The 53,723-nt window shown below is 72.1% G+C and carries 51 protein-coding genes (1 of these 51 only partly in view); 29 read left to right on the top strand and 22 right to left on the bottom strand.

Going from position 1 to position 53,723, the window contains the following annotated elements:
* Both AB0D48_RS22705 and AB0D48_RS22710 read right to left on the bottom strand, forming a co-directional pair.
* Positions 1-420, bottom strand: the 5' end (the start) of a protein-coding gene (locus tag AB0D48_RS22705) for an NADP-dependent succinic semialdehyde dehydrogenase (RefSeq protein WP_362399738.1). 984 nt of this gene lie to the left of the window's left edge; only the first 420 of its 1,404 coding nucleotides appear in the window; the start codon lies at positions 418-420; its stop codon lies beyond the left edge, outside the window.
* A gap of 83 nt (positions 421-503) precedes the next feature.
* Complete coding sequence (locus AB0D48_RS22710; protein WP_362399740.1) at positions 504-749, bottom strand: hypothetical protein; 246 nt, start codon at positions 747-749, stop codon at positions 504-506.
* A gap of 172 nt (positions 750-921) precedes the next feature.
* On the opposite strand from AB0D48_RS22710, the gene AB0D48_RS22715 reads away from it, so the two are divergent.
* Positions 922-2,985, top strand: coding sequence for a discoidin domain-containing protein (locus tag AB0D48_RS22715; RefSeq protein WP_362399876.1), 2,064 nt, complete (start codon positions 922-924; stop codon positions 2,983-2,985).
* A 23-nt stretch (positions 2,986-3,008) separates the two neighbouring features.
* Entirely contained in the window at positions 3,009-3,614 is a 606-nt protein-coding gene (locus tag AB0D48_RS22720; RefSeq protein ID WP_362399743.1) for a TetR family transcriptional regulator C-terminal domain-containing protein, read from the top strand.
* On the opposite strand, the gene AB0D48_RS22725 is transcribed toward AB0D48_RS22720, so the two are convergent.
* Together AB0D48_RS22725 and AB0D48_RS22730 are read right to left on the bottom strand one after the other, a co-directional pair.
* Positions 3,611-6,028: a SpoIIE family protein phosphatase gene (locus tag AB0D48_RS22725; RefSeq protein ID WP_362399746.1), complete on the bottom strand. Its 2,418-nt coding sequence runs from the start codon at positions 6,026-6,028 to the stop codon at positions 3,611-3,613. The genes AB0D48_RS22720 and AB0D48_RS22725 overlap by 4 nt on opposite strands.
* Before the next feature lie 49 nt (positions 6,029-6,077).
* Positions 6,078-7,193: a glutamate--cysteine ligase gene (locus tag AB0D48_RS22730; protein WP_362399749.1), complete on the bottom strand. Its 1,116-nt coding sequence runs from the start codon at positions 7,191-7,193 to the stop codon at positions 6,078-6,080.
* A gap of 403 nt (positions 7,194-7,596) precedes the next feature.
* Between AB0D48_RS22730 and AB0D48_RS22735 the strand changes: the two genes are divergently transcribed.
* A complete protein-coding gene (locus AB0D48_RS22735; RefSeq protein WP_362399752.1) occupies positions 7,597-8,133 on the top strand; it encodes a type 1 glutamine amidotransferase domain-containing protein in 537 nt (178 codons plus the stop codon).
* Positions 8,134-8,282: 149 nt separating this feature from the next.
* Here AB0D48_RS22735 and AB0D48_RS22740 read toward each other — a convergent pair whose 3' ends face one another.
* Positions 8,283-9,923: an FAD-dependent monooxygenase gene (locus AB0D48_RS22740; protein ID WP_362399755.1), complete on the bottom strand. Its 1,641-nt coding sequence runs from the start codon at positions 9,921-9,923 to the stop codon at positions 8,283-8,285.
* 148 nt (positions 9,924-10,071) lie between these two features.
* On the opposite strand from AB0D48_RS22740, the gene AB0D48_RS22745 reads away from it, so the two are divergent.
* Entirely contained in the window at positions 10,072-11,193 is a 1,122-nt protein-coding gene (locus AB0D48_RS22745) for a SchA/CurD-like domain-containing protein (protein WP_362399758.1), read from the top strand.
* A gap of 13 nt (positions 11,194-11,206) precedes the next feature.
* Positions 11,207-11,464: an acyl carrier protein gene (locus tag AB0D48_RS22750; protein WP_362399761.1), complete on the top strand. Its 258-nt coding sequence runs from the start codon at positions 11,207-11,209 to the stop codon at positions 11,462-11,464.
* Between the two features lie 80 nt (positions 11,465-11,544).
* On the opposite strand, the gene AB0D48_RS22755 is transcribed toward AB0D48_RS22750, so the two are convergent.
* Both AB0D48_RS22755 and AB0D48_RS22760 read right to left on the bottom strand, forming a co-directional pair.
* Positions 11,545-12,615, bottom strand: coding sequence for a methyltransferase (locus tag AB0D48_RS22755; protein WP_362399764.1), 1,071 nt, complete (start codon positions 12,613-12,615; stop codon positions 11,545-11,547).
* 34 nt (positions 12,616-12,649) lie between these two features.
* Complete coding sequence (locus tag AB0D48_RS22760) at positions 12,650-13,666, bottom strand: right-handed parallel beta-helix repeat-containing protein (protein ID WP_362399879.1); 1,017 nt, start codon at positions 13,664-13,666, stop codon at positions 12,650-12,652.
* 221 nt (positions 13,667-13,887) lie between these two features.
* On the opposite strand from AB0D48_RS22760, the gene AB0D48_RS22765 reads away from it, so the two are divergent.
* Together AB0D48_RS22765 and AB0D48_RS22770 are read left to right on the top strand one after the other, a co-directional pair.
* Entirely contained in the window at positions 13,888-14,064 is a 177-nt protein-coding gene (locus AB0D48_RS22765) for a hypothetical protein (RefSeq protein WP_362399767.1), read from the top strand.
* A gap of 46 nt (positions 14,065-14,110) precedes the next feature.
* Positions 14,111-17,917, top strand: a complete 3,807-nt coding sequence (locus AB0D48_RS22770; protein WP_362399770.1) for a helix-turn-helix domain-containing protein — start codon at positions 14,111-14,113, stop codon at positions 17,915-17,917.
* A gap of 87 nt (positions 17,918-18,004) precedes the next feature.
* Here the strand turns inward: AB0D48_RS22770 and AB0D48_RS22775 are convergent, their stop codons facing one another.
* Both AB0D48_RS22775 and AB0D48_RS22780 read right to left on the bottom strand, forming a co-directional pair.
* Positions 18,005-19,570 (bottom strand): hypothetical protein, encoded by a 1,566-nt coding sequence (locus AB0D48_RS22775; protein ID WP_362399773.1) that lies wholly within the window; start codon positions 19,568-19,570, stop codon positions 18,005-18,007.
* Between the two features lie 129 nt (positions 19,571-19,699).
* Positions 19,700-19,894 carry a hypothetical protein gene (locus AB0D48_RS22780; protein WP_362399776.1) on the bottom strand — a complete coding sequence of 65 codons (195 nt, stop codon included), beginning with the start codon at positions 19,892-19,894 and terminating at the stop codon, positions 19,700-19,702.
* 254 nt (positions 19,895-20,148) lie between these two features.
* On the opposite strand from AB0D48_RS22780, the gene AB0D48_RS22785 reads away from it, so the two are divergent.
* Positions 20,149-21,117 carry a fibronectin type III domain-containing protein gene (locus tag AB0D48_RS22785; RefSeq protein WP_362399779.1) on the top strand — a complete coding sequence of 323 codons (969 nt, stop codon included), beginning with the start codon at positions 20,149-20,151 and terminating at the stop codon, positions 21,115-21,117.
* A 137-nt stretch (positions 21,118-21,254) separates the two neighbouring features.
* Complete coding sequence (locus AB0D48_RS22790) at positions 21,255-23,279, top strand: NB-ARC domain-containing protein (RefSeq protein ID WP_362399782.1); 2,025 nt, start codon at positions 21,255-21,257, stop codon at positions 23,277-23,279.
* Between the two features lie 146 nt (positions 23,280-23,425).
* Here AB0D48_RS22790 and AB0D48_RS22795 read toward each other — a convergent pair whose 3' ends face one another.
* A complete protein-coding gene (locus tag AB0D48_RS22795) occupies positions 23,426-23,611 on the bottom strand; it encodes a DUF5999 family protein (protein ID WP_362399785.1) in 186 nt (61 codons plus the stop codon).
* Between the two features lie 156 nt (positions 23,612-23,767).
* On the opposite strand from AB0D48_RS22795, the gene AB0D48_RS22800 reads away from it, so the two are divergent.
* Both AB0D48_RS22800 and AB0D48_RS22805 read left to right on the top strand, forming a co-directional pair.
* The gene (locus AB0D48_RS22800; RefSeq protein WP_362399788.1) at positions 23,768-24,205 is read left to right on the top strand and encodes an SRPBCC family protein; all 438 of its coding nucleotides are present in this window, start codon (positions 23,768-23,770) and stop codon (positions 24,203-24,205) included.
* Between the two features lie 67 nt (positions 24,206-24,272).
* Entirely contained in the window at positions 24,273-25,019 is a 747-nt protein-coding gene (locus AB0D48_RS22805) for a hypothetical protein (protein WP_362399790.1), read from the top strand.
* A gap of 43 nt (positions 25,020-25,062) precedes the next feature.
* On the opposite strand, the gene AB0D48_RS22810 is transcribed toward AB0D48_RS22805, so the two are convergent.
* Positions 25,063-26,295 carry an acyl-CoA dehydrogenase family protein gene (locus AB0D48_RS22810; protein WP_362399793.1) on the bottom strand — a complete coding sequence of 411 codons (1,233 nt, stop codon included), beginning with the start codon at positions 26,293-26,295 and terminating at the stop codon, positions 25,063-25,065.
* A 206-nt stretch (positions 26,296-26,501) separates the two neighbouring features.
* On the opposite strand from AB0D48_RS22810, the gene AB0D48_RS22815 reads away from it, so the two are divergent.
* Complete coding sequence (locus AB0D48_RS22815; RefSeq protein WP_362399797.1) at positions 26,502-27,146, top strand: TetR family transcriptional regulator; 645 nt, start codon at positions 26,502-26,504, stop codon at positions 27,144-27,146.
* A 65-nt stretch (positions 27,147-27,211) separates the two neighbouring features.
* On the opposite strand, the gene def is transcribed toward AB0D48_RS22815, so the two are convergent.
* Positions 27,212-27,766 carry a peptide deformylase gene (def, locus tag AB0D48_RS22820; RefSeq protein ID WP_362399800.1) on the bottom strand — a complete coding sequence of 185 codons (555 nt, stop codon included), beginning with the start codon at positions 27,764-27,766 and terminating at the stop codon, positions 27,212-27,214.
* Positions 27,767-27,889: 123 nt separating this feature from the next.
* Here def and AB0D48_RS22825 point away from each other — a divergent pair, with 123 nt between their 5' ends.
* The 6 genes from AB0D48_RS22825 (at position 27,890) to AB0D48_RS22850 (ending at position 33,189) form a co-directional block, all read left to right on the top strand.
* The gene (locus tag AB0D48_RS22825; RefSeq protein ID WP_362399803.1) at positions 27,890-29,128 is read left to right on the top strand and encodes a MurT ligase domain-containing protein; all 1,239 of its coding nucleotides are present in this window, start codon (positions 27,890-27,892) and stop codon (positions 29,126-29,128) included.
* Between the two features lie 29 nt (positions 29,129-29,157).
* Complete coding sequence (locus AB0D48_RS22830; RefSeq protein WP_362399806.1) at positions 29,158-29,886, top strand: glutamine amidotransferase; 729 nt, start codon at positions 29,158-29,160, stop codon at positions 29,884-29,886.
* A gap of 214 nt (positions 29,887-30,100) precedes the next feature.
* Positions 30,101-31,126, top strand: a complete 1,026-nt coding sequence (locus tag AB0D48_RS22835) for a 6-phosphofructokinase (RefSeq protein WP_362399809.1) — start codon at positions 30,101-30,103, stop codon at positions 31,124-31,126.
* Positions 31,127-31,215: 89 nt separating this feature from the next.
* On the top strand, positions 31,216-32,172 hold the full coding sequence (locus AB0D48_RS22840) for a cytochrome c oxidase assembly protein (protein WP_362399812.1): 957 nt from the start codon (positions 31,216-31,218) through the stop codon (positions 32,170-32,172).
* Positions 32,173-32,204: 32 nt separating this feature from the next.
* Positions 32,205-32,363, top strand: coding sequence for a hypothetical protein (locus AB0D48_RS22845; protein WP_030660429.1), 159 nt, complete (start codon positions 32,205-32,207; stop codon positions 32,361-32,363).
* A 115-nt stretch (positions 32,364-32,478) separates the two neighbouring features.
* Entirely contained in the window at positions 32,479-33,189 is a 711-nt protein-coding gene (locus tag AB0D48_RS22850) for a lysophospholipid acyltransferase family protein (protein WP_362399815.1), read from the top strand.
* Positions 33,190-33,227: 38 nt separating this feature from the next.
* On the opposite strand, the gene AB0D48_RS22855 is transcribed toward AB0D48_RS22850, so the two are convergent.
* The 8 genes from AB0D48_RS22855 to AB0D48_RS22890 form a co-directional block, all read right to left on the bottom strand.
* Positions 33,228-34,826 carry an alpha/beta hydrolase gene (locus AB0D48_RS22855; protein ID WP_362399882.1) on the bottom strand — a complete coding sequence of 533 codons (1,599 nt, stop codon included), beginning with the start codon at positions 34,824-34,826 and terminating at the stop codon, positions 33,228-33,230.
* Positions 34,827-35,076: 250 nt separating this feature from the next.
* Positions 35,077-35,874 carry an urease accessory protein UreD gene (locus tag AB0D48_RS22860; protein WP_362399818.1) on the bottom strand — a complete coding sequence of 266 codons (798 nt, stop codon included), beginning with the start codon at positions 35,872-35,874 and terminating at the stop codon, positions 35,077-35,079.
* Positions 35,871-36,566, bottom strand: coding sequence for an urease accessory protein UreG (ureG, locus tag AB0D48_RS22865; protein WP_362399821.1), 696 nt, complete (start codon positions 36,564-36,566; stop codon positions 35,871-35,873). Before ureG ends, AB0D48_RS22860 begins: the two co-directional genes overlap by 4 nt.
* Positions 36,567-36,608: 42 nt before the next feature.
* A complete protein-coding gene (locus tag AB0D48_RS22870; protein ID WP_362399824.1) occupies positions 36,609-37,283 on the bottom strand; it encodes an urease accessory UreF family protein in 675 nt (224 codons plus the stop codon).
* 16 nt (positions 37,284-37,299) lie between these two features.
* A complete protein-coding gene (locus AB0D48_RS22875; protein ID WP_362399827.1) occupies positions 37,300-39,021 on the bottom strand; it encodes an urease subunit alpha in 1,722 nt (573 codons plus the stop codon).
* A complete protein-coding gene (locus AB0D48_RS22880) occupies positions 39,014-39,325 on the bottom strand; it encodes an urease subunit beta (protein WP_362399829.1) in 312 nt (103 codons plus the stop codon). The genes AB0D48_RS22875 and AB0D48_RS22880 overlap by 8 nt, the downstream gene beginning before the upstream one ends.
* A gap of 14 nt (positions 39,326-39,339) precedes the next feature.
* Positions 39,340-39,642 carry an urease subunit gamma gene (locus AB0D48_RS22885; protein ID WP_362399832.1) on the bottom strand — a complete coding sequence of 101 codons (303 nt, stop codon included), beginning with the start codon at positions 39,640-39,642 and terminating at the stop codon, positions 39,340-39,342.
* 282 nt (positions 39,643-39,924) lie between these two features.
* Entirely contained in the window at positions 39,925-40,374 is a 450-nt protein-coding gene (locus AB0D48_RS22890; RefSeq protein ID WP_362399835.1) for an ATP-binding protein, read from the bottom strand.
* A gap of 197 nt (positions 40,375-40,571) precedes the next feature.
* On the opposite strand from AB0D48_RS22890, the gene AB0D48_RS22895 reads away from it, so the two are divergent.
* Together AB0D48_RS22895 and AB0D48_RS22900 are read left to right on the top strand one after the other, a co-directional pair.
* Complete coding sequence (locus AB0D48_RS22895; RefSeq protein WP_362399838.1) at positions 40,572-41,456, top strand: helix-turn-helix transcriptional regulator; 885 nt, start codon at positions 40,572-40,574, stop codon at positions 41,454-41,456.
* A 12-nt stretch (positions 41,457-41,468) separates the two neighbouring features.
* Complete coding sequence (locus tag AB0D48_RS22900) at positions 41,469-41,690, top strand: DUF397 domain-containing protein (RefSeq protein ID WP_362399841.1); 222 nt, start codon at positions 41,469-41,471, stop codon at positions 41,688-41,690.
* Positions 41,691-41,696: 6 nt separating this feature from the next.
* Here AB0D48_RS22900 and AB0D48_RS22905 read toward each other — a convergent pair whose 3' ends face one another.
* Positions 41,697-42,869: an 8-amino-7-oxononanoate synthase gene (locus AB0D48_RS22905; protein WP_362399844.1), complete on the bottom strand. Its 1,173-nt coding sequence runs from the start codon at positions 42,867-42,869 to the stop codon at positions 41,697-41,699.
* A gap of 156 nt (positions 42,870-43,025) precedes the next feature.
* On the opposite strand from AB0D48_RS22905, the gene bioB reads away from it, so the two are divergent.
* The 4 genes from bioB (at position 43,026) to AB0D48_RS22925 (ending at position 47,444) form a co-directional block, all read left to right on the top strand.
* Entirely contained in the window at positions 43,026-44,273 is a 1,248-nt protein-coding gene (gene bioB, locus AB0D48_RS22910; protein WP_362399847.1) for a biotin synthase BioB, read from the top strand.
* Complete coding sequence (locus AB0D48_RS22915; protein ID WP_362399850.1) at positions 44,266-45,588, top strand: adenosylmethionine--8-amino-7-oxononanoate transaminase; 1,323 nt, start codon at positions 44,266-44,268, stop codon at positions 45,586-45,588. The genes bioB and AB0D48_RS22915 overlap by 8 nt, the downstream gene beginning before the upstream one ends.
* A gap of 9 nt (positions 45,589-45,597) precedes the next feature.
* A complete protein-coding gene (bioD, locus tag AB0D48_RS22920) occupies positions 45,598-46,359 on the top strand; it encodes a dethiobiotin synthase (RefSeq protein WP_362399853.1) in 762 nt (253 codons plus the stop codon).
* A gap of 413 nt (positions 46,360-46,772) precedes the next feature.
* Positions 46,773-47,444, top strand: coding sequence for a class I SAM-dependent methyltransferase (locus AB0D48_RS22925; protein WP_362399856.1), 672 nt, complete (start codon positions 46,773-46,775; stop codon positions 47,442-47,444).
* Here AB0D48_RS22925 and AB0D48_RS22930 read toward each other — a convergent pair.
* Positions 47,416-47,850, bottom strand: coding sequence for a GNAT family N-acetyltransferase (locus AB0D48_RS22930; RefSeq protein WP_362399859.1), 435 nt, complete (start codon positions 47,848-47,850; stop codon positions 47,416-47,418). The two genes, AB0D48_RS22925 and AB0D48_RS22930, sit on opposite strands and share 29 nt — an antisense overlap.
* 215 nt (positions 47,851-48,065) lie before the next feature.
* Between AB0D48_RS22930 and AB0D48_RS22935 the strand changes: the two genes are divergently transcribed.
* The 5 genes from AB0D48_RS22935 (at position 48,066) to mug (ending at position 53,473) form a co-directional block, all read left to right on the top strand.
* Complete coding sequence (locus tag AB0D48_RS22935) at positions 48,066-49,496, top strand: hemolysin family protein (RefSeq protein WP_362399861.1); 1,431 nt, start codon at positions 48,066-48,068, stop codon at positions 49,494-49,496.
* The gene (locus AB0D48_RS22940; protein WP_362399864.1) at positions 49,493-50,512 is read left to right on the top strand and encodes a hemolysin family protein; all 1,020 of its coding nucleotides are present in this window, start codon (positions 49,493-49,495) and stop codon (positions 50,510-50,512) included. Before AB0D48_RS22935 ends, AB0D48_RS22940 begins: the two co-directional genes overlap by 4 nt.
* 119 nt (positions 50,513-50,631) lie before the next feature.
* Complete coding sequence (locus tag AB0D48_RS22945) at positions 50,632-51,423, top strand: SGNH/GDSL hydrolase family protein (RefSeq protein ID WP_362399867.1); 792 nt, start codon at positions 50,632-50,634, stop codon at positions 51,421-51,423.
* A 71-nt stretch (positions 51,424-51,494) separates the two neighbouring features.
* Positions 51,495-52,928 carry an adenylosuccinate lyase gene (purB, locus tag AB0D48_RS22950; RefSeq protein WP_266782658.1) on the top strand — a complete coding sequence of 478 codons (1,434 nt, stop codon included), beginning with the start codon at positions 51,495-51,497 and terminating at the stop codon, positions 52,926-52,928.
* On the top strand, positions 52,925-53,473 hold the full coding sequence (gene mug / locus AB0D48_RS22955) for a G/U mismatch-specific DNA glycosylase (RefSeq protein WP_362399885.1): 549 nt from the start codon (positions 52,925-52,927) through the stop codon (positions 53,471-53,473). Before purB ends, mug begins: the two co-directional genes overlap by 4 nt.
* The last annotated feature ends 250 nt before the right edge of the window (positions 53,474-53,723 follow it).

Below are 53,723 nucleotides of genomic sequence, written 5' to 3' on the forward strand. Positions count from 1 at the left end.
GAGCGGGAAGTTCCACGGCATGACCGCGAGGATGACCCCGAGCGGCCGGTAGGACACCCGGACGGCCGAGGCGCCCGCGTCGCGCACGTCGGCGGCTGCGGGATGCTCGTCGGCGAGGAGCGATTCCGCGCGGTCGGCGTACCAGCGCATGGCCTTGGCGCATTTGGCGGCCTCGGCCCGGGCCGCCGCCAGCGGCTTGCCCATCTCCGTGGTCATGGTCCGCGCGATGTCCTCCGTCTCCGCCTCCAGGAGCGCGGCCGCGCGGGTCAGCAGGGCGCTCCGTTCCGCGAAGCCGGTACGGCGGTACGTGGACGCCGTCCGGGCGGCGTCCGCCAGGCAGCGCTCGATGCCCGCGGCGTCGAGCTCGTCGAAGGTGCGCAGCGTCTGGCCGGTCGTGGGGTTCACGGTGGCGATGGGCATCGTCGGACCTTCCTGCAGGGGGCCGCCTCCCCCCGACCCTGCCCCGCGCGCCGGACCCGCGCAACGCGAGGGCGCCCGGCGGCTCAGCCGCCGCCCACCACGTCCTCGCAGGCGGCGCAGACCCGGTCCCCGTACTGCGCGGGGTACCAGGCGGAACCGGGGTCTCCGGAAGGCGTCCACGAGGCCGTTTCCATGGCGAACGTGTCCTTGCCGCAGAAGGTCCTCGGCCCGGGGACCGTGGTGGTCCCGGGGGCGGCCGGCGCCGCGTGCACGCGTCGGACGGACGCCTCCGGCTGGTCGACCTCGTACACGACGACATTCCCGCTCATACCTCGACGGTAGGCGGCGGGGCGCCGGGGCGCGCGTTCTGACGATTCATCAGGTCAGTTGTCCCGGACTCTTGACTCCGCATGCGACAGTCGGGATTCTCATCCCCACGCTTGGGCGGGCCATGACAAGTCAGGCGCCGTTCCGCCGACCACGAAGACGTGAGTGATGACCATGACTGCACACCCGCACCACAGGCACAGGTACCGGCCCCTCGCGGTGCTGTCGCTGCTCCTCGCCGTGGTGGCCACGGTGCTCGGCCCCGCGGCCAGTTCCTCGGCCGACCCCGGCTGGTGGAACCCGGCCGCGCGGCCCGCGCCGGACTCCGGGATCAACGTGACGGGCGAGCCCTTCCAGGGGACCGACGCCCAGGGGCGGGTCCGCGGCTTCGTCGACGCGCACGACCACCTGATGTCCAACGAGGGCTTCGGGGGCCGGCTGATCTGCGGCAAGCCGTTCTCCGAGCTGGGGATCGCCGACGCGCTCAAGGACTGCCCCGAGCACTACCCCGACGGCTCGCTCGCGATCTTCGACTTCATCACCAAGGGCGGCGACGGCAAGCACGACCCGAACGGCTGGCCCACATTCAAGGACTGGCCCGCCCACGACTCGCTGACCCACCAGCAGAACTACTACGCCTGGGTCGAACGGGCCTGGCGCGGCGGCCAGCGCGTGCTCGTCAACGACCTCGTCACCAACGGGGTGATCTGCTCGGTCTACTTCTTCAAGGACCGCGGCTGCGACGAGATGACCGCCATCCGCCTGGAGGCGCAGAAGTCGTACGACATGCAGGCCTACGTCGACAAGATGTACGGCGGCCCGGGCAAGGGCTGGTTCCGGATCGTCACCGACTCCGCGCAGGCCCGCGAGGTCATCCGGCAGGGCAAGCTGGCCGTCGTCCTCGGGGTCGAGACCTCCGAGCCGTTCGGCTGCAAGCAGATCCTGGACATCGCGCAGTGCAGCAAGGCCGACATCGACCGCGGCCTCGACGAGCTGCACAAGCTGGGCGTGCGCAGCATGTTCCTGTGCCACAAGTTCGACAACGCGCTGTGCGGGGTCCGCTTCGACCAGGGCGCCCTCGGCACGGCGATCAACGTGGGGCAGTTCCTGTCGACCGGCACGTTCTGGAAGACCGAGAAGTGCACCGGCCCGCAGCACGACAACCCCATCGGCCTCGCCGCGGCCCCCTCGGCCCAGAAGGAACTCCCGGCAGGGGTGACGGTCCCCTCGTACGCGGCGGACGCGCAGTGCAACAGCCGCGGTCTGACCGAGCTCGGCGAGTACGCGGTGCGCGGAATGATGAAACGCAAGATGATGCTGGAGATCGACCACATGGGCGTGAAGGCCGCGGGACAGGCCTTCGACATCCTGGAATCCGAGTCGTACCCGGGTGTGATCTCCTCGCACAGCTGGATGGACCTGGACTGGACCGAGCGGGTGTACCGCCTCGGCGGGTTCGTCGCCCAGTACATGAGCGGCGCCGAGGCGTTCAGCGCCGAGGCCAAGCGCACGGACGCCCTGCGCGACAAGTACGACGTCGGCTACGGCTACGGGACCGACATGAACGGCGTGGGCGGCTGGCCCGGCCCGCGCGGCGCCGACACCCCGAACCCCGTGCGCTACCCCTTCCGCAGCACCGACGGCGGCTCCGTCATCGACAAGCAGACCACCGGCACGCGCACCTGGGACCTCAACACGGACGGCGCCGCGCACTACGGCCTGGTCCCCGACTGGATCGAGGACATCCGCATCGTCGGCGGCCAGGGCGTGGTGGACGACCTGTTCAAGGGCGCCGAGTCCTACCTGACCACCTGGGGCGCGTCCGAGAAGCACAAGGCGGGCGTGAACCTCGCGGCCGGCTCCGCCGCCTCGGCCTCCTCCGCGGAGTGGAACCCGTTCACCAGCTACGCACCCGACCGGGCCGTGGACGGCAGTACGGGCACCCGCTGGGCCAGCGACTGGAGCGACGACCAGTGGCTCCGGATCGACCTCGGGACGGCGAGCCTGGTCAAGCGCGTCACCCTCGACTGGGAGCGCGCGTACGGGAAGTCGTACCGCATCGAACTCTCGGCCGACGGCGCGAACTGGCAGACCGCGTGGTCCACGACCACCGGTGACGGCGGCCTGGACACGGCGCTGTTCGCCGGCACCCCCGCGCGCTACGTACGCGTCCACGGGCTGCAGCGCGGCACCCAGTGGGGCTACTCCCTGCACGAGGTCGGCGTGTACAGCAGCTGACGGCACGGAACCGGAGGAAACCCATGGCACGGATGGCCTCGGCCGAGCGGCGCCGGCAGCTGACCGAAGCGGCGATCCGTGCCATGACCCGGGACGGCGTCGCCCGGACGACGACGCGGTCCATCGCCGCCGAGGCCGGCGTGTCGCTGAGCGTCTTCCACTACTGCTTCGACTCCAAGCAGGTCCTGCTCGAATCGGTCATCGAGACGATCACCGCCCACTACATCGCCGTGGTGAAGGAGGCGATCCAGCCGAAGGCCACCCTCCGGGAGACCGTGCGGGCCGGGTTCCAGGCGTACTGGGACCACGTGGCCGCTCACCCGGGCGAGCACATGCTCACGTACGAACTCACCCAGTACGCCTTGCGCCAGCCGGGCTTCGAGCACCTGGCCCGGCGGCAGTACGAGCTGTACGCGCAGACCTACACCGATCTCCTCGAAGAACTGCGCCGCGCGACGGGCTTCGAACTGCGCGTACCGGTCCCCGCGCTGGCCCGCTACCTGGCGGCCATGACCGACGGGCTGACGCTGAGCCTCCTGGTCCTCGGCCATGACGCGGCCGCGGCGGCCGTCCTCGACTCGATCACCGACCACGTCGCCGGCCTGGCCGGCGACGACGCCCTCCCCTAAACCCTGTCGGGAACGTGGATGTCCAGGGCGCAGATGTCGTCCCGGTGCCCCTGGCGCTGGGCGGCCAGGGTGCGGGCGAGGCTTTCGCCCCGGCCTTCCTCCAGGAGCCGCCGCGCGGTTACGGCGAACCGGGCGAGTCCCGCGTCGAGGTCCTCCCCCGGTTCCTCGACGAGCCCGTCGGTGTAGAGCACCAGGTGGTCGCCGGGTTCCAGGTCGAGGGTGTCCTGGGCGTAGACGGAGTCGAAGCCGGCCCCGAGGAGGCTGCCCGTCGGCAGGGGGAGGAACCGTGCCTCGCCGCCGCGGATCAGCAGGGGCGGCAGGTGTCCGGCCCGCACCCAGGTCAGGCGGCGGTCCCAGGGCTGGTAGCGGCCCATGATCATGGTGGCGGTGGCCCCGTGCGTGTCCGAACCGGTGTGCAGCAGGAGGGTGTTGAGCCTGCTCAGTACGTCGGGCAGGGCCGAGCCGGTGATGGTCATGCCCTTGGTGGTGAACCGGAGCTGGGCCATGGTGGCGACCGCGTCGAGGCCGTGGCCGGCGACGTCGCCGACGACGAAGAGCGCGCTCTTGTCAGGGAGTTCGATGGCGCTGTACCAGTCACCGCCGACGTTGAGCCCGCTCTCCGAGGGTACGTAGGCGACGTCGATGGAGAGCCCGGCGAGTTCCAGGGACTGCTCGGGGATGGGCAGCAGCGCGTGCTGGAGCCGGGCGGCGAGGGTGCGTTCGGCCTGGAGCATGCCCCGCTCCACGAGCACGGCCCGCTCGCTCTCGTGCAGGGCGAGTTCGGCGTCCCGCTGCGCGGTGACGTCCTGGAAGAAGCCGTGTACCTCGACGGGGGTGCCGTCCACGTCGGACTGCGCCTCGGCGACGATCCGCAGGTGCCGTACCCCGTCGGCGGTGGTGACGCGGAAGGACCTGTCTATCGCGGTTCCGTCGCACAGCAGCCGCCGCACGGCCGTGCCCAGCCCCGGGAGGTCGTCGGGGACGACGTGCCGGGGCAGTTCCTCCAGCCCGATGGGGCCCAGCGCGGGGTCACGGCCGAAGATGGCGAAGACCTGCTCGGACCAGGTGATGGTGTTCGTCGCCAGGTCCCAGCCGGCCCACCCCAGATTGCCCAGGCGCTGCATGTCGTCCAGTCGGCGCGCCTCGCGCTCGCTGGAGTCGTGGCGGACCCAGGACACGATCAGGCGGTCCCCCAGCCGGGTGGCCCGCACGGAGTAGGTGGACTGCCGGGGAACTCCGGCAGTGACCTCCTCGTAGACGAAGGGCTCGCCCTCGTAGACGGTTCCGGTGGTCAGCGTGTCCAGGTAGCCCTCCCACAGGGCAGTTCCCGCCACGGTGGGGTAGGTCTCCAGGATGCAGCGGCCCACGAGCTCCTTGCCCCGGCGCCCGGCCACGTCGACCGATGCCGGCGCCGCCGCGTCGATCCGGTAGTCCTCCACCTCCCCCGTCTCGGAGCGCAGCGGGGTGAGCAGTATCGCGGTTCCGGACAGTGCGTCCAGGATCCGCTGGACGGCTTCGACCTCGCCCGGCTCCTCGGGGTCCGGCAAGTGCCCGAGGTGGCGCAGGGGGGCCGCGCACAGCCGTACGGCACGGAGCAGCAGGATCCGGGTGTCGGCGTCGAAGGGGGTGTGCCGGGACCGGAAGAATCCGATGGCGGCCGGCACCGGCCGGCGGCCGGGTACCGGGAGCCAGGCGCGCGTGGGCCACCGCTCGGGCGGATCCCCGATGAGGTGGTAACGGATGCCGTCCCCCGCCGGATCCTCCAGCCAGAGCGGCTGTCCCCCGTCGATGGCCTCCAGGGCGGCCAGCCCGCTCAGCGGCGGGACATGGCGCCACTGCGCGGCCAGTTCCTCGCCGACGCCGGCGTGCCCGGCCAGTTCCAGGCTCCCGGCGGGCGCCACGGCGTAGATCATCACGCCTTCCACGCCCGCGGGGTCGCCGAGCGCGGACCGCAGCAGTTCGGCGACGTCGTCCGGACCGTGCGCGCCGGCCAGTGCGCCGGCCAGCCGGGCCAGGATCGGCCGGTGTCCGGCGCCGCCCAAGCCCGCGGCGGGATGGCGATCGGCGCCGAAGGCCGACAGGTCCGTCAGGCCCGGCTGCTGGGGCGGGCAGGCCTGCGCGGCGGGGCCGGGGGGTGACGCAGGACGTGCGGCGACCCGGCCCAGCGTGATCCAGCACTCCTCCATGAGCGTCCGCTCGCGCTGGTTGGCGCGCCGCAGCAGCGTCTCGTACGCCACGTCCTCCGACAGGCCCTCCTGGGCCATCAGCACACCCTTGGCCCGCTCCAGGACTGCCGTGGTCGAAGCGAGGCCTTCCAGGCCCACGACTTCCGCACGCAGCTTGGCCACGACCTTGGCCAATGCGAGCACCTCAGGTGCGGTGCCCTCGCCGGGAAGCGCGGAATCGCTCGTCATCCTTTGAGCATGTCACGGGTCGGGGCGCGTCACGGCTCGGGCCGCGAGATCAGTGGGCGAGCGGGGCGGCGGCGGTGGCCGTGGACACGGCGAGGCTGTCGACGACTCCCCGCAGGCTGCCCGTGCGCTCCAGGGCCGCCCGCTGACGGCTCGCGCCCGTGCCCTGGCGGCGCAGCCCGTCCCACAGGGAGTGCACGGCGTACAGGTCGCCTGCCGCGTCCAGACCGGGTGCGGCGCGATCCAGCAGCCGCTCGACGAGCAGGACGGCGGGGTGCTCCAGGCCGCTGACCGGGTCGAGGCCCGGTCCGTCGATGCCGTGCGCCGCGGCCAGCTCGTGGGCCTTGCGCAGCATGGCCGTCGCCGGTTGGGGCGGCGGCACGCCGGCGTCGGCTTCGGCCAGGAGCGTCCCCGCAAGGCCTCGTATGAGCGCGGCCAGCAGGACGACCGTGTCCAGGTCGGCGTTGACGTCGGAGACCCGGAACTCCAGCGTCGGCACGTGCTCGGAGGGCCGGGCGTACCAATAGAGCATGCGGCGGTCGAGCAGCACTCCGGAGCCGATCAGGCCGTCGACGTATTCGAGGTACCCGGGCTCGTCGAGCAGCGGGGGCGGTCCCACGGTGGGCCAGCAGGAGAAGGCGACCGACCGCCAGCTGTCGAAACCCGTGTCCCGGCCGCAGGAGAAGGGCGAATTCCCGGTCAGCGACTGGAACACCGGCAGCCACGGGCGTATGTGGTTCGAGAGGTTCAGCGCCCGCCTCCGGTCCAGGGTGCCGACGTGGACGTGGCATCCGCAGACCAGGCGGGAGGGGCCGACGAGTGAGGAGAACCGGCGGGCCATGCGACGGTAGCGTTCACAGTCGGTGACCGTCAGCGGCTCCTGCGGTGCGATCACCGGGACCGCCGAGGCCACCAGCAGGCAGCCCGCGTCGCTCGCGCTCCGCGCGACGGTTCCGCGCAGTCGTGCCAGCTGTTCGCGCAGGTCGGCGCGGTCGGCGGTCGGCTGCGTACAGACCTCGACCTGCGCGTTGTAGAACTCCGCCTGGACCTGGTCGCCCAGCTGGCCCGTGACGGCGCCGATCACCTCGGGTGCCCGGTTCACCGGCGTCCTGCCGACCCGGTCGACCAGCAGGTACTCCTCCTCGACACCCATGGTCAGAACGTCCATCGGCTCTCCTCTTCAGAAGGTGCCCGGCGCCTACCCGCCCGTCCCACCAGTACACCGTCCGGTCGGCCTCCGCGCACATGAGCCGCCCGGGGACGGGCAGGAGCAGGGGGTACCGCAGCCGCCGTACGGGCAGCACGTACGGCCTGAATCCCGAGGAAACCCGAGGTGAGCCGCATGGACTGGTCGAGCGAACCGGATCCCGAGGGCCCCGGTCCCACCCCCGGAAGCCCCGATCCGGTCCCCCGCGATCCGGAGCCGCCGGGCGACCCGGTACCGAAGCCCGGCGGACCGCGTCCGGCTCCCGCCCACCCGGCTCCCGGCGAGCCGCCCGCAGTGCCGGAGCCCCCGGACTGAACGGTCCCCCCGCATTACCGGAACCCCCCGACCGAAGGAGATGAACCCGGTGCGCATCGCCTTTCTCATGGCGCCCGAAGGCGTCGAGGAGATCGAACTCACCGAGCCCTGGAAGGCCGTACTGACGGCGGGCTGGAACCCCCAGCTGGTCTCGACGAAGGCCGGCCGGATCCGCGCCTACCACCATCTCGAAAAGGCGGGCACCTACCCCGTCGACCACGTCCTCGCCGGTGACACGGCGGACGCCTTCGACGCGCTCGTGCTCCCCGGCGGGGTCGCCAACCCGGACGCCCTGCGGCTGAACGAGCGGGCCGTCGCCTTCACGCGGAGCTTCTTCGAGGCCGGCAAGCCCGTCGCGGCGATCTGTCACGCCCCCTGGACCCTGGTGGAGGCCGACGTCGTACGGGGCCGCACGCTGACCTCGTGGCCGAGCCTGGCGACCGACATCCGCAACGCCGGAGGCACCTGGGTGGACGAGGAGGTGCACGTCTGCCGCGAGGCACTGGCCACGCTGGTCACCAGTCGCAAGCCGGGCGACCTGAACGCCTTCTGCGGCACGTTCGTCAAGGAGTTCGGCGCCGGCTGACCGGCCGTCGCGCTGTCCGGCGTTCGCGGACGGGACCGCGTAGCGCGCCGGGAAGGGGTCGACCCTGGTACACGACGCCGGGCCGGCGAAAAAGGAGACCGGCCCTCCGCGGCGCCGGGGGGCGGTGCGGAGGGCCGGATGCCGGTCGGTCAGGACAGGTACAGCAGCGCGCTCAGGACCTCGTGGAGGACGGCTTCCGGATCGGCCACGGCTTCCGCCGAGCGCCAGGCCACGAAGCCGTCCGGGCGGACGACGACCGCACCGGTCTTCGTCGTACCGTGCAATTCGGCCCAGTCGGCGCCCTCCTCCGTGGCCAGATCGGCCTCCGGACTGGTGCCGATCGCGTACGCGTCCAGGCCGACGCCCAACTGCGCGGCGACGGAGCGCGCCGCCGCCCGCCAGGGGGTGCCCTCGGAGCTGAGCAGCACGAAGGACCGCTCGTAGAGGTCCACCGTGGACGTCCGCCCGCCGGGCCCCCGCAGCCACATGTGCGGCGCGCGCGTACCCGGCTCGCCGTTCAGCCGCATCCGTTCGGGCACGACGGGCAGTTCCGGATCGGTGCCCAGGACGGCGCCCAGGTTGTAGCGGTAGCCCATGGCGACGGAGAGGACCCCGCCCGGCCGGCCGGCACCGGCCGGCGCGCGGCCGGGCTCGGGCTCGTACCCCGGGTGACTGTGTTCCGCCGAGCGGGCCGAGGCGCGCTCGCTCGTCGCCCGCGCGACGGGCAGCCGCTCGGCCTCGTAGGTCTGCAGCAGTCGCGGACCCGCCGCGCCGTTCAGCACGGCGGCGAGCTTCCAGGCGAGGTTGTGCGCGTCCTGGATACCGGTGTTCGAACCGAACGCCCCGGTGGGGGACATCTCGTGGGCGGAGTCACCGGCGAGGAAGACCCGTCCGGTCCCGTACCGTTCGGCGACGCGCTCGGCGGCGTGCCAGGGGGCCTTACCGGTGATCTCGACGTCCAGGTCGGGCGCGCCGACGGCCCGCCGGATGTGCTCCACGCAGCGCTCGTCGGTGAAGTCGTCCATCGTCTCGCCCCGCTCGGGGTGCCACGGCGCGTGGAAGACCCACCGCTCGCGGTTGTCGACGGGGAGCAGGGCCCCGTCCGCGCCGGGCTTGGTCAGATAGCACACGATGAAGCGCCGGTCGCCGACCACGTCCGCGAGTCCGCGGGACCGGAAGGTGACGCTCACGTTGTGGAACAGGTCGCCGTGGCCGCTCTGGCCGATGCCGAGCTGCTCCCTGACGGGGCTGCGCGGCCCGTCCGCGGCGACGAGGTAGTCGGCGCGCACGGTGCTGTGCTCCCCGGTGTCCCGGTTCTTCACGATCGCGGTCACACCGGTGTCGTCGGGGTCGAAGGAGAGGAGTTCGGTGGAGAACCGCAGGTCCGCGCCGAGCTCGGGGGTCACCGACATCAGTACCGGCTCGATGTCGTTCTGGCTGCACAGGCACCACGCCGCCGGGCTGAAGCGGGCGAGCGCACCCCCGGGGTCGATCTCCTCGAACAGCCACTCCAGGTCGTCGCCGGTCAGTGAACCGCCCTGCATGATGCCGTGATTGTCCGCCAGGACCGAGGCGGCCTCACGAATCCGGTCCTCCACGCCGGCTACTCGGAAAAGCTCCATGGTCCGTACGTTGATTCCGCGTCCGCGCGGGTGCATCGAGGTACCCGCATGCTTCTCGACCAGCATGTGCCTGATGCCGTGCCGGCCCAGGAAGAGCGAGGTGCACAGGCCCACCAGCGAGCCGCCCACGATGAGGACCGGGACGCGGTGGTCGACGTTTTCCTTCATGGCTCTTCACATGCCCTGTGCGAGGGGCGTTCCCTCGCCCGTTCACCCGCTTGCTTCTCTCCTGTCGCGCCGATGGCAGTACCGGACCACGATCGGTTCGGGTGGCGCCGCCCCGTGGCGACCGCGATGTCTCGAAGGAGTGTGAACGATGACGACCTTGTCGGAACGGATATCCCAGTCCGCCTTCGACGGCGCGAGGCTTCGCGTCGTGCTGCTGCTGGACCTGTACGACGGGGCTCAGAATCAGTTCCTCGAGGTCTACGAGCACATGCGCCGGCAGGTGTCGTCCGTCCCCGGACACATCAGCGACGAGTTGTGCCAGTCCATCGAGAATCCCTCGCAGTGGCTCATCACCAGCGAATGGGAGAGCGCACCGCGCTTCCTGTCCTGGCTGAACAGCGAGGAGCACGTCGCGACGGTCAAGCCGCTGCACGACTGCGTACGCGACACCCGCTCGCTGAGGTTCAGCGTGATGCGGGAGACCGTCAGGTCCGCCGCAGCGGGCAGACCCGCCGAGCCCGGCCCGATCGCCTCCGCTCCCCGGCGGGGGGACGGCGTCGTACGCCATGCCCTCACCTTCACCGTCAAGCCGGGCAGCGAGGCCGTCGTCGCGGAGCTGCTGGCCGGGTACACCTCCCCACAGGCCCGGGTGGACGAGAGGACCCGGCTGCGCCGCACCTCCCTCTTCATGCACGGCAACCGGGTCGTACGGGCCGTCGAGGTGGAGGGCGACCTGTTGGCGGCCCTGCGCCATGTGGCCGAGCAGCCCGAGGTCAGGGCCCTGGAAGCAGCGCTCAATCCGTACCTGGAGCAGGACCGGGACCTCAGCGACCCCGGTTCCGCCCGGATGTTCTTCACCCGGGCGGCGCTCCCCGCCGTGCACCACGTGGCGTCCGGCGGGCCCGAGCCCGAAGGCGTCCGGCGGCACGCGCTGTTCTATCCCGCCAAGGACGGGTGCGGCATGGCGCTCGCGCGGCTGCTGGCGGGCCAGGACGAGGCCGCCGTGGGCGACCCGGCGAGCCCGATCGTGAGCAGCACCGTCTTCCAGCGCGATGACTTCGTCGTCCGGCTCCTCGACCTGCAAGGCAAGCTCGACGCCCGGCCCGCTCTGGCGCTCGGTGTCGAGGGCGACCACAAGGCGGCCGTGCTCGCCCGGCTGCTCGACAGCGCCAAGGACGGCGTCCCGACGACCGACGAGGAGATCTCCCAATTCCTGCGACGCTCCGAAATGCGTCTGATCACCGACCGGCATCCGCCGGCGCGAGCCTGAGGAGAGGTCCGCAATGACCGCTCGACTGACGATGGAAGAACTGGCCGCCCTGATGCACAAGGGTGCGGGGATCACCGTCGACCCCGCCGCGATGGCGAGCCGTCCCGAGGCTGCCTTCGACGAGTGGGGGCTCGATTCCCTGGGGCTGCTCGGCATCGTCGGGGAGCTGGAGAACCGGCACGGCCGGCCCCTGCCCCCCGACGCCGACCGGTGCAAGTCGCCGCGGGAGTTCCTGGATCTCGTCAACAACGCGCTGATGACCGACGCGTGACGCGGGAGCCCCGCGCGATCAGAGGTACCCACGCCCCCGGGGCCGGCTCCGTGCCGGTCCCGGGGGCGTCGACGCGACGGTCACCGTCCCCCGGGGACGGTGCACTCGAACGCGTGCAGGTACGGGTTGACCGGCCGGATCTCGCCGATCTCCAGGCCCGCGTCCGTCATCCGTGTGACGAGGCTGTTCTTGGTGTGCTTCGCGCCGCCCACGTTGAGCAGCAGCATCAGGTCCATCGCGGTGGTGAACTTCATCGACGGGGTGTCGTCCACCAGGTTCTCGATGATGACGACCCTGGCTCCGGGGCGGGCCGCCGCGATGACGTTCCGCAGGGTCCTGCGGGTGCTGTCGTCGTCCCACTCCAGGATGTTCTTGATGATGTACAGGTCGGCCTGCACCGGGATCGCCTCGCGGCAGTCCCCGGGGAGGATGGCGGCCCGCTCGGCGAGCGCACCGCCCTCGCGCAGCCGGGGATCCGCCTTCGCCGCCACTCCGGGCAGGTCGAACAGGACACCTCGTACCGACGGGTGCTTCTCCAGCAGGCTCGCCAGTACGTGGCCCTGGCCGCCGCCGATGTCCGCCACCACCGAGACGCCGGTGAGGTCGAGGAGTTCCGCGACGTCCAGCGCCGACTGCATGCTGGAGGTGGTCATGGCCCGGTTGAACACGTGGGCCGACTCGTGCGCGTCCTGGTGCAGGTAGTCGAAGAACCCCTTGCCGAACAGGTCGTGGAAGACGCTCCCGCCGGAGCGCACCGCCTCGTCGAGCAGCGGCCAGGCCTGCCAGGTCCAGGGCTCCGTGCACCACAGGGAGATGTAGCGCAGGCTGTGCGGATCGTCCTCGCGCAGCAGGCGTGACATCTCCGTGTGGACGAACTTCCCGTCCGGCGTCTCCGCGAAGACGCCGTAGCAGGAGAGGGCGCGGAGCAGCCGGTGCATCGGCTTGGCTTCGCAGTCCACCGCCGACGCGAGTTCGGCAGCGGTGGCGGGCGATTCCCCGAGTGCGTCGGCGACGCCGAGGCGGGCCGCCGCGCGCACGGCGGCGGCGACCGCCGCGCCGAAGACGAGCTCGCGCAGCCGCATGGCCGACTGGAGGGCGGGGGCGGCTGCGGGGGTGGGGGCGGCTGTGGGGGTGGTGCTTACCGTGGTCATACGGCCTCGATTCCGCTGTTGAGGGGGATCACGGTCAGCACATCCCCGCTGGCTGGGAGGTCCCGCACCGGTTGCCGACGAACCTGTTGCCGGACCCCGTCCCCTGGTTGGCCAGGTCCGCCGGCTGGTTGCCCCGCACGTCGTTGTCCTTGATGACGTTGTCGGTGTTCTGGGCGCCCACGAAGCTCTTGAACAGGAGGATGCCGCCGGACAGCGGCGAGGAGCCCACGTTGCCCCGGATGGAGTTCGAACGGACGACCGTCTCCTCGGCCCCGGTGAGGACGATGCCCACGCCCTGGATGTCGGGGAGGCGGGTGTTGCCCTTGCAGAACTTGTTGTTCTCGAAGATCCAGTTGCCTCGGATGGTCATGTCGCCGGCGCCCGGTTCGCCCTCGTCGCCGACGACGAAGATCCCGCCGCAGTTGCCCGTGAGGATGTTGTCCTTGACGGAGAGGTTCCGGACCCGCCTGACCGTGACCCCGATCCGGTTCCCGGTGAGCGTGTTGTTGCGGATCACGGCACCGCCGGTGTCGGTGGCGCCGCCCTCGCGGTCGATGGTGTTGGCGACGAAGATGCCGGACTCCGCGTTGTCGCGTGCGATGTTGTTCCGGAACACTCCCCGGGTGGAACGTTCCTGGGCGATGCCCCAGGTGCCGTTCCGCTCGGCGATCACCCGCTCGACCTTCAACCGGTCGGTGCGGGTGGCCCAGATGCCGCTCTTCTTGAACCCCGTCAGCGTCAGCGACCGGATGCTCACCCGGTCCACGCTCTTCTCCGCGGCTCCTATGACGCAGATACCGTTGCCGCTCTGCGCGCAGGGGTTCTCGGCGCGCGCGGGCGCGACCGGCGGCGTGATCACGGTCTTCGGCCCCGACCCGCGCAGGCTCAGGGGCTTCGTGATGTTCACGCTCTCGTGGTAGATGCCGGGGAGCACGCGGACGCGGTCTCCCGGCCGTGCGGCATCCACCGCTTCCTGGATCGATTCGCCCGGATGCACCACGTGCGTGGCCGCCTCGGCGGGCGGCGCCGCCACGCCGAGGCCTGCGGCCATGACGACTGAGATGCATGCGAGGACCGTGAGCTGTCGATTCGTCACAAATCCGAAGTTATGGGCGATCCGGGCAAATCTCCACACTGGACAAGCGGAAGCACACAACCCGTGGGCAAACGGCCTCATTTTGAGGTCCGGACGAGTGGACGCCCGCGCGTCGCCTTGGTGGCCCGCGACCCGCCCGCGGAACGCCCCGTCACGACCACCCGTACGCGGGCGTGGTGACCTCCGGCGCGCGGCACGACCAGTACGCCGGTGCGACCGCAAACCTGTGCACCGGCATCAACGGAGGCGGCTGCGGCAGTCCGATCGCCGCCGAGGCCGGTGTCCACGCCGACCTGACGGCCATCCACTCGATCCGCCGCAACCGGCCGCAATCGGTCCGACCCCGGCTGTAGCCTGGGCGGTGTCATCTCACTGCCCGGGCACGCCATGGGGGGTGTCTTGGGGGATCCGGACCGCCGACGGAAATCCGATCACCAGCACGAATCATCCGAGGACGACACCACACCGCCGTTTCCCGCGCAGCTGAGGCGTCTGCGTGCGCAACGCGGACTGTCCCTCGCCGACCTGGCTCGTCGGACGCACTACAGCAAGGGCTATCTGAGCAAGATCGAGACCGGCTCGAAGCGGGTGACCACCGACGTGGCACGCCGCTGTGACGAGGTACTGGGGGCGGGGGGCGAACTGCTGCGGATGGTACGGGAGACGGGTCCGCCCGGTACCGCCGTCGATGCGGACGCCGGGACCGGGCCGGGAACCGGGCAGCAGTCGGACGGCGAGTGTCCCTACCGCGGCCTGTCGGCCTTCACCGCGCGGGACGCGGGGTGGTTCTTCGGCCGGGAGCGGGCGACGGCCGAGCTGGCCGAGCGCGTCTTCGAACGCGTCGGGAGCGGGCCGCTGATGCTGGTCGCCCCGTCGGGCGCCGGCAAGTCGTCCCTGCTGAACGCCGGTCTCGTACCGGCTCTGCGGCGCCGGGGAGGCTTCCCGATGCCGGGCGCCGCCGCGTGGCCGGTGGTGCGGTTCACTCCCACCGCGCATCCGCTGGAGGAGCTGCTGGACCGCACCGCGAAGGTCCTGGACAGCGATCCCGGCATCACCGCGCGGGAAGTGCGGGACCGGCCCCAGGTACTGCTCGAGGCCGTCCGCCGGCTCTCGGACCAAGGCCACCGGTCTCCGCCCGTACGGCCCGTGCTGATCATCGATCAGTTCGAGGAGCTTTTCACCCTCTGCTCCGACGAGGAGGAGCGGCGCGCCTTCGTAGGCGTGCTGTCTGCCCTGTCCGCCTCCGGGCCCGCCGCGGGCGGGCCGGACCCCGCCGTGGTGGTGCTCGGCGTACGGGCCGACTTCTCCGGGAGCTGCCTGGACCTGCCGGAGCTGGCCCCGGTCTTCACCGCGGGGCTGTTCGTCCTGCCCCCGATGACCCTGGCGGAGCTCCGGGAGTCGATCACGCGTCCGGCGGAGCTGGCCGGGGTCACCCTCGAACCGGGCCTGGTCCCCCTGCTGCTGCGCGATGCCGGCCTGCGCGAGGAGAGCGAGGGCGCCCCCGGCCACACCCCCTCCGGCGCGCTGCCCCTGGTCTCCCACGCGCTGATGGCCACCTGGCAGCAGCGCCGGGGAGCCACCCTGACCGTCTCCGGGTACGAGCGGACCGGCGGCATCCAGGGCGCGATCGCGCGGACCGCCGAGACCGCATTCGCCCGCCTGTACCCGGCCGAGCAGCGGACGATCCGCCGCGTCCTGGTGCGTCTGGTCCACGTCGCCGACGGCGCGGGCGCGACCCGCCGCCGGATGAGCCGTACCGCCCTGATGGAACAGCTCGTCGACGCGGACCGGGCCGGGGCGGCGCTCGACGCCTTCGTCCGGGCCCGGCTGATCACCATGGACCGCGACACCGTCGAGATCACCCACGAGGCGCTGCTGCACGCCTGGCCGCGGCTGCGCGGCTGGATCCAGGACGACCGGGCGGGCCTGCTGATCCACCAGCAACTGGCGCACGCCGCGGCCGAATGGGAGCGCGAGGGCCGAGATCCGTCGGCGCTCTACCGCGGGACCCGGCTGGACACCGCCCGCGCGTGGGCCGACGAGCCCGACGGCCGGGGCCGGCTCGGGCCGCTGGAGGAGGCGTTCCTGCGGGCGAGTCGGGCCGCGCAGGACGGCCGGGAGCGGCAGGCCCTGCGTCAGGTGCGCCTGCGGCAGTGGATGCTGGCCACGCTCGTGGTCCTGCTGGTCCTCGCCGTGGGCGCCGGCGGGCTGGCGTACCAGCAGCGTGCGGGGGCGCTCGGCCAGGAGCGGGTCGCACGGTCACGGGCGCTCGCCCTGCAGTCCGCGTCGCTGGCCGCCGGCCAGCCGGAGGCGTCGATGCGGCTCGCCGGGGAGGCGTACCGTACGGCGGCGACCACCGAGGCGCGCGGGGCCCTGTTGAGCACCCAGGCGCAGCCGTTCGTCGCCCGGCTCGGCGGGCACGGCGGGCCGGTGAACGCGGTGGCCTTCGCCCCGGGCAACGGCACGCTGGCGACGGCCGGTTCGGACGGGACGGTGACGCTGCGGCGGGTGGCCGACCGCCGCACTACGGCGGCTTTCACCATGCCCGGGCGGGTCCGCGCCGTCGCTTTCAGCCCCGACGGCCGGACGCTCGCGGCCGCCTCCACGGACGGCCCCGCACGGCTGTGGGACATCGCGGGCGGGCGTACGGCGGCGGTCCTCGCGGCGAGCACCACCGGCGCCCGGACCGTGGCCTTCGCACCGGACGGCCGGACGCTGGCCGTCGGGTGCGCCGACGGGAGCGTGCGGCTGTGGGAGGCCGCCGGGGAGCACCGGGCCGTGGCCTCCCTCGACGGCCACGCCGGCCGGGTCAACGCCCTGGCGTACGCGCCGGACGGCCGGACGCTGGTCTCGGCCGGCTCGGACCGGACCGTACGGCTGTGGGATCCGGTGGAGGGCCTCCCGCTGGCCGTCTTCGCCGGGCACACGGACGAGGTCCTGGGGGCGGCGTTCGCTCCGGACGGGCAGTCCGTCGCCACCGGGGGCGTCGACCGGACCGTACGGCTGTGGGACGTGGCCGGGCGCCGGCTCACCGCGACGCTGACCGGGCACAGCGACGACGTCAACGGCGTGGTCTACACGCCGGACGGGACGACGGTCGTCAGCGCGGGCGGCGACGGGACGACCCGGCTGTGGGACGTGCGCGGCGGCCGTCTGACGGCGACGCTCGCCGGGCACACCGATTACGTGCTCGGGGTGGCGGTGGACTCCGCCGGCGCGGTGCTGGCCACCGCCGGGTTCGACCAGTCGGTGGTGCTGTGGGACCTGCGCGGCCCGGTGCTGGCGTCGCGGCCGTTCACGGAGGTCTGGCACGCCGCGTACAGCCCCGACGGGAGACTGCTGGCCACCGCTGAGGCGGATCACGCGGTGCGCGTGTGGGACGTGGCGGGGCGACGGGTCGTGGCCACGTTCGAGGGGCACACCGAGACCGTTTTCTCGGTGGCCTTCGCCCCCGACGGGCGGACGCTGGCCTCGGCGGGCTCCGACGGCACGGTCCGGCTGTGGGACGTGGCGGCCCGCGCACCGGCGGCCACCCTCACCGGCCGGGGCGGGACGGTGTTCTCGGTGGCCTTCTCCTCCGACGGGCGGATGCTCGCCGCCGCCGGCGCGGACGGCACGGTCCGGCTGTGGGACGTCCCGGCACGCCGCCAACTGGCCGTTCTCACCGGTCACACGGACTTCGCCAACGACGTGGTGTTCAGCCCCGACGGGCGCACCCTGGCGAGCGCCGGCGACGATCTGACCGTACGGCTGTGGGACGTCTCGGCGGCGCGCGCTGGGGGTGAAGCCCGTCAACTGGCCGTACTCACCGGCCATACGGGTGCGGTCCGGGGGGTGGCCTTCAGTCCGGACGGGCGGACCCTCGCCAGCAGCGGCAACGACGGGACCGTCCGTCTGTGGGACGTCCGCCGCCGGCGCTTCGAGGCGGCGCTCACCGGGCACACCGGCTCCGCGCGGGGCATCGCCTTCTCCCCCGACGGCCGGACCCTGGCCAGCAGCGGCAACGACCGTACCGTGCGGCTGTGGGACGTGGCCGGGCGCCGTCCGGTGGCCGCGCTGACCGGTCACGCCAGCGCCGTGTGGGGGGTCTCCTTCTCCCCCGACGGGCGGACCGTGGCCAGCAGCAGCACGGACGGAACCGTACGGCTGTGGAATCTGGACGTCGGGGCCCGGCTCGCGGAGATCGCCGAGCTCCCCCGACGGTGACGAGGCGGGTGCGGGTGGCCGGCGCCGCCTGCCCTCGTGCGGAGCCGGCCGCACGGGTCGCGTGCCGGCCGGCTCCAGCAGGCGGGGTCAGCCGCCGTCGCGGACCGCGACGATGCCGTTGAATACGCCGACGTACGCCGTGCCGTCGGGGCCCAGGGTGATCGGCGCCCAGTTGTTGTCGTACAGCGCGCCGGTGCCCGTCAGCTGCCGCCAGCGGCGCTCGCCGGTGCGGAAGTCCACCGCGGTGAGGTACCAGGCGTCGATGCCCCAGGAGTTGGGCTCCTTCTCGTAGAAGTAGAGCAGCCCGTTCGCGGTGGAGAGCTTCGGGACGACGGAGGGCGAGCGGACCGCGCTCTCCCACACCGTGTCGCAGCCGCTGCCGTCGGCACGGACGTCGATGCGGGCCACGCCGCCGACGACGGATTTGCCCAGCAGCAGCGTGGTGGGATTCTCGTATCCGTAGTTGTTCTCGACGACGATGCTGTTGCCCCAGGTGATCAGGGAGTTGTCGGTGGTCGAGGCGCCCGGGCCGAACACCGGCACCTTGCAGACCGGCCGACGGTCCGCGGGAACGTCCACGCCCCGCTTGTAGACCAGGACGTTCATCCGGTCGTCGGCGTTGTCGGTGATGGCGACGTAGCCGTTGCCGAAGAGGTCCGGGGTGGTGCCCGAGCCCTGGTTCACGGAGCCGGGCTTGGTCCCGGTGCCGCGGTCGTACGTCTGGCGCCACTGCGCCACGGGCGTGCCGTCGGCGGCGGCGCGGAAGCTGTAGAGCGCGTGGTCGGTGACGATGGAGACACCGTCCTCGGCTACCGAGAACGAGTTCTGGATCTCCTCGCCGTCGAGCCGGACGGAGCGGATCTCCGAGGTCACCGGATCCACCGTGCCGACGCGGCCCTGGCGGGTCACCCACCAGATGCGGCCGCCCCAGTCGGGCATGACGGAGGTGACGGGGTCGCACGTGCCGCTGGGCCACAGATTGGTCCAGCTGACGCAGTCGTGCGGGACCTGGCCCGTGAGGTCCCAGTCGTCGTCGACGGTGAACTTCCAGCTGCCGTCGGGGTTCTGCGCATGGGCGAGCCGCAGGATGTGCTGACGGGAGTCGGCCAGCACCGCCCGGTCCTGGTCGTCCAGGTAGAAGTAGGCACCGCCCGAGGTGTCCTTGAATATCTTCGAGAAGTCGAGCGAGGTGATCGCCTCGACCGTCGAGGAACGCTGCGGCAGCTGGTACTCCGCGAGCGTGGCGAGCGTACGGGGCTCCAGGAGCTTGACCTTGAAACCCGAGAAGGTGCCGCAGACCGTGACGAGGCGGCCGCCCGCGTCGAAAGTGGCGGTGGCGCATTCCCCGCCGAGGGCGGCGATCTTCTCGCTGGTCACTCGCGGGTTCCTGCCGAGCGGCCCGGACCACGGGGACGTGGCGCTGCCGGCCGCATCGGAGTGCATGCCGCTGCGGCCATTGGGCGCGAGGAAGGGGTGCTGCGGCGCCTCGCCGGGCAGCGGCGCGGCGGCCGCGGGGTTGCCGTCGTAGTGGCTGATCAGGCGGTGCCCGGGGGCCTTGGGTATCCCGTCGGCCTGGGCCGACGGGACTCCGTACATCACCGTGAACGCGGCGACGACCGGGACCACAGCGCAGTTCAGCGCTCTTCGGAACATCCGGACTCCTCCGTTTCTCTTCAGTTCTGTTGACATCACGTCCGACATCGCGCCGCCGCCAGACGCTAGATCGCAGTGCCCGAGGAGTCCATGGAAGAGCCGGATGATTCACGAAGGCGCAACAGTCGATCAAGGATTGAGGCTGGAGACCACGTTCGCGGTGGCCGTCAGACCGTTGTGGATGGTCGCGGCCATGCTGCTGCTCGCGAGGTAGAAGCCGAGCAGCACACAGATGACGGCGTGCGAGAACTTGAGGCCGCCGCTGCGCACGAAGATCCAGGCGAGGATGAGGAGCAGGACGACCACGGAGAGGGAAATCACCATCGAAACCTCCTTACTTCGGCGCCATGGTGGCGCAGTCAGGGGTGCCGATGGGCGAAACACGTGTCCGCCGTACGGGTGTTGACCGTCCGTGACGACTGGTCAGTCCTTGACGACCCCGTCCCGGCGGGTCGCACGGTCGCGCGATGCCGGCCACGGCGGAGCCCGCGACGAAGAGGAACCGGGTACGGCACGGGTCTTGCAGGGCCTCGGACCTTCGTGCCATATATGTCTAGACCTTTCCGAGGAAGCGGAGGATGGCGCCCGTGCGACGCACCGCCCCGACCCTCGGTCCGTTCCTCGGCCTGTGCCTCGCCCTCGCCGTCCTGGGGGCCTGCACCGCGCCCGACACCGAGCCTCCGCCCGCGCCCGGGGGGCTCACCGCGCAGCCCGGCAGCGCCACGACCGTGCACGTCATGTGGGAGGCGGCCGCAGAGCGCGACGGGGTGACCGGCTACCAGGTCTTCGAAGCGGGCCGCCTGGTACGCGAACTCCCGGCCGGCAAAACCATGGTGGACATCACCGGTCTCACCCCGCAGACCGCCTACGCCTTCACCGTCCGCGCCGAGGACGCCGCCGGGAACCTCTCCGGGACGGGTCCGGCCGCCTCGGCGACCACCCCGGCCGCCACCGCCGAGGACCGCCGGGCGCCCACTGCCCCGGCCGCCACCACAGGCCGGGCCACCGGACCCCGGGCGGCCGTGGTGTCCTGGTCCGCCGCCACGGACGACACGGGCGTGACCGCGTACGACGTCTACCAGGGCGGTGTCCGGATCCACACCGCCGGCCCCGGGGAGACCTCGACCACCCTCAGCGGCCTCCAGCCGGACACCGTCTACACGTTCACCGTGCGGGCCCGCGACGGGGCCGACAACTCCTCGCCCGACGGCCCGGCGGTGGACGTGACCACCCCACCCGCCTCGGGCGACGGACCGGGTACCGCACCCGCCGGGTTCACGGCGACGGCCTCCCCCGGCACGGTCACCCTCACCTGGACCGCCCCGGACACCGGCCGCGAGACCAGCGAGTACGAGCTGTACGTCAACGGACGGCCCACCACCGTCATCCAGTTCGGCGCCGGTGGGGTGCCCAGCGGACGGGCGGAGCACCGGATCACGGTGACCGAGCCGGCCGGTACGGTGTGGGCGGTGAAACTGCGGGCCCGGCTGCCCGACGGCAACTGGGGCGCGTTCTCGGCGGAGCGGAGAGTCACCCTCAAAGCGTGAATTCAGGCAGCGATCTGGCCTGAACGGCATTGCCACGAAAGAAGATCACGCACAATACTTCCGTGTTCGGTGAGTACTCGGTCAACAACAATCAGGCAGATTCCGCTGGCGGCGGCGCTGCGCCAGACTCCGCCCCCGTGCCGGGGAACCTCCCGCCGGAATCGGCGAGCTTCGTCGGCCGGGACCGTGAACTCCGCCTCCTCTGCGGCCTGTTGCGCGAGCGCAGGCTGGTCACGCTCACCGGGGTGGGCGGCGTCGGCAAGTCCCGGCTCGCCCTGCGGGCCGTCACCACGGCCAACGGGGCGCGGCGCGACGGCGTCTGGTGGGTGGAGCTGTCGCCGCTGCGCGACCCCGCCCTGCTCGCCACGACCGTGGCCCACGCCGTCGGCCTCGCCGACCACTCCGCACGTTCCCTCGACGAGGAGTTGTGCGCGTGGATGGCCGACAAGGAACTCCTCCTCGTTCTGGACACCTGCGAGCACCTGGTGACCGACTGCCGGCACCTGGTGGGTGAACTCCTCCAGTCCGCACCCGGGCTGACGGTCCTGATCACTTCCCGCGAGCCGCTCGGCTCCCCGTGCGAGGAGGTCGTCGAGATCCGCCCGCTGCCCTGCGAAGGGCCCGACAGCGACGCCCTCGCCCTCTTCCGCGCCCGTGCTCTCGCGGCCACCCCGCAGGCGTCGGCCGCCTTCGAGGACGCCGGCCGGAGCGCGGTCGCGGCCGAGCTGTGCCGCCGCCTGGACGGTATCCCGCTCGCCCTGGAACTGGCCGGGGCCCGGATGCGGTTGTGGACGCTGGAACAGATGGCCGCCCGGATCGGCGAGCGCTTCGACGTGCTCGCCGACACCCGGGCCGTCCTGCTGCCCCGGCACCAGACGATGCGGACCACGATCGGCTGGAGCCACGAGTTGTGCGAGCCGCTGGAACGGCTGCTGTGGGCCCGGCTCTCGGTCTTCACCGGGGACTTCGACGTCGCCGCCGCCCGCGCCGTGTGTGCGGGCGGCCCGCTGCCCGCCTCCCGGGTCGAGCGGGTACTGGCGGGCCTGGTCGCCAAGTCCGTCGTCCGGCGCCCCGAGGAGCGGGGTACCGGATCCCGCTACCGGATGCTGGACACGATCCGCGAGTACGGTCACGACTGGCTGGAGGAGCTCGGCGAGACGCGGATCGTCGCCGACCGGCACGCCCACTGGTACGGGTCGCTCTCCCAGGCCGCCGACCGGGGCTGGCTGGGCCCCGGGCAGGTGGACTGGTACCGCAGGATGACCGCCGAGCACGCGCAGCTGCGTACGGCCCTGGAGCATCTGCTGGGCTCCGACCCGGCGGCGGCGCTGGAGATGGCCGGGGCGCTGTGGTTCTTCTGGTTCGCGTGCGGGCACGTGCACGAGGGCCGCGGCTTCCTGGAACGGGCGCTGTACGCCGCCCCGGCCACGGGAGCCGCTCACCACCAGGCCCTGTGGGCCCTCGGGCTCACCGCCCTGCTCCAGGGCGACATGGACACGGCACGTCGGACCGGTGAGGAGTGCACCCGGGCCGCGGCCCTGCTCGCGGACCCCGAGCGGGAGCTGCGCGCTGCCTACCTGCACGCGGTGTCGCTGCTGATGCCGGGCGCCCCCGTACGGGCCCTCGCGCTGGCCGGTCCCCGGGCGCGGGCAGGCCACGGCGGGCGGACGAGCGGCCCGGGCTGGCTCCTGTGCAAGCTGGTCACCAGCTACGCCCTGTGCGATCTGCGGCGCTTCGAGGAGGCCACAGAAGAGGCGGGGGACCTGCGGGAGTCCTGCACGGAGCTGGGCGAGCGCTGGCTGCGGGCGTACGCGGACTACGTTCTGGCGGTGGCCGCGCTGGGCCTGGGTGACCACGCGGAGGCGGCCCGGCACGTGCGGGCCATGCTGTCCGGCAAACGGCTGCTGGGCGACCGCTTCGGCATCGCGCTGGGCCTGGACCTGCTGGCCGCGGCGGTGGCGGGACTGGGCGACGGGGAGCTGGCGGCGCGGCTGCTGGGCACCGGGCACGTCTGGTGGCGCACGGTCGGCCGGCCGCAGATGGGCGGCTCGCCCTCCCTGATGGCCCTGAGGGACCAGGGCGAGCGGCAGGCCAGGGCGTCGATCGGTGACGCCGCGTTCGAGGCGGCGTTCCGGGGCGGCGCCGCGGCGTCCACCGGCTGACCGGCAGCCGGTGAACGCCCTCGTAAGTCCTGGGCTCCCGTCAGTACGGGAGGGGCCTGCCCGACGGTGTGCGCAGGTCCAGGTCTCGGGGGGCGGGCTTGGGGACGGGCTTGCGGATCAGCTGCTGGCGCATGCTGCCTCCTCGCTCAGACCAGGGCCGGGCGGCGGGGTTCCACCGCACGGCCGTCGGGGAGCAGTTCACCGGTGTCGTCGAAGACGACGGCGCCGTTGCACAGCAGGCTCCAGCCCTGTTCGGGGTGGAAGGCCACGGTACGGGCGGCATCGTGGTCTGCGCTGTCTACGGCAGGGCAGGGGGGCTGGTGGGAGCACATCGGCGCACCTCCTCGCAAAGTGGGGCGGGAGGGCCGGTGGTCACCCGGTCGAATCCGCGATCCACGGTGGCGGTGAGTATTGCTGATCGCCACCCCCGGACGGAACCCATATCCGCAGTCCAGTTCAGGGTGTGTATGCCCGATTACCATGCGCTCATGCCCGCTATCCGGTTCGTTCACCGTACGCACTTGCCGGCCTTCGAGGCCTGGCTGCGCCTGACGGACTGGGAGCGCCACGGCGCGCAGGTGCCCTTCACGCAGACGATCATCAGGACGGAGCCGCCGACGCGTGTCGGAACGCTCTTCACGGCGCGCACGGGCGTGGGCAGGATCACATTCGACGATCCGATGGAGGTCGTGGCCTGGCGGCCGCCCGACGGGGTATCGGAGGGGCTCGTGAAGGTCGTCAAACACGGCCGCGTGGTCCTGGGGTGGGCGGAGATCGCGGTCCGTCCCCTTCCGGCGGGCGGCTCGGAGATCGTCTGGACCGAGGAACTGCGTCTGCGCGGGCTCCCCCGACTGCTCGACCCGGTGGTCGCGGCGGCCGGCCGGTTCGTCTTCTCCCGCGCCCTGCACGGGATTCTGCGCGCGTAGGGGCCGGGGTTAGGGTTCGACCCGTCACCACGACCGGTGATCGCCGCGAGCACGAGGGGGATCTCCCGTGGCCACCCCGCCACCGCCGCAGCACCACGGCCCGCACTCCTGGCAGCATCAGCCGCCCTGGCACACCGGCCCGTACGTGCCGCACCAGCCCCCGGGCCCGTACACCTCTCTCACGCCGGAGCAGGGCGCGTACGGCTGCCGGGTCTGCGGGGCGCTGCCCGTCGCGGACACGACGGTCCACGGCCATCAGGGGATGATCGTGCTGATGCGGTTCCTCAGCCGCAAGGGGCCGTTCTGCCGGGACTGCGGGCTCGCCGTGGTCCGCGACATGTCCGCGAAGACCCTGTGGCAGGGCTGGTGGGGCCCGCTGTCGTTGTTCATCACGCCCGTCACGCTGCTGACCAACCTCGGCCCGTGGGGCAGGCTGCGCAGGCTCGGTCCGCCGGCGGGCGGCGCGATGCCCCCGCTCGACCCGGGCAAGCCGCTGTGGCGGCGCCCGCCGGCGCTGGCCGGCCTCGTCCCGTTGCTCGCCGTGCTCCTCGCGTTCCCGGCCCTGCTCCTGACCGGCCTGCTGGCGGGCGTCGACAGCGGGCCGAGGGAGCTGGCCGTGGGCACGTGTGTGCAGGACGCGGACCGCTTCCGCACCGAGAAGCTGGTCGTCGAGGGCTGCGATTCCGCTCTGGCCAAGTACCGGATCACCAAGCGGCTGGACACCCCCGGCGCGACCTGCGCGGAGGGCGAACTGATCAGCGTCTCCGAGCGCAGCCTGGAGGCCGCGCCCCTGTGCCTCGCCCCGTGGCGCTGAGGCCCGTATCCGGGCCTCCGCACCACGGGCGGATGCACGGCGCCTAGCGGATCGGCATGTCGGAAATCGTGCGGGCGATCACCAGTCGCTGGATCTCGCTGGTCCCCTCGAAGATCGTGTAGATGGCGCTGTCGCGGTGCATGCGCTCCACCGGGTACTCGCGGGTGAAGCCGTTGCCGCCGAGGATCTGGAGCGCCTGGGCGGTGACCTTCTTCGCGACCTCGCTCGCGTAGAGCTTCGACATCGAGCCCTCCGCCGAGGTGAACGGCCGGCCCGCTACGGCCATCCAGGACGCCCGCCACACCAGCAGCCGGGCCGCGTCGATCTGCGTCCGCATGTCGGCGAGCTGGAAGGCCACGCCCTGGTTGTCGATGATGGGGCGGCCGAACTGCGTGCGCGTCCTGGCGTAGTCGAGGGCGACCTCGTACGCGGCCCGCGCCGTGCCGACCGCCATGGCGCCGACCGCCGGACGGGACGCCTCGAAGGTCGCCATGGCCGCGTTCTTCACGCGCTCGCCCGCACCGCCGCTGCGCGCCCGCTCACGGGCCCGCGCGAGCCGCTCGTCGAGCTTCTCCTTGCCGCCGAGCAAGCAGGAACCGGGCACCCGTACGTCCTCCAGCACCACCTCGGCGGTGTGCGAGGCGCGGATGCCGTGCTTCTTGAACTTCTGGCCCTGGGAGAGGCCGGGGGTGTGGGGCGGCACGATGAAGGAGGCGTGTCCCTTGGTGCCGAGCTCCGGGTCGACGACGGCGACGACGATGTGGACGTTGGCTATGCCGCCGTTGGTCGCCCAGGTCTTGGTGCCGTTGAGCACCCACTCGTCCTTGGCCTGGTCGTAGACGGCCCGGGTGCGCATGGCGCCGACGTCGGAGCCCGCGTCCGGCTCGGAGGAGCAGAAGGCGGCGACCTTCACGTCGTTCTGGTCGCCGTACATCTGCGGGATCCAGGTGCCGATCTGCTCTTCGGTGCCGTTGGCGAGGACGCCGATGGCCGCGAGCCCGGTGCCGACGATCGACAGGGCGATGCCCGCGTCTCCCCAGAAGAGCTCCTCCATGGCCATCGGGACGCCGAGGCCGGTCGGGTCGAAGAACTGCTGGGCGTAGAAGTCCAGCGAGTAGATGCCGACCTTCGCGGCCTCCTGGATGACGGGCCAGGGAGTCTCTTCGCGCTCGTCCCATTCCGCGGCCGCGGGCCGGATCACGTCGGCGGCGAAGCCGTGGATCCAGTCCCGTACCTGCTTCTGGTCGTCGTTGAGCTCCATGGTGAACTCCGCCATGTCCCCTCCACCTGTCTGTACTGGTCCATGCGCAGGTTACTAGCGGTAACCAACACGGGGCCACAGTCTGTTACCGGTCAGTAAGCAGTGTCAAGCGCGGACGGTCGCGCCGCTGGGCCACCGCCTCTTCGATCACCCGGGTGTGCGGGGTGTTACGTTGCGTGGGCGTCACGCACATCGCAAGGGCGGGGAGAGAAGAACACATCATGGAGACCACGCAGCAGGCAGGCGAGCCGGGAGCGGCCGAGCGACGGCGCCGGGAACTGCTCGAAGCCGCCGACCGGGTCGTGCTCAGGGACGGCCCCAAGGCCTCCATGAACGCCATCGCGGCGGAGGCCGGCATCACGAAGCCGATCCTCTACCGGCACTTCGGCGACAAGGCGGGCCTGTACCAGGCGCTCGCCGTCCGGCACACCGACGCCCTGCTCGACTCGCTGCGGGCGGCGCTCGACGCCCCCGCCGAGCGGCGCCGCCGGGTGGAGGCCACCCTCGACACCTACCTCGCCGCCATCGAGGCCCGCCCGCAGGTCTACCGCTTCCTGATGCACCCGGCCGAAGACTCCCAGAGCGCGGAGCGCGGCTTCGACGTCGGCCTGCACTCGGCCCCGCTGCTGCGCCGCCTCGGCGAGGAACTGGCAGAGGTCATCGGCGAGCGCGTGGACCTGGGCCCGGGCGGCGAACGCCTGGCCCGCGTCTGGGGACACGGCATCGTCGGCATGATGCACGCGGCCGGCGACTGGTGGCTCGGCGAACGCCCCTGCGAACGCGCGGAACTCGTCACCGGCCTCACCGACCTCCTCTGGGGCCGCCTTGGCACTGCGGGCAACCGCGCGGACGGCCCCGGCTTCTGACCCCATCCGGAGCCGGACGCGGCCCCGCCGGCGGGGCCGGTTTCCGCCTCGGCGAAGCTGAACGGCTAGCCGCGCGGCGCCCCGGCTCCCCACGGGGTCTTGCGGATCGCCCGGCGAAGCCTGCGGGCACGGAGCCCCGTCACCCGGTCCGCATAGACGGTGCCGTCGAGGTGATCGCACTCGTGCTGCAGGCACCGCGCGAAGAACCCGGTCCCCTCGATCCGTACGTCCGCGCCGTCGGAGGTGACGCCTTCGACGACCGCCCGGTCGAAGCGGGCGGTTCCCGCCTCCAGCCCCGGCAGGGACAGACAGCCCTCGGGGCCGACGAACTCGTCCCCGTCGGCGGAGACCAGCCGCGGGTTGACGATGTGCCCGACGTGCCGGACGTCCTCGTCGTCGGGGCAGTCGTAGACGAACACCCGCTGCCCGACGCCGATCTGGTTCGCGGCGAGACCGACGCCGTCGGCGGCGTACATCGTCGCGAACATGTCCTCGATGAGCCGGTCGAGGGCCGGACCGAAGTCGGTGACCTCCGCGCAAGCGGAATGGAGCACCGGATCGCCCAGCAGGCTCATGGTGCGGACGAGGCCGGTGGTACCGGGGATGGGGCGCTGTCGCATGGGCGTAAGCGTACGACGGGCGAATATATGAGGAGATCTGCCGTGGCGTGGGGGCGCCGCGGTCAAGGCCCCGGCCGGTACTGGATAGGCTGGGGCCGACCGACGCAAGGAGGACAAGGGACGATGGCAGGCAACACGGAGCCGCTTTCGCCGCGGGCCAAGCTGGCCGTGACGGCGGGCAAGGCCGCGGCGGCGGTGTCGCGGGCCGCGGGACGCGGAAGCGGATCGGTGATCGGTGGAAAGGTCGCACTCAAACTCGACCCCGATCTCCTCGGAGCGCTCGCGCAGCATCTCGATGTCGTCCTCGTCTCCGCGACGAACGGCAAGACCACGACGACCCGGCTGATCGCGGAGGCCCTGCGGGCCAGCGGTCCGGTCGTCTCCAACGCCCTCGGCGCGAACATGCCCGCGGGCATCACCTCGGCTCTGGCGGGCGGCTCGGACGCCAAGTACGGCGTCATCGAGGTCGACGAGAAGTACCTGGCCGGGGTGGCCAGGGACGTCACCCCCAAGGTGATCGCCCTGCTGAACCTCTCCCGCGACCAACTGGACCGCGCCGCCGAGACCCGCATGCTCGCGGAGAAGTGGCGCGAGGGCCTGTCGGGCTCCAAGGCGGTCATCGTCGCCAACTGCGACGACCCCCTGATCGTCTGGTCCGCCTCCTCCTCCCAGAACGTGGTGTGGGTCGCGGCCGGCCAGGAGTGGAAGGACGACGCCTGGTCGTGCCCCTCCTGCGGCGGTGTCATGCAGCGCCCGGGTGACGACTGGTTCTGCGGCGAGTGCGGTTTCCGCCGGCCCACCCCCAGCTGGGTCCTCTCCGGCGACCACGTCCTGGACCCGCACGGGTCGGCCTGGCCGATCCACCTCCAGCTGCCGGGCCGCGCCAACAAGGCCAACGCCGCCACCTCGGCCGCCGTGGCCGCCGTCTTCGGGGTCCCGCCGCAGGTCGCCCTGGAGCGGATGTACCAGGTGCAGGCCGTCGCCGGCCGCTACGACGTGGTGAACTTCCAGGGCCGTGAACTGCGGCTGCTGCTCGCGAAGAACCCGGCGGGCTGGCTCGAAACGTTTTCGCTGATCGACCCGCCGCCCACCCCGGTGATCCTCTCGGTGAACGCACGCGGCGCCGACGGCACCGACACCTCCTGGCTGTGGGACGTCGACTACCCGCGCCTGGCCGGCCACCCGATCTTCGTGATCGGTGACCGCAAGCTGGACCTTGCCGTCCGCCTGGAGGTCGCCGGCCTGGACTTCCGGGTGTGCGAGACCCTCGACGAGGCCGTGCAGCTCGCGCCGCCCGGCCAGATCGAGCTGATCGCGAACTACACCGCCTTCCAGGACGTGCGCCGCCGCGTCGGCAACTAGCCCCCGTCAGAACCGCAGAGGACAAGAGCATGAGCGACAACAGCCTGCGTCTGGTGTGGGTCTACCCCGACCTGCTCAGCACGTACGGAGACCAGGGCAACGCCCTCGTGGTGGAGCGCCGGGCGCGCCAGCGCGGCCTGGACGTGCAGCGCGTGGACGTGCGCAGCGACCAGCCGATCCCCACCTCGGGCGACATCTACCTGATCGGCGGCGGTGAGGACCGGCCGCAGCGGCTGGCAGCCGAGCGCCTGCTGCGCGACGGCGGTCTGGAGCGGGCCGTCTCGAACGGGGCGATCGTCTTCTCCGTCTGCGCCGGGTACCAGATCCTCGGCCAGGAGTTCGTCAACGACATGGGCCAGCGCCAGGAGGGCCTGGGCCTGCTGGACGTCGTCACCCTGCGCGGTGAGGGCGAGCGGTGCGTCGGCGACGTCCTCGCCGACATCGACCCGCGCCTCGGCCTGCCGCAGCTGACGGGCTTCGAGAACCACCAGGGCGTCACCCACCTCGGTCCGACGGCCCGGCCGTTCGCCCGGGTCAGCATGGGCCGCGGCAACGGCACCGGCGACGGCACCGAAGGCGCGTACAACGACACGGTGTTCGGCACCTACATGCACGGCCCCGTGATGGCCCGCAACCCGCAGATCGCGGACCTGCTGCTGAAGCTGGCCCTCGACGTCAACGCGCTGCCGGCCATAGACGACCGGTGGTACGAAGCGCTGCGCGCCGAGCGCATCGCGGCGGCGACGCAGCCCGCGTAGCGCCCTGCGGGCCGCTCATCGGGGCGGCCTCGCCATCATGTGTTCGGCCCGGTTTTCCCTAGGGGGAACCGGGCCGAGGCTGTTTCGTACGACGAGTGCGACCAGCAGGTGGAGGATGGTTCAGTCCACCGCTCCACCGCTTGTAGGGTGGCCGTAGTTCCAACCGGACGACGTGGTCCGGTCGTCGGCCCACGTTGCAAAGGTCTCTCCTGCCATGCGCATAGGTGTGCTCACTTCCGGTGGCGACTGCCCCGGCCTGAATGCCGTCATCCGCTCCGTCGTGCACCGCGCCGTCGTCGACCACGGCGACGAGGTGATCGGCTTCCACGACGGCTGGAAGGGCCTGCTGGAGGCGGACTACCGCAAGCTCGACCTCGACGCCGTCGGCGGCATCCTCGCCCGCGGCGGCACCATCCTCGGCTCCTCACGGGTCCAGCCCGCGCATCTGCGCGACGGTGTGGAGCGCGCCCGCGGCCACGTCGCGGACCTCGGTCTCGACGCGATCATCCCGATCGGCGGCGAGGGCACCCTGAAGGCGGCGAACCTGCTCTCGCAGGCCGGTCTGCCGATCGTCGGTGTCCCCAAGACCATCGACAACGACATCGCCTCCACCGACGTCACCTTCGGCTTCGACACCGCCGTCGGGGTCGCCACCGAGGCGCTGGACCGGCTGAAGACCACCGCCGAGTCCCACCAGCGCGTGATGGTCGTGGAGGTCATGGGCCGCCACACCGGGTGGATCGCCCTGCACTCGGGCATGGCGGCCGGCGCGCACGCGATCGTCGTGCCGGAGCGTCCCTTCGACATCGACGAGCTGACGGCGATCGTCGGCGAGCGCTTCTCCGCGGGCAAGCGGTTCGCGATCGTCGTGGTCGCCGAGGGCGCCAAGCCCCGTCCCGGCTCGATGGACTTCCAGGAGGGCGGCACCGACATGTACGGCCACGAGCGGTTCGCCGGCATCGGCAACACGCTCGCCGTGGAGCTGGAGAACCGCCTGGGCAAGGAAGCCCGGCCGGTGATCCTGGGCCACGTCCAGCGCGGCGGCACGCCCACCGCGTACGACCGGGTCCTGGCCACCCGCTTCGGCTGGCACGCCGTGGAGGCCGCCCACCGGGGCGAGTTCGGCATGCTGACCGCGCTGCGCGGCACGGACATCGTGATGGTGCCGCTCGCCGAGGCGACCTCGACCCTCAAGACGGTCCCGGCCGAGCGCTACGACGAGGCCCAGACGGTTCTGTAGCCGTATGCCCGTTACGGCCGCCCCCGCGCGCAGGAGCGAGCGGGGGCGGCACTACTGTGGTGGGGCACCACAGGCAAGGGAGTGAACAGATGGATCACAGCGGGCACGGCATGGACATGAACATGGACCTGCCGCCGTTCACTCTCGGGCGCGGGCTGGAGTTCTCCTTCGACGCCTTCTTCCTCTTCGGCCCCCTGCTGGGGCTCGCCCTGTACGGGTGGGGCGTGCTGCGGCTGCGGCGGCGCGGGGACGCCTGGCCGCTGGGCCGGACCGTCGCCTTCACGGCGGGCGTGCTGACCGTGGTCCTGGTGATGTGCACCAAGCTGAACGACTACGGCATGGTCATGTTCAGCGTGCACATGGTCCAGCACATGGTGATCAGCATGATCACTCCTATCCTGCTGCTCCTCGGCGCCCCGGTGACCCTGGCGCTGCGCGCGCTGCCGCCCGCCGCGCGCGGCCACAAGGGGCCGCGCGAGCTGCTGCTGATGCTGCTGCAGAGCCGCTACATGCGCATCGTCACCCACCCGGCCTTCACGATCCCGATGTTCATCGCCAGCCTCTACGGCCTGTACTTCACCCCGCTCTTCGACTTCCTCATGGAGTCCGGGGCCGGACACATCGCGATGATGGTGCACTTCCTCGCCGTCGGCCTGATCTTCTTCTGGCCGATCATGGGCGTGGACCCGGGCCCGCACCGCCCCGGCTACGTGATGCGGATGCTGGAGCTCTTCGCCGGCATGCCCTTCCACGCCTTCTTCGGCATCGCCCTGATGATGGCCAGCGAGCCGATGATCAAGACGTACGAGAACCCGCCGGCCTCCCTCGGCATCGACGCGCTGCTCGACCAGCAGTGGGGCGGCGGCATCGCCTGGGCCTTCAGCGAGATCCCGTCGGTGCTGGTGCTGATCGCCCTCGTCTACCAGTGGTACCACTCCGAGCAGCGCGCGGCGAAGCGCTCGGACCGGGCCGAGGACCGCAACGGCGACCAGGAGCTGGCGGCGTACAACTCGTATCTCGCCTCACTCCGAGCGCGTGGCCAGTAGCGGAGCACCGCCTTCGCGCGCCACCATGGGGCATGACCGGATCCGTTAAGGCGATGGCAGTGATGACCTTCGCCGCCCTCGTGGCCGTCGCCACGTATTCCGTGGTCCTCGGCAGCAACGGCTGGCTGTGGTTCGGCTGGGTCGTGCTGGGGCTGCTGACCGCCGGGATGGCCGCCTCCCGCAGTTCCTGACCGGGACAGGCGTTCGATCAAGCCAGTGTGTGATCAAGGGCGTCCTCGATCTGCCGGACCCCCCTGACTGTCCGTACGATGGCCGTGACAACGGGACATCGACGGGAGCGGCCTGGTGTTCTACCACTTGCTCAAGCACGTATTGCTCGGTCCGCTGCTCAGGCTGCTGTTCAGGCCGCGGATCGAGGGTCTGGAGAACATCCCGGCGGAGGGGGCCGCGATCATCGCGGGCAACCACCTCTCCTTCTCCGACCACTTCCTGATGCCCGCGATCCTCAAGCGGCGGATCACCTTCCTCGCGAAGGCCGAGTACTTCACCGGCCCAGGTCTCAAGGGCCGGCTCACCGCCGCCTTCTTCCGCAGCGCGGGGCAGATCCCCGTGGACCGCTCCGGGAAGAACGCCGGCCAGGCGGCCCTGCGCGAGGGGCTGGGGGTACTCGCCAAGGACGAGCTGCTGGGCATCTACCCGGAGGGCACGCGCTCGCACGACGGGCGGTTGTACAAGGGAAAGGTGGGCGTGGCCGCGATGGCCCTGGGGGCCGGGGTGCCCGTCGTACCGTGCGCGATGGTCGGCACGTTCGAGATCCAGCCTCCCGGGAAGAAGATCCCGAAGATCCGGCGGGTGACGATCCGCTTCGGCGAACCGATGGACTTCTCCCGGTACGCGGGCCTGGAGGGCGAGCGGGCCGTGCTGCGGGCCGTCACCGACGAGATCATGTACGCGATCCTCGGGCTGTCCGGCCAGGAGTACGTCGACCGGTACGCGGCCGAGGTGAAGGCAGAGGAAGAGGAGGAACGGAAGAAGGCCCGGCGCCGGTCGCGCTGAGCCTCCTCCCGTCACGTCCCGGGGGTTCGCGACCTTGTCTAGCGAACGGCCGGGAGCTCCTCAAGGGCCGGGAGCCCGGTGCCCGGGGTCTCGGCGAGGGACTTCGCCGCGACCGGGGCGGGGGCGACCGGAGTGGCGTGCGGTGCGCACTTCACGTCCTTGGCGTCGACCTTGCCGGTCAGCAGGTAGGTGTCGACCCGCGTGTTGATGCAGGGGTTCACCAGGCTGGTGACACCGTGCGAGCCGGCGTTCTGCTCGGTGATCAGACGCGAACCGGCGAGACGCCGGTGCAGCTCGACCGCGCCGTCGTACGGCGTGGCCGCGTCCCGCTCGGACTGGACGATCAGCACCGGGGCCAGACCGCGCTTGGCACCGACCTCGATCGGGGTGCTCTGCTTGGACTTCCAGGTCGCGCAGGGCAGGTTCATCCATGCGTTGGACCAGGTCAGGAACGGGTACTTCTGGTGCAGCTTGGTGTTGTCCCGGTCCCACTTGGCCCAGCTGGTGGGCCACTTGGCGTCGGCGCACTCGACCGCGGTGTAGACGGCGTTGCCGTTCTCGGACGCCGCGTTGCCCGCGGTGTCCGACATGTCCGGGGCGATGGCGTCGACGAGCGCCTGCTCGTCACCGGCCGCCCAGGCGGCGAAGGTCTGGGCGACGGGCACCCACGAGGAGTCGTAGTACGGAGCGCCCTGGAAGAAGCCGATGAGCTCGGCCGGGCCGACGACCCCGCCGATCGGGTTGGCCTTGGCCTTGGCGCGCAGCTCCTGGTACTTGGCCTCGACCTTGGCGCGGGTGTCGCCGAGGTGGAAGACCGCGTCGTTCTTGGCGACCCAGTCCTGCCAGTCGTTCCAGCGGGTCTGGAAGGCGACGTCCTGACCGAGGTTGGCCTCGTACCAGATGTTGTCCTGCGCCGGGTTGACCACGCTGTCGACGATCATGCGGCGCACGTGGGTCGGGAACAGGGTCGCGTAGACCCCGCCGATGTAGGTGCCGTAGGAGACGCCGAGGAAGTTCAGCTTCTGCTCGCCGAGGGCGGCGCGGATGACGTCGAGGTCGCGTGCGGTGTTCGGCGTGGTCATGTGCGGCAGCATCTCGCCGCTGCGCTCCTTGCAGCCGTCCGCGTACTCGGCGGCGAGCTTGCGCTGGGCGCGCTTGTCGGCCTCGGTGTCCGGGACCGGGTCGGCCTTGGGGGCCTTCACGAACTCCTGCGGGTCGATGCAGGAGATGGGCGCGGAGTGGCCGACGCCGCGGGGGTCGAAGCCCACGAAGTCGTACGCCTTGGAGGCGTTGACCCACAGCGGGCTCTTGGTGGTGACCCGGCGCGGGAAGCGCATGCCGGAGCCGCCGGGGCCGCCGGGGTTGTAGACGAGCGCACCCTGGCGCTCCTCCTTGGTGCCCGTGCTGCCGATGCGGTCGACGGCGAGCTCGATGGTCTTGCCGAACGGCTTGGTGTAGTCGAGCGGGACCTTCACCCAGCCGCACTGGATGGGCTTTTCGAAGCCCCAGTCCGCGGGACAGTCCTTCCACTCGATCCCGGTGCGGGCGGCGCGGGCGGCGGCGATCTGGACGCCCACCGCCTCCGCGGCCCCGTTGTCACGGCCGGCCGAGGCCGCCGAGGCGGACGGCGCGAGCATAAGGCCCGCCGCCAGCGTGCCGGTGATCAGTGTGGCGGCGCTCCCCAGCGCCGCGTTGCGTATCACGTGGTTGTTCCCCCTGCGTCAGTCGCCGCCGTGGGCGGCCGGATCCGGTCCGATGTCGGTCGTCGGCGTGCAGGGGGATCCTTGCGCCTGACCCGGACCGGGCGACAGAGCGGGGTCGACTTCTTTGCCAACCCGATAACCGGAGAAGTGAGTACCGCTGAGCGGTGTCTGATTCGTCCCGGAACTACCCTTGCGACGACGGGCCGTAGGTACGGGCCGCCGCGTCCAGCAGCTCCCGCAGCCGCAGAGCGTCCGGGGCCAGGGCCGTCACCAGGACGCCCGGGCCGGCCAGTGGCGTGACCACGGCGAACTCTCCCAGCACCGTCGCCGGGGGCGGGGCCTGGGCGAAGGCCGGGTCGACGACCAGGAGTTGGCCGATCGCCCGGTGCCCCGCGAGTCCCGCCGGGCCGTCCCAGCCGCCGGGCGCCCCGGGTCCGCAGGCCAGCTCCTGGTCCAGGAGCGGGCGCCCGCCACGGGTGGCGGTGAGCCGGCTGCGGAGCAGGCCCGGGGCCTCCCCGCAGCGCCCCAGTACCTGTTCCTCGCGCAACACCAGCCGTGCCGTCGGCGCCAGTTGGACCTTTGTGCGCACCCGCAGGTCGCTGCCGCGCACGGAGACCAGCGGCTCCGGCAGCCACCGCACCGACGCGCCGTCCTCCAGGGCCAGGTGTACGTCGTACCGCGCGGGCTCACCGCCCCGGCCGGGCAGGGCCAGGGTCGCCGCCGCCGACGCGAGGGCGAGGTGCGCGCCGGGTCCGGCGGCGGCCTCGACGGTGAGGTGGTCCCCGCCCAGCGGGGCGCTCATGGCGCCGACCAGCATGACTCCGGCCTCGGCGGCGGTCCCCCGCGTACGGCGCAGGGCGAGCGGCCCTTCCCCGGCGAGCAGCGGCAGCGCGGTACCGCCCCGCCCGTCGGCCTCGGCGCGGATGCGGGCGGTGGCCCGCAGGCCCGCCGGGGGCAGGGTGACGGGGGCCGCGTGGATCACCGTACGACCCAGGCGGCGACCCGCTCGCGCACCCAGGCGGCCACCGGGGCCACGCCCTCGGGACTGCGCAGCGACTGGAACACGACGGGCAGTTCACCGCGCTGCGCGGCGGCGTCGCGGGCCATCCGGCCGAGGTCGGAGCCGACGTGGGGCGCGAGGTCGGTCTTGTTCACGACGAGGAGGTCGGCGGTGGTGACGCCGGGACCGCCCTTGCGCGGGATGTCGTCCCCGCCGGCCACGTCGATGACGAAGACCTGCGCGTCGACGAGCCCCCGGGAGAAGGTGGCGGTGAGGTTGTCGCCGCCGGACTCGACCAGGATCAGGTCGAGCGGGCCGCTCTGCCGGAAGGCGTCCTCCAGGTCCTCGACGGCCTCCAGGTTGGCGGAGATGTCGTCGCGGATGGCGGTGTGCGGACATGCCCCGGTCTCGACGGCGGCGATCCGCTCGGGCGGCAGGACGGCCTCACGGAGCAGGAACTCGGCGTCCTCGCGCGTGTAGATGTCGTTGGTGACGACGGCCATGGAGAGTTCGGCGCGCAGGGCGCGGCACAGGGCGGCGACGGTGGCGGTCTTGCCGGAGCCGACGGGTCCGCCGAGTCCGATGCGCAGGGCGCGCCGGGTGCCGTCGGCACGGACCGGGTCGGCGCCGTGGGTGTGCCGGTGGGGGTAGGTCACGCCGTGGTCGAGATGCATGGGGTTCTCCTTGGGGGTGCTCTGGATGGCCGGTCGGGGCGCTCAGGAGGCGAAGAGGCGTACCGGCCAGTCGGCATGGACCTCGGCCGCGATCTCCAGCAGGGGCGAGGAGGCCGCGGGCAGGGCGTCCACACCCTCCGCCAGAGCCCGCTGCGCGGCCTCGGCAGCCCGGGCCGCGACGGCGTCGAGTTCGGGGGCGAGGCGGGCCAGGACCCCGCTCGCCTCGAAGGGGTCCAGGCCCAGCAGCCGCACGGTCGCGGTGGCCGGGCCGCCGACTGCCTCGTACGCCGCCACGTGCGCGGCGTCCATCGGCCCGAGCCCGGCCGCCCGGGCGGTGAGGCCGAGCACCACGGGCTGGTGGGCGCCGCGCGGGAACGCGGCGGCCAGTGCCTCCAGTTCGGAGGCGGGCCAGGTGGCCCGGGCGGCCCGCAGCAGCTGGCGGCCCAGGCGCCGGCCTGCGGTGCGCAGGGCGGGCGAGGGGGTGCGGGCGTCGGCCGCGGCGTCGAGCTCCGCCGGGTCGAGCCCGAGCGCGGCGGCCGCGGCGAGGGCGGCGGCGGTGAGTCCGGCGGTGTGCAGCCGGCCCCGGCAGAAGTCCTCCAGGGTGGCGGCGTCGTGGATCCGGCCCGCTTTGCAGGCGGCCTCGGCCCCGCCGGAGTGCGCATGGCCCCCGGCGGGGAAGCGGCCGTCGGCGAGGACGAGCAGCGCGGCGAGGCTCATCGGGAGAGACCTCTCATCAGAAGAGGAAGTATCTCTGCGCCATGGGCAGCTCGGCCGCGGGCGCCGGTTCCACGGCCTCGCCGTCGATGGTGACCGTGAAGGTGTCGGCGTCCACCTCGACCCTCGGCATGGCGTCGTTGTTGCGCATGTCCGCCTTGCCGACCTTGCGCGTGTTCTCGATGGCCACGAAGGCCTTGCCGAGGCCGAGCCGGTCGGGCAGTCCGTCGTCGAGCGCGGCCTGCGCGGTGAAGTTCAGCGAGTTCAGGGCGGGCGCGCGGCCGTGGCTGCCGAACATCGGGCGGGGCAGCACCGGCTGCGGGGTGGGGATGGAGGCGTTGGCGTCGCCCATCTGCGCGTAGGCGATCTGGCCGCCCTTGATGACCAGTTCGGGCCTGACCCCGAAGAAGGCGGGGTTCCACAGCACCAGGTCGGCGAGTTTGCCGGTCTCGACCGAGCCGATCTCGCGGGCGAGGCCCTGGGCGACCGCGGGGTTGATCGTGTACTTGGCGACGTAGCGGCGGGCCCGATGGTTGTCGGCGGGCCCGTCGCCGGGGAGGAAGCCGCGCCGCTTCTTCATCACGTGGGCGGTCTGCCAGGTGCGCAGGACGACCTCGCCGACCCGGCCCATGGCCTGGGAGTCGGAGGAGATGATCGAGATGGCGCCGAGGTCGTGCAGGACGTCCTCGGCGGCGATGGTCGAGGGCCGGATCCGGGACTCGGCGAAGGCGAGGTCCTCGGGGACGGCCGGGTTGAGGTGGTGGCAGACCATCAGCATGTCGAGGTGTTCCTCGACGGTGTTGACGGTGTGCGGCCGGGTCGGGTTGGTGGAGCTGGGCAGGATGTTGGGCTCGGAGACCACGGTGATGATGTCGGGGGCGTGGCCGCCGCCCGCGCCTTCGGTGTGGTACGAGTGGATGGTCCGCCCGGCGATGGCGGCGAGGGTGTCGCCGACGAATCCGGCCTCGTTGAGGGTGTCGGTGTGTATGGCGACCTGGGCGCCGGTCTCGTCACAGACGCTCAGGCATGCGTCGATGACGGCGGGGGTGGACCCCCAGTCCTCGTGGATCTTGAAGCCGAGGGCGCCGCCGCGCAGTTGGGAGTACATGGCCTCGCGGGACATGGTGTTGCCCTTGCCGAGCAGGCCGATGTTGACGGGGTAGGCCTCCAGCGACGCGAACATCCGGGCCAGGTGCCAGGGTCCGGGGGTGACGGTGGTGGCCTTCGTGCCCTCGGCGGGACCGGTGCCGCCTCCGACGAGGGTGGTGATGCCTGAGGCCAGAGCCTCGTCGATGACCGTCGGCGAGATGAAGTGCACGTGGGCGTCTATGGCGCCGGCCGTGACGATCTTCCCGTTGCCCGCGATGATCTCGGTCTCGGGACCGATGACCAGGGTGGGCTCCACCCCGTCCATGGTGTCGGGGTTGCCGGCCTTGCCGATGCCGCAGATCCGGCCGTCGCGGATGCCGACGTCGGCCTTGACGATGCCCCAGTGGTCGAGGACGACGACCCCGGTGATCACGGTGTCGGGAGCTCCCTCGGCCCGGGTGGTGCGGGCCTGCCCCATGGATTCGCGGATCACCTTGCCGCCGCCGAAAACGGCCTCGTCGCCCGCCCGGCCGGGGCCGCCGCTGAGGTCCTGCTCGATCTCGACGAAGAGGTCGGTGTCGGCCAGCCGGATCCGGTCACCCGTCGTTGGCCCGAACAGGTCGGCGTACGTCTGGCGGGAGAGCTCAGCCATCGAGGGGGCCTCCGGTCTCCCCGCGCAGTCCCGGTACGGTGCGCGAGCCCCCCAGCGGTACGAGTTCCACCGCGACCGGGATGCCCGGCTCGAAGCGCACGGCGGTGCCGGCGGCGATGTTGAGCCGCAGGCCGCGGGCGGCGGAGCGGTCGAAGTCGAGGCCGGGGTTGGCCTCGGCGAAGTGGTAGTGGGAGCCGACCTGGACGGGCCGGTCGGCGGCGTTGAGCACGGTGAGGCGGGTGACGGGGCGGCCCTGGTTGAGGAGCACCGGGCCGTCCCCGTAGGCGATTTCGCCGGGGATCATGCGGGTACTCCCCTTCAGACGATCGGGTCGTGGACGGTGACGAGCTTGGTGCCGTCCGGGAAGGTGGCCTCGACCTGGACGTCGTGGATCATCTCGGGGATCCCCTCCATGACGTCCTGGCGGCCCAGTACGGTCCGGCCGGAGGCCATGAGCTCGGCCACCGTCCGCCCGTCGCGGGCGCCTTCGAGGATGTGCGAGGTGATCAGGGCGATCGCCTCGGGGTGGTTGAGGCGTACCCCGCGCGCCTTTCGCTTCTCGGCCACGTCGGCCGCCACGTGGATGAGCAGTCTCTCCTGCTCGTGCGGTGTCAGTTGCACAGGTATCACCAAGCTTCCGGGACAAGATCAACAGCGCGCCGGGGCGACCCTACTGGCCGTCAACACTTTGTTGACCTGCACATATCCGAGCCAAGCGTGTCTTGCCCAACGCAGAGAAAGGCTTTCCGTCCCGACCACCGCCGCTTTACCGGATCATGGGTGATCATTGGCGGACGAACGTGGCGCCACGCTAGGCGTCGCGCTTTTCCGTCGCGTTAACCCACGTTTCGGGAAAGCACCCGGTTCAACTCACCGGCCCCGGAATCGTGCTCCCGTATACGGTCAGCAGCCGGTGGCGCTCCTGGCCGGGGCGCCGACCGTCCAGGGCAGTGCGATCCAGACCGTCTTGCCCCCCTCCTCGGTGGGGGTGACCGAGAGCCTGCCGCCCGCTTCGGCGGTGAGCCAGCGGATGATGACCATGCCGCGGCCGTTGTCCTGCTGGACCGCCGCCGGGAGCCGCTTGGGCCAGCGCGGGTGGCTGTCGGTCACGCCGATGCGCAGCCACTCCTCGCGCTCCAGACGGACGTCGACGGTGAAGGTGGGCGACTGGCCGAACGTGTGCTGTACGGCGTTGGTGGCGAGTTCCGACACGATCAGCCGGACGCTGTCGGCGGTGTCGGCGTCGTCGGGCAGTCCCCATTCGCCCAGCACCTCCGCCACGTAGCGACGGGCGGTGGCGACCGAGGCGGGATCGCTCGGCAGAGTGACGGATGCTTCCTGGTGGTCTGCCATGGCGACGGTCCCTTTCCCACCGGGGTCGAGCCGCCCCGGATCTGTGCTGGACGCCAGAGTGCCACCCATCGTCCAGCCGTTTGTGCCGATCCCCCAAGATATGCATATATCTGTCGCTCAATGCGGTGAACTCTGCTACGGAAGAGCCTATTTGGACGGCAGACTGGTGCGAGCTGTGCCGGTGGAAGGAGGCGGGTGTGCAGCACGGTCCCGCGGTGCGTCGGCGCAAGCTCGGCGAGGAACTGCGTGCCCTGCGCGACCGGAGCGGTCTCACCAGTGGTGAGGCCGCCAGGATCGTGGGATGGCACCAGTCGAAGATCAGCCGCATAGAAACGGGGCGCAGCGGGGTCAAGCCGGAGGACATCCGGCTGCTCCTCGACGCCTACGGAGAGATCGTGAGCTCCGAGCAGCGCGCGCTGCTGGAGGCGCTGTCGGCCTCGGCGGCCGGACCGGGTCCGGGGGGCGACACCGGGCGGGGCCGCCAGTGGTGGCACGACTACCGGGGGCTGCTGCCGCAGGAGTACCGGGACTTCATCAGCCTGGAGGCGGGCGCCCGGGCGGCGCGCACGGTGGAGCTTTCCGTGGTTCCCGGACTGTTGCAGACGGCGGAGTACGCGCGCGCGGTGACGCGGGCCGCGCTGGGCGGGCTGCCGGAGCCGAAGGTGGACGCGCTGGTCGACGTACGGCTGGCACGGCAGGCGGTGCTGCGGGCCGATCCGCCGCTGGAGCTGAGCGCCGTACTGGACGAGGCGGTGCTGCGCCGGCAGATCGGCGGGCCCGGGGTGATGGCGGAGCAGCTGCGGCACCTGGTGCGGGTGGGGCGGTTGCCTCAAGTACGGCTGCAGGTACTGCCGTTCAGCGTGGGGGGCCATCTCGGCCTCACCGGACCGTTCGTCATCTTCTCATTTCCGAACATCGCCGATCTGGATGTGGTGGTACTCGACCATTTGACGAGTAGCCTCTATCTGGAGCGGAAGGAAGACCTTGAGGCGTACAGCGCCGCGTTCCGCACCATTCAGGCGCACGCCCTCCCGCCCCAGGACTCGTCGGATCTCATCAGCTCACTTGCTGACGACGCGTAAGGAGGCACCCCCGTGTCCGCAACCCCCTTATCCACCAGCGGACTTCTGATCAGCGCGCGGTGGCGGCGGAGCAGCCGCAGTACCGGAATGAACAACTGTGTGGAAGCGGCCGTGCTCGGTGGCGGCCTGCTGGCCGTCCGCGACTCCAAGCGGACGGACGGCCCGGCCGTGCTCTTCACCGGGCCGGCCTGGGACGGCTTCCTCGTCTCCGTCCGGGCGGACCTGCTCCCGTAACTCCGCCTACCGGTCCGTGGCTCCGGCGGGTGCGGTCGCAAGGATCGTCCCGACAGCCCGGTTGATCTCGTCCCCCGTGAGATCGGCCCGTGCGGTCAGCCGCAGCCGGGAGATGCCGTCCGGCACGGACGGCGGCCGGAAGCACCCCACGGACAGACCTGCCTCGCGGCAGTCGGCGGCCCAGCGCAGTGCCGCCGAAGCCGACGGGGCCCGTACCGACACCACGGCCGCGTCCGGCCGGGCCGCGGTCAGGCCGGACGCGGTGAGCCGCTCGTACAGCTGGGCGGCCACCTCGCGGGCGCGGGCGGCGCGTTCCGGTTCCCGCTGGAGCAGGCGCAGGCTCGCCAGCGCCGCACCCGCGGCGGCCGGGGCCAGCCCGGTGTCGAAGATGAAGGTCCGCGCGGTGTTGATCAGGTGCCGGATAACCTTGGCCGGGCCGAGCACGGCGCCGCCCTGGCTGCCCATCGACTTCGAGAGGGTGAGGGTGGCGACCACGCCGGGCGCGCCCGCGAGTCCGGCGGCGTGCAGCGCGCCGCGGCCGCCCTCCCCCAGCACGCCCAGACCGTGTGCGTCGTCCACGACCAGGGCCGCGCCCTCGTCCCGGCAGGCTGCGGCATAGCCGGCGAGCGGCGCGGCGTCGCCGTCCACCGAGAACACCGAGTCGGTGACCAGCAGCGCCCGGCCCTCGTGCGTGGCGAGCGTCTTGCGCGCGGTGGCCGGGTCGGAGTGCGGGACAACGGCGGTCTCGGCGCGCGAGAGGCGGCAGCCGTCGACGATCGAGGCGTGGTTCCCGGCGTCGGAGACGACCAGGGTGCCCCGGCCGCTGAGCGCGGTGACCGCGGCGAGGTTGGCCGCGTAGCCGGAGGACAGGACGAGCGCGGCCTCGAATCCGCAGAAGGCGGCGAGCTCCCGCTCGAGCTCCGCGTGAAGCTCGGTCGTGCCCGTCACGAGGCGGGAACCGGTGGCTCCGCCTCCCCATCGCTCGGCCGCCTCCCGTGCGCCGCGGATCGTCTCGGGGTGCCGGGTCAGACCGAGGTAGTCGTTGCTCGCGAGGTCCAGCAACGGCGAGGACGCCGGCCGCGGGCGCAGCGTACGGACCAGTCCGGCCTGTTCACGGGCGCTTTCCGCGGCATCGATCCAGGAGAAGACGTCCACGGGATCGGGAGTGTGCTGGGGCATCGGCAGGTCCTCGTGTTTTGTCGGCAGTCCACAGACCTGCCCGACCCTAGTCGCCGTGACTTGTGCGCCAGGTGTGGCGATACACACACACCCATCCGGCCATGTTGTGCGATCTCTCCTTGGCCGGGAGTGGTCGTGTGGGACAGGATCGGATTCATGGACCTGCTGAACACCCTGGTGGACAAGGGGCTGCGGCGCGAGCTGCCGACCCGCGAAGAGGCGCTCGCCGTACTGGCGACTTCTGACGACGAACTGCTCGACGTGGTGGCCGCGGCCGGCAAGGTGCGCCGCCAGTGGTTCGGGCGTCGAGTCAAGCTGAACTACCTGGTCAACCTGAAGTCGGGCCTGTGCCCGGAGGACTGCTCGTACTGTTCCCAGCGCCTGGGTTCCAAGGCCGAGATCCTCAAGTACACCTGGCTGAAGCCGGAGGAGGCCTCCCAGGCCGCGGCCGCCGGTGTCGCGGGCGGCGCGAAGCGGGTCTGCCTGGTCGCGAGCGGCCGCGGGCCGACGGACCGGGACGTGGAGCGCGTCGGCAAGACGATCGCCGCGATCAAGGAGCAGAACGAGGGCGTGGAGGTCTGCGCCTGCCTGGGTCTGCTCTCGGACGGCCAGGCGGAGCGGCTGCGCGACGCGGGCGCGGACGCGTACAACCACAACCTCAACACCTCCGAGGCCACGTACGGGCAGATCACCAAGACCCACACCTACGCGGACCGGGTCGACACGGTGCAAAAGGCGCACGCCGCCGGCCTGTCGGCCTGCTCCGGTCTGATCGCGGGCATGGGCGAGAGCGACGAGGACCTCGTCGACGTCGTCTACTCGCTGCGCGAGCTGGACTCGGACTCGGTGCCGGTCAACTTCCTGATCCCGTTCGAGGGCACCCCGCTCGCCAAGGAGTGGAACCTCACCCCGCAGCGCGCCCTGCGGATCCTCGCGATGGTGCGCTTCGTCTGCCCCGACGTCGAGGTCCGCCTCGCGGGCGGCCGCGAGGTGCACCTGCGCTCGATGCAGCCGCTGGCCCTGCACATCGTCAACTCGATCTTCCTCGGCGACTACCTCACCAGTGAGGGCCAGGCCGGCCAGGTCGACCTCGACATGATCGCGGACGCCGGTTTCGAGGTGGAGGGCGCCGGTACGACGACCCTGCCCGCGCACCGCTCCGACGTGGCGGCCGCGGCCACCGGCGGCGGCTGCGGTTCGCACGCCGGCGCCGGCTCGGTCTGCGGTTCCGCGGGCTCCGGCGACACCGTCGGCGACGCCGGCTGCGGCTCTGCCTGCGGCGGTTGCTCCGGCCACGGGGAGGCCGCACCCCTCCCGGCGCAGGCGGATGCCGGTGAGGTCCGCTCGGACCTGGTGGCGGTCCGCCGCCGTGGGGCGGGAACGGACGTCGCCCCCAATGCCTGAGCAGCTCCGCCCCCTGTCGGCCGGCGCGGAACTGCTCGCGCTGGACCGGCAGCACGTGTGGCACCCGTACGGCCCGATGCCCGGGCGCCAGGATCCGCTGGTCATCGCCTCCGCCTCGGGGGTGCGGCTGCGGCTCGCCGAACCGTCCCAGGGGCAGGGCCACGACGAGCTGGTCGACGGCATGTCCTCCTGGTGGTCGGCGATCCACGGCTACAACCACCCGGTGCTGAACGAGGCCGCGACCGCGCAGCTTGGCCGCATGTCACACGTGATGTTCGGCGGGCTCACCCATGAGCCCGCCGTCCGGCTCGCCGCGAAGCTCGTCGAGATCACACCGCCGGGCCTGGAGCACGTCTTCCTCTGCGACTCGGGCTCGGTGTCCGTCGAGGTCGCGGTCAAGATGTGCCTGCAGTACTGGCGTTCGCTGGGCAGGACGGGCAAGACCCGGCTGCTGACCTGGCGCGGCGGCTACCACGGGGACACCTGGCAGCCGATGGCCGTCTGCGACCCCGAGGGCGGCATGCACGAGCTGTGGCAGGGTCACCTGCCGCGGCAGGTCTTCGCGGACGCGCCGCCCGGCGGCTTCGACACCCCGGTGGACCCGGCGTACGCCGACCACCTGCGCTCCCTGATCGCCGCGCACGCCGACGAGCTGGCCGCCGTCATCGTGGAGCCGGTCGTACAGGGCGCGGGCGGCATGCGCTTCCACAACCCGGCCTACCTGCGGGTGCTGCGCGACCTGTGCGACGAGTACGACGTCCTCCTCATCCTGGACGAGATCGCGACGGGCTTCGGCCGCACCGGCGCCCTCTTCGCCGCGGACCACGCGGCGATCACCCCGGACGTGATCTGCCTGGGCAAATCCCTGACGGGCGGTTACCTCACCCTCGCCGCGACCCTCTGCACGGCGCGGGTCGCCGACGGGATCTCACAGGGCGACGTCCCGGTGCTGGCGCACGGGCCGACCTTCATGGGCAACCCCCTCGCCACCGCCGTGGCGCTCGCCTCGATCGACCTCCTCCTGGGCCAGGACTGGGCGACCGAGGTCAAGCGGATCGAGGCGGACCTGCGCGAAGGTCTCGCGGAGGCCGCCTCGATCCCGGGCGTACGGGACGTACGCGTCCTGGGCGCGATCGGCGTGGTCCAGCTGGACCACGAGGTCGACCTCGCGGCGGCCACCCGGGCGGCGGTCCGCGCGGGTGTGTGGCTGCGCCCGTTCCGCGACCTGATCTACACCATGCCGCCGTTCGTCACGGGCGACGCCGATGTGGCCCGCATCTGCCGCGCGGTGACCGCGGCGGCGCAGGAAGGCTGAGAAGACGACATGTCCGTACTGATCGTGTCCGGCACGGGCACGGAGATCGGCAAGACGGTGGTCACGGCGGCGATCGCGGCCGCCGCGGTCGCGGCCGGCCGCTCGGTCGCGGTGCTCAAGCCCGCCCAGACGGGCGTCGGCCCGGCCGAGCCGGGGGACGCCGCCGAGGTGGTCCGGCTGGCCGGCCCCTCCGTCACGGCGGTGGAACTGGCCCGCTACCCGGAGCCGTTGGCCCCGGACACGGCCGCCCGTCGCGCGGGCCTGCCCACGGTCTCCCCGGCCGCCGTCGCGGAGGCCGCGGACCGGCTCGCCCTGTCCCACGACCTGGTCCTGGTGGAGGGCGCGGGCGGGCTGCTGGTCCGCTTCGACGAGGCCGGCCACACCCTGGCCGACGCGGCCCGCCTGCTCGACGCCCCGACCCTGCTCGTCGCCCCGGCGGGGCTGGGAACCCTCAACTCCACCGTCCTGTCGGCGGAGGCCCTCCGGGCCCGGGACCTGACGGCGCTCGGGGTGGTGGTCGGCAGCTGGCCGGCCACCCCGGACCTGGCCTCCCGCTGCAACCTGGCGGACCTCCCGAAGTCCTCGGGCCTCCCCCTCCTGGGCGCGATCCCGGCCGGCTCGGGCACCCTCCCCCCGCCTCGCTTCCGCACCACGTCCCCCACCTGGCTCACCCCCACCCTCGCGGGCACCTGGTCCCCGGACGCCTTCCTGACCACTTGGTCCCCACCGCCCTTCATCCCCACCGCACCACCCAGCCCCGCCGACGCTTGAGGCACCGGGGCCCAACCCGGGCCCCGACCTCTCATCCCCACGGGCACACGACCCAGCCCTGCCCGGCACGATCCCGTCGCCGAGCACATCCCAGTCCCCGCAGGTCTTCGAGGCACGCGGGCCGGGGCGGAGCCCCGACCTCTCTCTCCCCCCGGGGCACGACCCAGCCCGGCCCGGCACGATCCCGTCGCCGGGCACGGTCCAGCCCCCGCCGAACTTTGCGGCACGCGGTTCGGGGCGGAGCCCCGACTTTCGGCGCCGCCGGGCACATTCCAGCCCCGCCGGCGTTTGAGGCGCGGTCCGCGGCGGAGCCAGCGGCGGCCCCGCACCCGTACGGCCAGGGATGAGCGCCGGCGATCCGGGCACGCTGGAGGGTACGGCTCCGTACGCCGCCCCCGCCCCGGAGGTCCGCCATGCTGCCGCGCCGCCGCACCGCCCTGCCCCACGACCCCGTCCACCACCCCTTCTTCGCCCGCGTCTACGCCCGCGCCAGCGAAACCGCCGAGACCCGCGGCGGCATCGCCGCCCTCCGCACCGAGCTCCTCCATGGAGTGTCCGGCCGCGTCATCGAGATCGGCGCCGGGAACGGCCTGAACTTCGCGCACTACCCCCGCGCCGTCTCCGAGGTCGTCGCCGTCGAACCGGAGCGCACCCTCCGCCGCCGCGCAGCGACGGCCGCCCTGCGCGCCGAGGTCCCCGTGGACATCGTGCCCGGCGCCGCCGAGGCCCTCCCGGTCAAGAGCGAGGCCTTCGACGCGGCCGTCACCTCGCTGGTGCTGTGCACCGTACGGGACCTGCCCCGCTCCCTCGCGGAGCTGCACCGCGTGCTCCGCCCCGACGCCGAGCTGCGCTTCTTCGAGCACAGCCTCGCCCCCGGCCCCGGCATGGCCGCCGTCCAGCGGGCCTTGGACCGTACCGTCTGGCCCTTCCTCTTCGGCGGCTGTCACACCGCCCGCGACCCGCTCGCCGCGGTCGAGGCGGCCGGCTTCCGGATCGTCTCGCAGCGCGGCTTCCGGCTGCCCGAGCGCGGCCCGGCCCTCCCGACCTCCTACTGCGTCATCGGGTCGGCCCGCCGAGTGGCTTGACCCAGCGCGTCCACTGGTCCTCGGGCCCGTACCCGGCCGCGTCCCACAGCAGGTGGGCCGGCTCGTTGCGGTCGAGCACCATCGCGTCCCCGCGCCGCCCGCCGAGGGCGACGAAGCGCTCCTCGGCGGCGGCCAGCAGTGCGCCGCCGATGCCCTGCCTGCGGTGCCCTGGGTGCACGGCGAGCCGGTACAGGTGGCAACGCCAGCCGTCGAAGCCGGCGATCACCGTGCCGACGAGCTCCCCGCCGCGCCGCGCGAGCAGCAGCGCCTGCGGGTCGCGCGCGTGGAGCCGCTCGACCCCCGCGAGATCGTCGCTGATACTCGTTCCCTCGGCGGCGGTCTTCCAGAAGTCCAGTACGGCGCCCAGATCGGCCGCCGACGCAGGACCGATGTGAAGATCGTTCATGTCCGGATCCCATCATCCGGCCACGCTCCGCCAAAAGAATGATCCGCTCTCTTTGCCCGTCCTTTACCCTGTGGGCAAAGGTTCCTCCTGATTGAAAGGTGTGAGCGTCCGCCCATGGGCGAGCCTCCCGGTCCACGACATTCCCGCTGTTCCCCCTCGCGACATCGCGCGATGCCCCGCCTCCTGGCCGATCATGGAACGGAGGTGATCGACCGATGACCGAGGTGATCCTGCTCGTCGTGGCACTGCTGCTCTGCATTGCCTGCGGAGCCTTCGTCGCGGCCGAGTTCTCGCTGACCACCGTCGAGCGCAGCGAGCTCGAACAGGCCGTCAACCGTGGCGAGGCCGGGGCCGAAAGTGCCCTGGCAGCCGTCCGGACGCTCACGTTCCAGCTCTCCGGCGCCCAGCTCGGCATCACCGTGACCGGCCTGGTCATCGGCATGATCTCGAAGCCGTCGATCGCCGCCCTGCTCCAGGGCCCGTTCGAGTCCCTGGGGATGTCCGCCGGCGCCGCCTCCTCCACCGCACTGGTCCTCGGCACCGTCCTGTCGACCGTCGCCCTGATGGTCATCGGCGAGCTGGTGCCCAAGAACTGGGCGATCTCCTCCCCGCTGGCGATCGCCAAGCGTGTGGCGACGATGCAGCGGGTCTTCAGCCGGGCCTTCAGGCCCCTGATCAGCCATCTCAACACCACCGCCAACCACATGGTCCGCCGCCTCGGCATGGAGCCGGCCGAGGAGCTGGCCTCCGCGCGCACTCCGCAGGAGCTGGTCGCCCTCGCACGGCACTCGGCGAAGGCGGGTGCGCTGGAGAAGGACACCGCCGAGCTGTTCGTACGGACCCTGAACCTCGCCGACCTGACCGCGGAGAACGTGATGACTCCGCGCGTCCAGGTCACCGCCCTCGACATACAGGCGACCGCCGAGGACGTGGCGAACGCGACGCTGGCCACCGGCCTGTCCCGCTTCCCGGTCTACCGGGGCAGCCTCGACTCCGTCGTCGGCACCGTCCACATCAAGGACGTACTGGCACTGGCGGCCGAGGAGCGGCGCCGGACGCCTGTGTCGCAGGTGCTGCGCGAGCCCCTCCTCGTACCGGAGTCCCTGACCGTGGACCGGCTCCTGGACCGGCTGTCCGGGAAGCAGACGATGGCCGTGGTCATCGACGAGTACGGCGGCACCGCCGGTGTGGCCACGCTGGAGGACATCGTCGAGGAAGTCGTCGGCGAGGTCCGCGACGAGCACGACCCGCACGAGACCCCGGACCTGGCTCCGGCCGGTACGGACGATGCCGGACGCCGTCTGTACTCGGCCGACGGCGCCGCGCGCACCGACCAGCTCCAGGGGATCGGACTGCGCGTGCCCGAGGGCCCGTACGAGACTCTGGCCGGTCTGATAGCGACCGAACTGGGCCGCATCCCGGCCGTCGGCGACCGCCTGGAGCTGGACGGCTGGCAGCTGGAGGTGGTGGACGCCGGCGGCCGGCGGGCCGCGCGCGTGCTGCTGCACGTGCCGGCAGAGCCGGGCGGCGACGGGCGCGGGGGCCTCCCCGGGGACGAGCACGGAAATGAGCCCGGGGACAGGCACAGGGACGGGCACAGGGACAGGCGCAAGCGCAAGCGCAGGGACGGGGAGGAGGGCCGATGACCGCGATCCAATTGCTGATCGGCCTGGCGACCCTGGTCGTCAACGCCGTCTTCGTCGGCGCGGAGTTCGCGCTGATCTCGGTCCGGCGCAGCCAGATCGAGCCGCACGCCGAACAGGGCGACCGGCGGGCCCGCGCGGTCCTGTGGGGCCTGGAGCACGTATCGGCCCTGATGGCGGCTGCCCAGCTCGGCATCACGCTGTGCACCCTGGTCCTGGGCGTGGTGGCCGAACCGGCGATCGCGCACCTGCTGACCCCCCTGTTCGACCTCCTCGGGGTGCCGGACGCCCTGACGCACGCGATCTCCTTCGCGGTGGCCCTGTCGCTGGCGACGTACCTGCACATGCTCTTCGGCGAGATGGTGCCGAAGAACGTGGCGCTGGCCGAACCGGTGCGCACGGCGCTGGCGCTGGGGCCCCCGCTGGTGACCCTGACGCGGGCGCTGCGTCCGGTCATCTTCGCCATCAACGCCTTCGCCAACTCCCTGCTGTTCCTGCTTCGGGTGGAGGTGAAGGACGAGGTCGCGGCGACCTTCTCGGACGACGAGCTGGCGCGGATGGTCAAGGACTCCAGCAACGCGGGGCTCCTCGACGACCGGGCGAGCGAGCGGCTGCACGACGCCCTGGAGCTGGGCCGGCGGCCGGTCACGGACGTGGTGCTGCCGGCGGACCGGGTGGTCTCGGCCCGGGAGGGGATCACTCCGGCCGGGCTGGAACGGCTGTCGGCGGAGACCCGGTACTCGCGGTTCCCGGTGATCGACGCCCAGCACCGGATCCTGGGCTACCTGCACGTCAAGGACGCCCTGGACGCGGAGGCGCGGGACGAGCCGTTCCCGGTTTCGGCGCTGCGGCTGATCGCCCAGGTCCGGGCGGAGACCCCGCTGGACGACGTGCTGACCGCCATGCGCCGCAGCCGTACGCATCTTGCCGCGGTGCTGGGGCCGGACGGCGCCATGACCGGCCTGGTGACGATGGAGGACGTGCTGCGCGAACTGTTCGGCCGGCCGGCCTCCGCGTAGCGCGTCGGCTAGCCCTGTCGTCAAAGCACGGCCGACCGGGACGTGGACGGCAGGGTCTGCGAACGTGTCGGTCCCCGGCCCTGCAGGGCCGGGTACCGCGCGGTAACATCACTCCCGCCATGGAGATGAATGCGTCTTACACCAGTTTTGTCGCGGTCGGCGACTCCTTCACCGAGGGCATGTCCGACCTGCTCCCGGACGGCTCCTACCGGGGCTGGGCGGACCTGCTGGCCGCCCGCCTCGCGGCGCGCGAGCCGGGCTTCCGCTACGCGAACCTCGCGGTCCGCGGAAAGCTCATCGGGCAGATCGCCGAGGAGCAGGCCCCGGCGGCCGCGGCCATGGGAGCCGACGTCGTGACCCTGGTCGGGGGGCTGAACGACGCGCTGCGCCCCAAGGTGGACATGGGCCGGGTCCGGGGCCACCTGGAGGCGGCCGTGGAGCTTCTGGCTCCCTCCTGCAAGCGCCTCGTCCTGATGCGCTCCCCGGGGCGCAACGGGCCGGTGATGGACCGTTTCCGGCCCCGGATGGAAGAGCTCTTCACGATCATCGAGGAGCTCGCCGCACGGCACGGCGCCCTGGTGGTGGACCTGTACGGGGCGCCGGCGCTCGCCGACCCCCGGATGTGGGACGTGGACCGGCTGCACCTCACCGCCGAAGGCCACCGCCGGGTGGCGGAGGCCGTCTGGCAGATGCTGGGGCTGCCCGCCGAACAGGACTGGCGCACCGAACTGCCCGCCGCGCTCCCCCCGGGCTGGGCGGTACGCCGGTCCCAGGACCTGAGCTTCGCCCGGCAGCACCTGCTCCCCTGGGTCGGCCGCCGCCTGACGGGCCGCTCCTCCGGGGACGGCCGTCCGGCCAAGCGCCCGGAGCTGCTCCCGTACGAGCCGGCCACGGGCGATCTTCTCTCGTAGCAAGGCACAATCGGAGCCGGGGTCCCTACCTGCGTAAACACACAGCGGCGGCCCAAGTAGAATCCCTCCACGTGACTGCCAAGCCCCGCATCCCCAATGTCCTGGCCGGCCGCTACGCCTCCGCGGAGCTCGCCGTCCTGTGGTCCCCCGAGTACAAGGTGACGCTGGAGCGGCGGCTGTGGCTCGCCGTGCTGCGCGCCCAGAAGGACCTCGGTATCGAGGTCCCCGACGCGGCCCTCGCCGACTACGAGCGCGTCCTCGAAACGGTCGACCTCGCCTCCATCGCGGAGCGCGAGAAGGTCACCCGGCACGACGTGAAGGCCCGGATCGAGGAGTTCAACGCCCTCGCCGGTCACGAGCACGTCCACAAGGGCATGACCTCCCGCGACCTCACCGAGAACGTCGAGCAGCTGCAGATCCGGCTCTCGCTGGAACTGGCCCGCGACCGTACGGTCGCCGTCCTGGCCCGCCTCGGCAAGCTGGCAGGCGAGCACGCCGAGCTGGTCATGGCCGGCCGCTCCCACAACGTCGCCGCGCAGGCGACGACGCTGGGCAAGCGCTTCGCGACCGCGGCCGACGAGCTGCTGGTCGCCTACGCCCGCCTCGAGGACCTCCTGGGCCGCTACCCGCTGCGCGGCATCAAGGGCCCCGTCGGCACCGCCCAGGACATGCTCGACCTGCTCGGCGGCGACGCGGCCAAGCTGGCCGACCTGGAGCAGCGGATCGCCGCCCACCTCGGCTTCGCCCAGGCCTTCACCTCGGTCGGCCAGGTCTACCCTCGCTCGCTCGACTACGACGTGGTCACCGCCCTGGTACAGCTGGCCGCCGCCCCGTCGTCGATCGCCAAGACGATCCGCCTGATGGCCGGCCACGAGCTGGTCACCGAGGGCTTCAAGCCCGGCCAGGTCGGTTCCTCCGCGATGCCGCACAAGATGAACACCCGGTCCTGCGAGCGCGTGAACGGCCTGATGGTCATTCTGCGCGGCTACGCCTCGATGACCGGCGAGCTGGCCGGCGACCAGTGGAACGAGGGCGACGTCTCCTGCTCCGTGGTCCGCCGCGTGGCCCTGCCGGACGCCTTCTTCGCCTTCGACGGCCTGCTGGAGACCTTCCTGACGGTCCTCGACGAGTTCGGCGCCTTCCCGGCGGTCGTCGCCCGCGAGCTGGACCGCTACCTGCCGTTCCTCGCGACCACCAAGGTCCTGATGGGCGCGGTGCGGGCAGGGGTGGGACGCGAGGCCGCCCACGAGGTCATCAAGGAGCACGCGGTGGCCTCCGCGCTCGCCATGCGCGAGCAGGGCGCCGAGCGCAACGAGCTGCTGGACAAGCTGGCCGCCGACGAGCGGATGCCGCTGGACCGTGCCCAGCTCGACGCCCTGATGGCCGACAAGCTGTCCTTCACCGGCGCCGCGGGTGACCAGGTCGCGGCGGTGGTCTCGCGCATCGAGGCGATCGCCAAGCAGCACCCGGAGGCCGCCGGGTACGCGCCGGGGTCGATCCTCTGACCCCCGACGAGCTGAACGCCGCCCGTGACCGCGTCCTCCCGGACGTGGTCGCGGGCGGTCTGCGTGTGCTCTTCTGCGGCATCAACCCGGGTCTCCTCTCCGCCGCGACGGGCCACCACTTCGCCCGCCCCGGCAACCGTTTCTGGCCCGTCCTGCACCTGTCGGGCTTCACCCCGCGGCGCCTGGCCCCCGCGGAGCAGGAAGAGCTGCTGACCTACCGCCTCGGCATCACCAACGTCGTGGCCCGGGCCACGGCCCGCGCCGACGAGCTGAGCGCCGAGGAGTTCCGCGAGGGCGGCCGCATCCTGACAGCCAAGGTGGAACTGCTCCGCCCCCGCTGGCTGGCCGTGGTCGGCGTCACGGCCTACCGCACCGCCTTCGGCGAGCGGAAGGCCCAGATCGGCCCCCAGGAGCGGACCATCGGCTCCACCCGGGTCTGGGCTCTCCCCAACCCCAGTGGCCTCAACGCCCACTGGACCGCCGAGTCCATGGCCCAGGAGTACGCCCGCCTCCGAGCGGCCGCCGAATCTCCCGAAGGCCCCTAAGTCCCTCAAAGTCCCGCCTGGCCTTCGGCGTTCGGCACCGCGCCTCGCCGCGTGGTCGGGGCGCCCGAGTGCGTCCAGCACTCGGGCGGCCCTCCGGCTGCGAGGCACGGAACCGGACGCCGCAGGCCTGACCGGCGCTACCTTGACTACAGGAGCTAGTGTTCTGAGTCTGGAGTTCTGTTCAGTTGTAGGCTTTCGGTATGGCGATGGGGCGGCCGAAGGCCGAGTTGGTGCTGACGGACGAGGAGCG

The organism is Streptomyces sp. NPDC048269 (genome assembly GCF_040652395.1).
GTDB lineage: Bacteria > Actinomycetota > Actinomycetes > Streptomycetales > Streptomycetaceae > Streptomyces.

Coding starts and splice junctions, on each gene's coding strand:
- AB0D48_RS22780 (WP_362399776.1), bottom strand. CDS start 19,894: ATGGTGATTTCCCTCTCCGTGGTCGTCCTGCTCCTCATCCTCGCCTGG.
- AB0D48_RS22915 (WP_362399850.1), top strand. CDS start 44,266: ATGCCTGAGCAGCTCCGCCCCCTGTCGGCCGGCGCGGAACTGCTCGCG.
- AB0D48_RS22795 (WP_362399785.1), bottom strand. CDS start 23,611: ATGTGCTCCCACCAGCCCCCCTGCCCTGCCGTAGACAGCGCAGACCAC.
- AB0D48_RS22785 (WP_362399779.1), top strand. CDS start 20,149: ATGGCGCCCGTGCGACGCACCGCCCCGACCCTCGGTCCGTTCCTCGGC.
- AB0D48_RS22755 (WP_362399764.1), bottom strand. CDS start 12,615: ATGACCACGGTAAGCACCACCCCCACAGCCGCCCCCACCCCCGCAGCC.
- bioD (WP_362399853.1), top strand. CDS start 45,598: ATGTCCGTACTGATCGTGTCCGGCACGGGCACGGAGATCGGCAAGACG.
- AB0D48_RS22840 (WP_362399812.1), top strand. CDS start 31,216: ATGGATCACAGCGGGCACGGCATGGACATGAACATGGACCTGCCGCCG.
- AB0D48_RS22715 (WP_362399876.1), top strand. CDS start 922: ATGACTGCACACCCGCACCACAGGCACAGGTACCGGCCCCTCGCGGTG.
- AB0D48_RS22845 (WP_030660429.1), top strand. CDS start 32,205: ATGACCGGATCCGTTAAGGCGATGGCAGTGATGACCTTCGCCGCCCTC.
- AB0D48_RS22740 (WP_362399755.1), bottom strand. CDS start 9,923: ATGAAGGAAAACGTCGACCACCGCGTCCCGGTCCTCATCGTGGGCGGC.
- AB0D48_RS22870 (WP_362399824.1), bottom strand. CDS start 37,283: ATGAGCCTCGCCGCGCTGCTCGTCCTCGCCGACGGCCGCTTCCCCGCC.
- def (WP_362399800.1), bottom strand. CDS start 27,766: ATGCGACAGCGCCCCATCCCCGGTACCACCGGCCTCGTCCGCACCATG.
- AB0D48_RS22810 (WP_362399793.1), bottom strand. CDS start 26,295: ATGGCGGAGTTCACCATGGAGCTCAACGACGACCAGAAGCAGGTACGG.
- AB0D48_RS22725 (WP_362399746.1), bottom strand. CDS start 6,028: ATGACGAGCGATTCCGCGCTTCCCGGCGAGGGCACCGCACCTGAGGTG.
- AB0D48_RS22835 (WP_362399809.1), top strand. CDS start 30,101: ATGCGCATAGGTGTGCTCACTTCCGGTGGCGACTGCCCCGGCCTGAAT.
- AB0D48_RS22855 (WP_362399882.1), bottom strand. CDS start 34,826: ATGCTCGCGCCGTCCGCCTCGGCGGCCTCGGCCGGCCGTGACAACGGG.
- ureG (WP_362399821.1), bottom strand. CDS start 36,566: ATGCATCTCGACCACGGCGTGACCTACCCCCACCGGCACACCCACGGC.
- AB0D48_RS22710 (WP_362399740.1), bottom strand. CDS start 749: ATGAGCGGGAATGTCGTCGTGTACGAGGTCGACCAGCCGGAGGCGTCC.
- AB0D48_RS22775 (WP_362399773.1), bottom strand. CDS start 19,570: ATGTTCCGAAGAGCGCTGAACTGCGCTGTGGTCCCGGTCGTCGCCGCG.
- AB0D48_RS22905 (WP_362399844.1), bottom strand. CDS start 42,869: ATGCCCCAGCACACTCCCGATCCCGTGGACGTCTTCTCCTGGATCGAT.
- AB0D48_RS22800 (WP_362399788.1), top strand. CDS start 23,768: ATGCCCGCTATCCGGTTCGTTCACCGTACGCACTTGCCGGCCTTCGAG.
- AB0D48_RS22815 (WP_362399797.1), top strand. CDS start 26,502: ATGGAGACCACGCAGCAGGCAGGCGAGCCGGGAGCGGCCGAGCGACGG.
- AB0D48_RS22940 (WP_362399864.1), top strand. CDS start 49,493: ATGACCGCGATCCAATTGCTGATCGGCCTGGCGACCCTGGTCGTCAAC.
- AB0D48_RS22930 (WP_362399859.1), bottom strand. CDS start 47,850: ATGAACGATCTTCACATCGGTCCTGCGTCGGCGGCCGATCTGGGCGCC.
- AB0D48_RS22880 (WP_362399829.1), bottom strand. CDS start 39,325: ATGATCCCCGGCGAAATCGCCTACGGGGACGGCCCGGTGCTCCTCAAC.
- AB0D48_RS22875 (WP_362399827.1), bottom strand. CDS start 39,021: ATGGCTGAGCTCTCCCGCCAGACGTACGCCGACCTGTTCGGGCCAACG.
- AB0D48_RS22825 (WP_362399803.1), top strand. CDS start 27,890: ATGGCAGGCAACACGGAGCCGCTTTCGCCGCGGGCCAAGCTGGCCGTG.
- AB0D48_RS22720 (WP_362399743.1), top strand. CDS start 3,009: ATGGCACGGATGGCCTCGGCCGAGCGGCGCCGGCAGCTGACCGAAGCG.
- AB0D48_RS22945 (WP_362399867.1), top strand. CDS start 50,632: ATGGAGATGAATGCGTCTTACACCAGTTTTGTCGCGGTCGGCGACTCC.
- bioB (WP_362399847.1), top strand. CDS start 43,026: ATGGACCTGCTGAACACCCTGGTGGACAAGGGGCTGCGGCGCGAGCTG.
- AB0D48_RS22935 (WP_362399861.1), top strand. CDS start 48,066: ATGACCGAGGTGATCCTGCTCGTCGTGGCACTGCTGCTCTGCATTGCC.
- AB0D48_RS22730 (WP_362399749.1), bottom strand. CDS start 7,193: ATGGACGTTCTGACCATGGGTGTCGAGGAGGAGTACCTGCTGGTCGAC.
- AB0D48_RS22750 (WP_362399761.1), top strand. CDS start 11,207: ATGACCGCTCGACTGACGATGGAAGAACTGGCCGCCCTGATGCACAAG.
- AB0D48_RS22760 (WP_362399879.1), bottom strand. CDS start 13,666: ATGGCCGCAGGCCTCGGCGTGGCGGCGCCGCCCGCCGAGGCGGCCACG.
- AB0D48_RS22890 (WP_362399835.1), bottom strand. CDS start 40,374: ATGGCAGACCACCAGGAAGCATCCGTCACTCTGCCGAGCGATCCCGCC.
- AB0D48_RS22745 (WP_362399758.1), top strand. CDS start 10,072: ATGACGACCTTGTCGGAACGGATATCCCAGTCCGCCTTCGACGGCGCG.
- AB0D48_RS22925 (WP_362399856.1), top strand. CDS start 46,773: ATGCTGCCGCGCCGCCGCACCGCCCTGCCCCACGACCCCGTCCACCAC.
- AB0D48_RS22830 (WP_362399806.1), top strand. CDS start 29,158: ATGAGCGACAACAGCCTGCGTCTGGTGTGGGTCTACCCCGACCTGCTC.